This window comes from Streptomyces montanus, assembly GCF_005786655.1.
GTDB lineage: Bacteria > Actinomycetota > Actinomycetes > Streptomycetales > Streptomycetaceae > Streptomyces > Streptomyces sporangiiformans.
Genome location: NZ_VBZC01000027.1, coordinates 1 through 56,791, shown reverse-complemented (window position 1 = coordinate 56,791; position 56,791 = coordinate 1). Strand labels below are relative to the sequence as shown.

General features: G+C 70.4%; 52 protein-coding genes (1 of these 52 cut by a window edge). 27 read left to right on the top strand and 25 right to left on the bottom strand.

Going from position 1 to position 56,791, the window contains the following annotated elements; translation table 11 throughout:
* The 6 genes from FE633_RS24235 to FE633_RS24210 form a co-directional block, all read right to left on the bottom strand.
* A protein-coding gene (locus FE633_RS24235; RefSeq protein ID WP_246113806.1) for a DUF6084 family protein crosses the window boundary here: on the bottom strand, positions 1-424 show its 5' portion. The gene continues 323 nt to the left of window position 1, outside the view; only the first 424 of its 747 coding nucleotides appear in the window; the start codon lies at positions 422-424; its stop codon lies off the left edge, out of view.
* Entirely contained in the window at positions 421-1,095 is a 675-nt protein-coding gene (locus FE633_RS24230; protein WP_246113805.1) for a DUF5947 family protein, read from the bottom strand. Before FE633_RS24230 ends, FE633_RS24235 begins: the two co-directional genes overlap by 4 nt.
* A complete protein-coding gene (locus FE633_RS24225) occupies positions 1,092-1,655 on the bottom strand; it encodes a hypothetical protein (protein WP_138047290.1) in 564 nt (187 codons plus the stop codon). Before FE633_RS24225 ends, FE633_RS24230 begins: the two co-directional genes overlap by 4 nt.
* Positions 1,652-3,436, bottom strand: a complete 1,785-nt coding sequence (locus FE633_RS24220) for a nickel-dependent hydrogenase large subunit (RefSeq protein ID WP_138047289.1) — start codon at positions 3,434-3,436, stop codon at positions 1,652-1,654. Before FE633_RS24220 ends, FE633_RS24225 begins: the two co-directional genes overlap by 4 nt.
* A gap of 107 nt (positions 3,437-3,543) precedes the next feature.
* Complete coding sequence (locus FE633_RS24215; protein WP_138047288.1) at positions 3,544-4,632, bottom strand: NADH-quinone oxidoreductase subunit B family protein; 1,089 nt, start codon at positions 4,630-4,632, stop codon at positions 3,544-3,546.
* Between the two features lie 57 nt (positions 4,633-4,689).
* Positions 4,690-6,540 (bottom strand): hydrogenase maturation protein, encoded by a 1,851-nt coding sequence (locus FE633_RS24210; RefSeq protein WP_138047287.1) that lies wholly within the window; start codon positions 6,538-6,540, stop codon positions 4,690-4,692.
* A gap of 318 nt (positions 6,541-6,858) precedes the next feature.
* Between FE633_RS24210 and FE633_RS24205 the strand changes: the two genes are divergently transcribed.
* Positions 6,859-7,245, top strand: a complete 387-nt coding sequence (locus FE633_RS24205) for a hypothetical protein (RefSeq protein WP_138047286.1) — start codon at positions 6,859-6,861, stop codon at positions 7,243-7,245.
* A gap of 227 nt (positions 7,246-7,472) precedes the next feature.
* Here FE633_RS24205 and FE633_RS24200 read toward each other — a convergent pair whose 3' ends face one another.
* From FE633_RS24200 to FE633_RS24190, 3 genes are all read right to left on the bottom strand, one after another.
* Positions 7,473-8,567 carry an AbfB domain-containing protein gene (locus tag FE633_RS24200; RefSeq protein ID WP_138047285.1) on the bottom strand — a complete coding sequence of 365 codons (1,095 nt, stop codon included), beginning with the start codon at positions 8,565-8,567 and terminating at the stop codon, positions 7,473-7,475.
* A 219-nt stretch (positions 8,568-8,786) separates the two neighbouring features.
* Complete coding sequence (locus FE633_RS24195) at positions 8,787-10,418, bottom strand: serine/threonine-protein kinase (protein ID WP_138047284.1); 1,632 nt, start codon at positions 10,416-10,418, stop codon at positions 8,787-8,789.
* 256 nt (positions 10,419-10,674) lie between these two features.
* Positions 10,675-11,709: an Lrp/AsnC family transcriptional regulator gene (locus FE633_RS24190; RefSeq protein ID WP_138047283.1), complete on the bottom strand. Its 1,035-nt coding sequence runs from the start codon at positions 11,707-11,709 to the stop codon at positions 10,675-10,677.
* A 195-nt stretch (positions 11,710-11,904) separates the two neighbouring features.
* Between FE633_RS24190 and FE633_RS24185 the strand changes: the two genes are divergently transcribed.
* From FE633_RS24185 to FE633_RS24155, 7 genes are all read left to right on the top strand, one after another.
* Complete coding sequence (locus FE633_RS24185) at positions 11,905-13,212, top strand: Nramp family divalent metal transporter (RefSeq protein ID WP_138047282.1); 1,308 nt, start codon at positions 11,905-11,907, stop codon at positions 13,210-13,212.
* A 26-nt stretch (positions 13,213-13,238) separates the two neighbouring features.
* Entirely contained in the window at positions 13,239-14,705 is a 1,467-nt protein-coding gene (locus tag FE633_RS24180; protein ID WP_212747269.1) for an amidase, read from the top strand.
* Positions 14,702-16,012 carry an NAD(P)/FAD-dependent oxidoreductase gene (locus tag FE633_RS24175; RefSeq protein WP_138047281.1) on the top strand — a complete coding sequence of 437 codons (1,311 nt, stop codon included), beginning with the start codon at positions 14,702-14,704 and terminating at the stop codon, positions 16,010-16,012. Before FE633_RS24180 ends, FE633_RS24175 begins: the two co-directional genes overlap by 4 nt.
* 297 nt (positions 16,013-16,309) lie before the next feature.
* Positions 16,310-18,400, top strand: a complete 2,091-nt coding sequence (locus FE633_RS24170; protein ID WP_138047280.1) for a galactose-binding domain-containing protein — start codon at positions 16,310-16,312, stop codon at positions 18,398-18,400.
* A 118-nt stretch (positions 18,401-18,518) separates the two neighbouring features.
* Complete coding sequence (locus tag FE633_RS24165) at positions 18,519-19,199, top strand: TetR/AcrR family transcriptional regulator (RefSeq protein ID WP_138047279.1); 681 nt, start codon at positions 18,519-18,521, stop codon at positions 19,197-19,199.
* Positions 19,200-19,212: 13 nt separating this feature from the next.
* On the top strand, positions 19,213-19,572 hold the full coding sequence (locus FE633_RS24160; protein ID WP_138047278.1) for a DUF779 domain-containing protein: 360 nt from the start codon (positions 19,213-19,215) through the stop codon (positions 19,570-19,572).
* A 94-nt stretch (positions 19,573-19,666) separates the two neighbouring features.
* Positions 19,667-20,890, top strand: coding sequence for a phosphodiester glycosidase family protein (locus tag FE633_RS24155; RefSeq protein WP_246113804.1), 1,224 nt, complete (start codon positions 19,667-19,669; stop codon positions 20,888-20,890).
* Between the two features lie 46 nt (positions 20,891-20,936).
* Here the strand turns inward: FE633_RS24155 and FE633_RS24150 are convergent, their stop codons facing one another.
* The 6 genes from FE633_RS24150 to FE633_RS24125 all read right to left on the bottom strand — a co-directional run bounded on the left by FE633_RS24150 (position 20,937) and on the right by FE633_RS24125 (position 26,304).
* Entirely contained in the window at positions 20,937-21,131 is a 195-nt protein-coding gene (locus FE633_RS24150; protein ID WP_119103858.1) for a hypothetical protein, read from the bottom strand.
* A gap of 124 nt (positions 21,132-21,255) precedes the next feature.
* Positions 21,256-22,116 (bottom strand): phosphatidylinositol-specific phospholipase C/glycerophosphodiester phosphodiesterase family protein, encoded by an 861-nt coding sequence (locus FE633_RS24145; protein ID WP_138047277.1) that lies wholly within the window; start codon positions 22,114-22,116, stop codon positions 21,256-21,258.
* A 193-nt stretch (positions 22,117-22,309) separates the two neighbouring features.
* The gene (locus FE633_RS24140; RefSeq protein ID WP_138047276.1) at positions 22,310-23,428 is read right to left on the bottom strand and encodes an acyl-CoA dehydrogenase family protein; all 1,119 of its coding nucleotides are present in this window, start codon (positions 23,426-23,428) and stop codon (positions 22,310-22,312) included.
* Positions 23,425-24,633 carry an acyl-CoA dehydrogenase family protein gene (locus FE633_RS24135; protein ID WP_138047275.1) on the bottom strand — a complete coding sequence of 403 codons (1,209 nt, stop codon included), beginning with the start codon at positions 24,631-24,633 and terminating at the stop codon, positions 23,425-23,427. The genes FE633_RS24140 and FE633_RS24135 overlap by 4 nt, the downstream gene beginning before the upstream one ends.
* The gene (locus FE633_RS24130; RefSeq protein ID WP_138047274.1) at positions 24,630-25,607 is read right to left on the bottom strand and encodes an NADPH:quinone oxidoreductase family protein; all 978 of its coding nucleotides are present in this window, start codon (positions 25,605-25,607) and stop codon (positions 24,630-24,632) included. Before FE633_RS24130 ends, FE633_RS24135 begins: the two co-directional genes overlap by 4 nt.
* Before the next feature lie 91 nt (positions 25,608-25,698).
* Positions 25,699-26,304: a helix-turn-helix domain-containing protein gene (locus FE633_RS24125; RefSeq protein ID WP_138047330.1), complete on the bottom strand. Its 606-nt coding sequence runs from the start codon at positions 26,302-26,304 to the stop codon at positions 25,699-25,701.
* Positions 26,305-26,397: 93 nt separating this feature from the next.
* On the opposite strand from FE633_RS24125, the gene FE633_RS24120 reads away from it, so the two are divergent.
* The 5 genes from FE633_RS24120 (at position 26,398) to FE633_RS24100 (ending at position 31,454) form a co-directional block, all read left to right on the top strand.
* Positions 26,398-27,360 carry an NAD(P)/FAD-dependent oxidoreductase gene (locus FE633_RS24120; protein WP_138047273.1) on the top strand — a complete coding sequence of 321 codons (963 nt, stop codon included), beginning with the start codon at positions 26,398-26,400 and terminating at the stop codon, positions 27,358-27,360.
* A 271-nt stretch (positions 27,361-27,631) separates the two neighbouring features.
* Positions 27,632-29,179 carry an ATP-dependent DNA ligase gene (locus tag FE633_RS24115; protein ID WP_138047272.1) on the top strand — a complete coding sequence of 516 codons (1,548 nt, stop codon included), beginning with the start codon at positions 27,632-27,634 and terminating at the stop codon, positions 29,177-29,179.
* Positions 29,176-29,634, top strand: coding sequence for an NUDIX hydrolase (locus FE633_RS24110; RefSeq protein WP_138047271.1), 459 nt, complete (start codon positions 29,176-29,178; stop codon positions 29,632-29,634). The genes FE633_RS24115 and FE633_RS24110 overlap by 4 nt, the downstream gene beginning before the upstream one ends.
* 169 nt (positions 29,635-29,803) lie before the next feature.
* Positions 29,804-31,189 carry an NADP-dependent succinic semialdehyde dehydrogenase gene (locus FE633_RS24105; protein WP_138047270.1) on the top strand — a complete coding sequence of 462 codons (1,386 nt, stop codon included), beginning with the start codon at positions 29,804-29,806 and terminating at the stop codon, positions 31,187-31,189.
* Between the two features lie 25 nt (positions 31,190-31,214).
* Complete coding sequence (locus tag FE633_RS24100; protein ID WP_138047269.1) at positions 31,215-31,454, top strand: DUF6213 family protein; 240 nt, start codon at positions 31,215-31,217, stop codon at positions 31,452-31,454.
* A 44-nt stretch (positions 31,455-31,498) separates the two neighbouring features.
* On the opposite strand, the gene FE633_RS24095 is transcribed toward FE633_RS24100, so the two are convergent.
* A complete protein-coding gene (locus FE633_RS24095; protein WP_138047268.1) occupies positions 31,499-32,167 on the bottom strand; it encodes a transcriptional regulator in 669 nt (222 codons plus the stop codon).
* 78 nt (positions 32,168-32,245) lie between these two features.
* Entirely contained in the window at positions 32,246-33,472 is a 1,227-nt protein-coding gene (locus FE633_RS24090; RefSeq protein WP_138047267.1) for an acyl-CoA dehydrogenase family protein, read from the bottom strand.
* Positions 33,473-33,641: 169 nt separating this feature from the next.
* Between FE633_RS24090 and FE633_RS24085 the strand changes: the two genes are divergently transcribed.
* Positions 33,642-34,286: a TetR/AcrR family transcriptional regulator gene (locus FE633_RS24085; RefSeq protein ID WP_138047266.1), complete on the top strand. Its 645-nt coding sequence runs from the start codon at positions 33,642-33,644 to the stop codon at positions 34,284-34,286.
* Between the two features lie 44 nt (positions 34,287-34,330).
* On the opposite strand, the gene def is transcribed toward FE633_RS24085, so the two are convergent.
* Entirely contained in the window at positions 34,331-34,870 is a 540-nt protein-coding gene (gene def, locus FE633_RS24080) for a peptide deformylase (protein ID WP_138047265.1), read from the bottom strand.
* 143 nt (positions 34,871-35,013) lie between these two features.
* On the opposite strand from def, the gene FE633_RS24075 reads away from it, so the two are divergent.
* From FE633_RS24075 to FE633_RS24045, 7 genes are all read left to right on the top strand, one after another.
* Entirely contained in the window at positions 35,014-36,252 is a 1,239-nt protein-coding gene (locus tag FE633_RS24075; protein ID WP_138047264.1) for a MurT ligase domain-containing protein, read from the top strand.
* A gap of 17 nt (positions 36,253-36,269) precedes the next feature.
* Positions 36,270-36,998: a type 1 glutamine amidotransferase gene (locus FE633_RS24070; RefSeq protein WP_119103843.1), complete on the top strand. Its 729-nt coding sequence runs from the start codon at positions 36,270-36,272 to the stop codon at positions 36,996-36,998.
* Positions 36,999-37,185: 187 nt separating this feature from the next.
* The gene (locus FE633_RS24065; RefSeq protein ID WP_138047263.1) at positions 37,186-38,211 is read left to right on the top strand and encodes a 6-phosphofructokinase; all 1,026 of its coding nucleotides are present in this window, start codon (positions 37,186-37,188) and stop codon (positions 38,209-38,211) included.
* Positions 38,212-38,396: 185 nt separating this feature from the next.
* Positions 38,397-39,347, top strand: coding sequence for a cytochrome c oxidase assembly protein (locus FE633_RS24060; protein WP_138047262.1), 951 nt, complete (start codon positions 38,397-38,399; stop codon positions 39,345-39,347).
* A 146-nt stretch (positions 39,348-39,493) separates the two neighbouring features.
* Positions 39,494-40,885, top strand: a complete 1,392-nt coding sequence (locus tag FE633_RS49530; protein WP_138047261.1) for a PASTA domain-containing protein — start codon at positions 39,494-39,496, stop codon at positions 40,883-40,885.
* A 24-nt stretch (positions 40,886-40,909) separates the two neighbouring features.
* Positions 40,910-42,799 (top strand): serine/threonine-protein kinase, encoded by a 1,890-nt coding sequence (locus FE633_RS24050; RefSeq protein WP_138047260.1) that lies wholly within the window; start codon positions 40,910-40,912, stop codon positions 42,797-42,799.
* A gap of 13 nt (positions 42,800-42,812) precedes the next feature.
* Complete coding sequence (locus FE633_RS24045; RefSeq protein ID WP_119103838.1) at positions 42,813-42,971, top strand: hypothetical protein; 159 nt, start codon at positions 42,813-42,815, stop codon at positions 42,969-42,971.
* 101 nt (positions 42,972-43,072) lie between these two features.
* Here the strand turns inward: FE633_RS24045 and FE633_RS24040 are convergent, their stop codons facing one another.
* From FE633_RS24040 to FE633_RS24025, 4 genes are read right to left on the bottom strand one after another with little or no spacing between them, the layout of a single operon-like run.
* Entirely contained in the window at positions 43,073-44,317 is a 1,245-nt protein-coding gene (locus FE633_RS24040) for a sensor histidine kinase (RefSeq protein WP_138047259.1), read from the bottom strand.
* A 16-nt stretch (positions 44,318-44,333) separates the two neighbouring features.
* Positions 44,334-46,076 (bottom strand): sodium/solute symporter, encoded by a 1,743-nt coding sequence (locus FE633_RS24035; protein ID WP_138047258.1) that lies wholly within the window; start codon positions 46,074-46,076, stop codon positions 44,334-44,336.
* Positions 46,077-46,116: 40 nt separating this feature from the next.
* On the bottom strand, positions 46,117-46,473 hold the full coding sequence (locus FE633_RS24030; protein WP_138047257.1) for a hypothetical protein: 357 nt from the start codon (positions 46,471-46,473) through the stop codon (positions 46,117-46,119).
* A 12-nt stretch (positions 46,474-46,485) separates the two neighbouring features.
* Positions 46,486-47,241: a LytR/AlgR family response regulator transcription factor gene (locus FE633_RS24025; protein WP_119103834.1), complete on the bottom strand. Its 756-nt coding sequence runs from the start codon at positions 47,239-47,241 to the stop codon at positions 46,486-46,488.
* Positions 47,242-47,376: 135 nt separating this feature from the next.
* On the opposite strand from FE633_RS24025, the gene FE633_RS24020 reads away from it, so the two are divergent.
* The 6 genes from FE633_RS24020 (at position 47,377) to FE633_RS23995 (ending at position 53,204) form a co-directional block, all read left to right on the top strand.
* Positions 47,377-47,871, top strand: a complete 495-nt coding sequence (locus FE633_RS24020; protein ID WP_138047256.1) for an Lrp/AsnC family transcriptional regulator — start codon at positions 47,377-47,379, stop codon at positions 47,869-47,871.
* A 165-nt stretch (positions 47,872-48,036) separates the two neighbouring features.
* The gene (gene ddaH / locus FE633_RS24015; RefSeq protein WP_138047255.1) at positions 48,037-48,858 is read left to right on the top strand and encodes a dimethylargininase; all 822 of its coding nucleotides are present in this window, start codon (positions 48,037-48,039) and stop codon (positions 48,856-48,858) included.
* A complete protein-coding gene (gene rocD, locus FE633_RS24010; protein ID WP_138047254.1) occupies positions 48,855-50,141 on the top strand; it encodes an ornithine--oxo-acid transaminase in 1,287 nt (428 codons plus the stop codon). Before ddaH ends, rocD begins: the two co-directional genes overlap by 4 nt.
* A 173-nt stretch (positions 50,142-50,314) precedes the next feature.
* Positions 50,315-51,139, top strand: a complete 825-nt coding sequence (locus FE633_RS24005; protein ID WP_138047253.1) for an SAM-dependent methyltransferase — start codon at positions 50,315-50,317, stop codon at positions 51,137-51,139.
* Between the two features lie 133 nt (positions 51,140-51,272).
* Positions 51,273-51,998 (top strand): lysophospholipid acyltransferase family protein, encoded by a 726-nt coding sequence (locus FE633_RS24000; protein WP_138047252.1) that lies wholly within the window; start codon positions 51,273-51,275, stop codon positions 51,996-51,998.
* Positions 51,999-52,115: 117 nt separating this feature from the next.
* A complete protein-coding gene (locus FE633_RS23995; RefSeq protein ID WP_138047251.1) occupies positions 52,116-53,204 on the top strand; it encodes an NAD-dependent epimerase/dehydratase family protein in 1,089 nt (362 codons plus the stop codon).
* 41 nt (positions 53,205-53,245) lie between these two features.
* Here the strand turns inward: FE633_RS23995 and FE633_RS23990 are convergent, their stop codons facing one another.
* The 3 genes from FE633_RS23990 to ureG form a co-directional block, all read right to left on the bottom strand.
* On the bottom strand, positions 53,246-54,832 hold the full coding sequence (locus FE633_RS23990) for an alpha/beta hydrolase (protein ID WP_171060104.1): 1,587 nt from the start codon (positions 54,830-54,832) through the stop codon (positions 53,246-53,248).
* A gap of 145 nt (positions 54,833-54,977) precedes the next feature.
* Positions 54,978-55,751: an urease accessory protein UreD gene (locus FE633_RS23985; RefSeq protein ID WP_138047249.1), complete on the bottom strand. Its 774-nt coding sequence runs from the start codon at positions 55,749-55,751 to the stop codon at positions 54,978-54,980.
* The gene (ureG, locus tag FE633_RS23980; protein ID WP_138047248.1) at positions 55,748-56,431 is read right to left on the bottom strand and encodes an urease accessory protein UreG; all 684 of its coding nucleotides are present in this window, start codon (positions 56,429-56,431) and stop codon (positions 55,748-55,750) included. Before ureG ends, FE633_RS23985 begins: the two co-directional genes overlap by 4 nt.
* Between the last annotated feature and the right edge of the window lie 360 nt (positions 56,432-56,791).

Here is a 56,791-nt window from a genome sequence, read left to right as displayed (position 1 = left end):
CCTGGAAGCCGCGGGCACCGGTGAAGGCCGTTCCGGAGAACAGCATCAGCAGCGGCACATCACCCTCGTTCAGGGCGTGGAGGTAGCGGCTGGCCGCGACGTCCATGTCGTAGGTGCACGGCACCACCAGATCCGTCTCGGTTTCGCCGGTGAATCCGGGGATCATCACCGCCACCTGGGCGAACTGCACAGGGTTGAGGCTGCTGCCCCACCGCGACCGTTCGCCGAACAGGTCACCCAGCGCTTCGGCCTCCGTGTCGTCGTATCCGCGGCGGGCGGGCTCGATACGGATCTGGCAGCGCAGCGCCATCGCGTGAACCGCGGCACCGGCGGAGGCGGTGACGCGCAGCCGGAACACGAGGGTCGGTCCGGCCGCGTACGCGTCGGCGCGAACGCCGGTGCAGTCGAAGGAGAACTCGGTCACGGCCTGCCGCTCCCCTGTACGTCCCGGGCGCGGTCGCGCAGGTGGGTGAAGTAGGCGTCGAGGTCGGCGCGGGCCTCGGCGCCGCCGTCGAACCCCTGCCAGTGCAGTCGCATGCGGCCCACCAGTTCGTAACAGACGTCGATGGGCACCAGGAAGCATTCACTGCGGCCGGACTGGCGGCGCAGCAGCAGGGCCTCGACGTCGGGTTCCATCAGTTCGGCCAGCCGGGTCCCGGCCAGGACGGTCTGCCAGGACGACGGGTCCAGTTCGCTCTCGGTGGCGCCGGCCGGGCTGGGGTAGAGCGCGACGAGCCGGTCGAGTGCGGAGTTGCGGAAGAAGAAGGCGACCCCGACGGGGATGCGGAGTTGCTCCCAGGCGGTGTCGTCGATGAGGTGCCCGGGGTCGCTCAGGCAGCGGCCGGGGACCGCGCGGAAGCGGCCGCCCCGCGGCCCGCCGCCCGACCGGTCCAGCAGTTGTGCGCAAGGGCCGCAGGCGCAGGCCAGGGCCCTCTTCTCGGTGTCGACGAGATGCCGGTGGTTCTGGTCCGCGAGGGGTGCCCCGCACAGTTCGCACTGTTCGGGGCGCGGGGTGCGGGGCGTGGTGAAGCGGCGCAGGCCGCGCGCCTCCGGGGAAGGCCGGAAGCGCACGGAGCCGGCCTGGGGCGCGCTCACCGGACCGCGTCCGCCGCGCGGCGGCCCGCCTCGACGCGTGGCGGCCCGGAGCCGATCTGGAGCAGGGCCGGTTCGCGGGAGGAGACCTCCGTCTCCATCTCCACCCCGGTCACCTCGGGGGCGAGACACGCGAGCGCGTCCACCGCCGCCTGTCTGACGGATTCCCGCGTGCTGGGGCAGCCGCAGCCGGCTGAACTCGTGGCCCGCAGGCGCAGCACCCCGGTCGCGGGGTCGAATCCGGTGTGCTCGACGGGGTGCGGGACGCTCCGCAGTGCCCGCGCGATACGGGTGGGTGCGTCGTCCGGGTGCAGCCCGTGCAGGACGAGCAGGCTCGCGACGAGTTCGTCGTCGAGCAGCGCGCTCAGCGCCGGCCCGGAGGGCTGGTCCGCGGGACCGCGGAGGAGTTCGAGGACGCGGGCGAGCCCGGCGCCGTAGAACTCCATGAGGACGCGGACGAGTTCCTCGGCCGCCGCGCACACCTCGGTGTCGCCGGTGGCGGCCAGCCGGTCGAGCACCTCCTCGACCCGCAGGCCCGCCTGCTCCGCGTTCGGCGCGCTCATCCGGCGAGACCGCTCAGCCCGGTGGGCACGTGCATCGACTTCACGGTCCTGCCGTCGCCGACGTACATGTGGACGCCGCACGGCAGACAAGGGTCGAAGCTGCGCACGGTGCGCATGATGTCGATGCCCTTGAAGTTCTCCGGAGAGTTCTCCTCGAAGATCGGCGTGTTCTGCACGGCGTCCTCGTACGGGCCGGGTGTCCCGTAGTCGTCGCGGGTGGAGGCGTTCCACGGGGTCGGCGGGTAGGGGTGGTAGTTGGCGATCTTGCCGTCCCTGATCACCATGTGGTGGGAGAGGACGCCGCGCACCGCCTCCGTGAAGCCGACGCCGATGGATTCGTCGGGAACCTCGAACTTCTCCCAGGTCTGGGTGCGTCCCGCGCGTACCTCCTCCAGTCCCCTCTCCGCGCTGTGCAGCGCGACGGCGGCCGCGTAGGCCTGGAAGTACGTGCGGGCGCGGTTGCGCTCCAGCGCGTTGCTCCACTGGGGGATCTTCCACTCGAAGGTGGTCTCCGGCTTGGTCAGCGTGCGGGGCAGATTGATCTGGACGCTGTGCCCGGTGGCCTTCACATAGCCGATGTCGACGAGGCCGGACAGGGCGGTGGACCACAGACGTGCGAGGGGGCCGCCGCCGGTGTCCAGCGGCAGGTGCTCCTTGCCGTCGAACCAGCGCGGGGCCATGACCCAGCTGTACTTGTCGGCGAAGTCCCGCTTCTGCGGGGCCGGGATGGTGTGCTGGTTCCACGGGTGGCGCGGGTCGATCGGGTTGCCGAGCGGGTCATGGGTGACGAACTGCTCCTGGCCCGCCCAGTCTTCGTAGTACGAACTGCCCAGCAGGATGCGGATACCGAGGTTGATCTCGGTGAGGTCGTTGGTGACGAGCTTGCCGTCCACGATCACGCCGGGGGTGACGAACATGCGCCGCCCCCAGTCCGTCATGTTGGCGTAGGTGAAGTCGCAGTACTCGGGGTCGTTGAGCGCTCCCCAGCAGCCCAGCAGCACGCGTCGGCGGCCGACTTCCTCGTAGCCGGGCAGCGCCTCGTAGAAGAAGTCGAAGAGGTCGTCGTGCAGGGGGACGACGCGCTTCATGAACTCCACGTAGCGCATGAGGCGGGTGAGGTAGTCGGTGAACAGCTGCACCGATGCGATCGTGCCGACGCCTCCGGGATAGAGCGTGGAGGGATGGACGTGCCGGCCCTCCATCAGGCAGAACATCTCCCGGGTGTAGCGGCTCACTTGGAGCGCTTCCCGGTAGAACTCGCCCTCGAGGGGGTTGAGGGACCGCATGATGTCGGCGATGGTGCGGTAGCCGTGGTCGCCGGCGTGCGGCGCCTCGGTGCGTTCGGCGAGTTCGAGTACGCCCGGGTTGGTCTCGCGCACCATCTTTTCGCAGTAGTCGACCCCGACCAGGTTCTCCTGGAAGATGTTGTGGTCGAACATGTACTCGGCCGATTCACCGCAGTTGATGATCCACTCGCCGAGGTGCGGCGGCTTCACGCCGTACGCCATGTTCTGCGTGTACACCGAGCACGTCGCGTGGTTGTCACCGCAGATGCCGCAGATCCTGCTGGTGATGAAGTGCGCGTCGCGGGGGTCCTTGCCGCGCATGAAGACGCTGTAGCCGCGGAAGACCGACGAAGTGCTGTAGCACTCGGCAACCCGCTTCTGCTTGAAGTCGATCTTCGTGTGGATGCCGAGACTGCCCACGATCCGGGTGATCGGATCCCAGGCCATCTCCACCAGGCCGGAGCCGTCACCGGTCGTCTTCGTCGAGGTTGCCATGGCGTGTGCGATGCCCTTCGTCAGGTCTTCCAGCGGGAGTCAGGTCGGTCGAGCGGAGTCAGATCGGTCGAGCGGGAGAGTGAGTGTCGGGGCCTGGTGACGCGGGGTCACCACGGAGGGCGGTAACCCGTCGTGATCTTCCGGCCGGTGTGCCGCCACTTCGGCTCCTTGTCGACCGTGCGGGCCGTGATGGTCCGGAGTCTGCGGATCACGGCGCCGTACGCGCCGCTTGTGGTGCTGGAGACCTTGGCGCCGGGCGGTTCGTCCATGAACGGCATGAACTTGTCCGGGAAGCCGGGCATCGTGCAGGCGATGCAGATGCCGCCCACGTTGGGGCACCCGCCGATGCCGTTCATCCAGCCGCGCTTGGGCACGTTGCATTTGACGACCGGGCCCCAACAGCCGATCTTCACCAGGCACTTGGGCGAGTCGTACGTCGTGGCGAACTGGCCCTGCTCGTAGTAGCCGGCCCGGTCGCAGCCCTCGTGCACCGTGGCGCTGAACAGCCAGGTCGGGCGGAGCTTGTCGTCCAGGGGGATCATCGGGGCCGATCCCGCGACCTGGTACAGCAGGTAGGTCAACGTCTCGGCGAAGTTGTCGGGCTGGATGGGACAGCCGGGCACGCACACGATGGGGATGCCCGCGCGCGACGTCCAGTCCCAGCCCAGGTAGTCGGGCACGCCCATCGCGCCGGTCGGGTTGCCCGCCATGGCGTGGATACCGCCGTACGTGGCGCAGGTGCCGATCGCGACCACCGCCAGCGCCTTGGGCGCCAGCCGGTCGATCCACTCGCTCGTCGTGATGGGCTGGCCGGTCTCCGGGTTGTCACCGAAGCCGCACCAGTAGCCCTCCCGCTTGATCGCCTCGTTGGGCACGGACCCCTCGATCACGAGCACGAAGGGGTCGATCTCGCCACGCTCCCCCTTGAAGAACCACTCGATGAACGTGTCGGAGCCGCCGACCGGACCGGACTCGAAGTCGATCAGCGGCCAGTGCACCGCGATCTTGGGCAGACCCGGCAGGGCGCCGAGGGCGATCTCCTCGATGCTGGGCTGCATCGCCGCCGTCAGGGCGACCGAGTCACCGTCGCAGCTGAGTCCGGCGTTGATCCAGAGGATGTGGATCGGTGACTCCTCATCGGCGAGCGCACCGGCCTCGCCGGGCTCCTCGACCGTGGTCGGCGTTGCTGCGTTCATGAAAGACGCCTCCTGGGGAGGTTCGCGACAAAAGATGCATACCGGTCTTCGTTCCCGTCAACCGTCGGCTCGTTCCGCCGCCACCGCATCCGGGAGGACGTCCAAATGGCCCTCCACCGGTCCCTCCAACGAGCCGTCCATTGGGCCGTCCAGCGGGCCGCCCGACGGGCCGTCGAGCGGGCCGTCCGACGGGCCGTCCAGCGGGCACTCCAGCGCACCCTCACTCGGCTCCTTGCGGGCGAACGCCCTGCGCAGTGCGTGGTAGGGCGCCTCTGGATCGGTGAAGGTGCGGCTCATCCGTGCGAGCTCCCGCTCCCGGAACACCGACAGCGGAGTGACGGCCTCCCTGCGCTCGTGCTCGGCCTTCTTGGCGGCGACACGGAGCTGCGTGGCGGGCAGGTCCGCCAGCCGCGCGGCCATTCGGGTGATCTGGGCGCCGAAGTCCTGCGGACCGCAGTCGATCACCCGGTCGACCAGCCCCATGTCCAGCGCCGCGGCCGCGGTGACCGGCTGGGCCTCCTGTGTGAGCCGCCGTGCCATGGGGCCGCCCACCCTGCGGGGCAGGGTGTACGTCCAGTACTCCGACCCGTACAGGCCCATGCGCCGGTAGTGCGGGTTGAGCACCGAGCCGGATCGGCACCACACCTCGTCCGCGGCCAGGGCCAGCATGGCGCCGCCCGCGGCCGCGTTGCCGCCGAGTGCGCTGACCACGAGCCGGTCGGTGGTGGTGAGGACGGCCTCGACGAGGTCGTTCATGGCGTTGATGTTCGCCCAGGACTCGGCAGCCGGGTCCGCCGCCGCCTCGATGACGTTCAGGTGGATGCCGTTGGAGAAGAAGTCGCGGCTGCCGCCCAGGACCAGCACGGCGGTGGGGCGTGAGCACGCCTCACGGTAGGCGTCCAGCAGGCGGCGGCAGTGTCCGGTGCTCATCGCCCCGCCGGGGAAGGAGAAGGACAGGAAGCCGACCGGGCCGTCTTCCCGGTACCGGATATCGGTCCAGGTCCTGCGCCCCTCGGGCACCGTCAGCGGCGGGGGAAGATCCGGCAGGCTCGGCAGACGGCCGGCCAGTGCCGAGGTGGCGGGCAGCTTGCAGGCGCGGGGTGCGCCGGGGACGGCGACGGCCCGCATCTCGGGGATCCATACCGCCCCGTCCGTGGTGGCACGGCAGATCGCACCGGCGCGGGTGGCCAGCAGGTCACCGGGGCGGCCTCGCAGTCCGTCCTCGGCGTGGCCGCCGTGCAGGTACCAAGCGCCGCCGAGCAGTTCGTCCCGTACCCCGGGCTGGGAGTCGGCGGCCCGCAGCTTGCGAAGAACCGTTTCCGTCGAGTCCTCGCCCCAGGCGATCCCGCGTGTCTCCTGACGCATGGCAGGCCGCGAACGTACCGCCACGGCATGTGACCCCGAGGGTCCGCTCTGGGGCTGGGGCTGGGGCTGGGGGACGTGGTCGCCGGAGGCGAAGCGGTCGACGGCGAGCAGGACTGCCGCGAGCGCGGCGTCGGAGACCTCGTTCCGGTACAGGTCGCTCTTGGCGACGCGCGGCCGCGGCACGGGGAATTCGACGTTCGCCCACACCGGACCGGCGTCCATCTCCCCCACGGCCTGCAACACGGTGACGCCCCATGTTGCGGCGTCCTCATGGATCGCCCAGTCCAGGGAGGCCGGCCCACGGTCTCCCACCGGCCCCGGATGCACGACGAGGCAGGTGTGGGCCGTCCAGACGTCCTCGGGGATCGCGGTCTTGAGCATGGGTGCCACGACCAGGTCGGGCAGGTGCCGGAGCACGGCCCGCCGGACGTCCGGGCCCCGCGGTGTGACCGCTACGGACACCGCGTGCCCGCGGTCACGCAGTTCGGCGTGAACGCGCTGGGTGAGACTGTTGTACGCGCTGGCGATGAGCAAGATGCGCATGGCTACCCTCCCGCGGCTGCTGCGACCCTCGACACTGACGCACCCGGCGCCGAATGCGATGGTCGGACAAGCACGCCCGCGGACGTCGACACGAATCCCTCACGTCACTCGCATGAGTGGCGATTGCTGTCAGATAGGCCAGGTCGGAGGCCTGCGGGCGGCGCTTCAGGGATCTCGCCCCACATCGCGCCCCACATCTCGCCCCACTGACCTACAGACGCCGACGCCCATGCCGATGACGGTCCGAAATGAGAGAATTGCCAGATATGTGCGGGCACCTCGCAGTGTCCTTTCCGACTCCGGACAGGCAGGTCGGCAATGCCAAAGAAACCCAGACCACAGAGCTCGCGCGGCGAGGGACCGAGCCGTCACCAGGACACCGAGCAGCACGGCTGGTCGCCCGACGTGGACAAAACTCGCCAGCAGGAGAACCCCAGCGCCTCCCGCTCCTTCCAGGCGGAAGAGCACGCGCCACCTCGCGGGAAGGGCAGGAAGGCCTCCCGGGAGGAGAAGAAGTCCGTGCCCGGTGACACCGCGAAGAGCACTTCGCGACGTGGCGAGAGTCAGGCCGAGCGTCCCGAGAAAGGCATGCGGGACACCGGCCGCAAGGGCCGCTCCCAGCGTCCCAGCGGCACGAAGGACGACTCCGCCTTCACCGGTGTCGACCCCGACGACGACTCCACCACCGGGCGCCGACCGGGCTGAGCACACGCCCGGCCCTTGAGCGGTTTGCGACGCTCCTCCCCGTACCTCAGTTCCCGTGCAGCGCCCCGGCCCACCGCGCCGGGGCGCTGCGGCGTGCGACGCTGAGCTGGATCACAGGCTTGGGCTGCATCGCCGGATGGGGCCCACCGTCTTTCCAGCGTGCTGCCGACGGTGCGATCCGCCGGCAGCCCCGAACAGGTCCTGGTCGAGTTGAGCCGAGTTGAGCCTCAGGAGCCGACCGAGAAGGTCGCGTCGGACCGGTCGGTCGCGGTGGTGATGGGGTCGATGCGCAGTACGTAGTTCGAGTGCCTGATGTAGCGGTCGGGGAAGTTGTACGAGCGGAAGGACGACCAGGTGGAGTCGGCCAGGCCGGCGGTCTTGTCGGCGGACGGGTCGGCCAGGCCCGGCACCATCTTCCACTCGGAGTCGGTGAAAGGGTCGAACGGGTACTGATCGATGCGGCCGATGGAGTTGGCATGCCGGACGTACCGGGCCGGGAAGTTGTAGGACTTCAGCCGGTTCCAGGCCGGCTTTCCGTAGTGCGCGACGAGACTGTCGTACTGGGCACCCGAGATCGGCTGGATGGTGGCGTGCTTGGAGTTCACCGGCTGGGTGTAGACGCGCTGGTCGACCGGGGTCCAGGTGCCGGAGGCGAGGTCGGTGGTCTGCCAGGCGTAGAAGACGCCGTTGGGGGTGTAGGTGTCACCCCAGAGGTACCAGGTGCTGGAGGTCTGGGACTTGACGAGGATGGGTGCCTCGGTTCCCCCGTGGGCGACACCGGTGTTGTAGATCTGGAAGCTGCCCGGCTTCAGGGTCGTGGAACGAGCGCCCACGAGCTGCTGCTTACCGCTGTCCTTGAAGTACAGGTAGTTCATGCCGTTGACGTTCATGGCCATGGTGCCGTCGATCACGCTGTAGCCGGGGTCGAAGAAGACCTGCGGCGCCGACACCGTCTGGAAGTCAGTGGTGTAGTTCACCATGATCACGTCGTGGCCGCCGTTCACGGCCGAGTAGATGATGCCGTACTGGTTGCGGCTCGCGTCCCAGAAGGCCTCGGGCGCCCAGCTGTGGGTGGGCATGTCGTGCATCTTCACGCGGTGGTAGTTGGTGAAGCTGCGCAGATCGGCCGATTCCCAGACGTGCAAGTACTGGTTCTGCTGGCTCCAGTCGGTGCCCTTGAGGTCGGTGGCGAGCACGACGTACGTACCGTCCTGCTTGCGCAGGATGTACGGGTCACGCAGGCCCGTGGTGCCCTGCGTGGGAGTGGCGACGGGCTTGTTCTGCCGCGGGGGGTGGGAGGGACATGCTGCGTCAGGGCACATCGAGAGATGCTCGATATTTCGAACGCGGTTCGGTAAATCGGCCAGACCTTAGGTGGCGAACACACCAGGTCAATAAGGTCGTCGATTTCCGTCAGCCGCGCCGGTTTCCGTCCCGCGGGTCCGTTCAAGTCCCGCAGGTCCGTTGAAGTCCCGTGGGTCCGTTCGGCTCCCGCGGGTCCGTTCAGGTCCCGCCGGTCCGTTCAGGTCCCGTCGGTCCGTTCAGCCAGTGGTGATGAAGCCGTCCCTGACTTTGTCGAAGACGGGGCGGTGGGTGGCCCACTCCAGATCCGGCGCGGAGAGGTAGAGGTCGTACTCCTTGCCGCCCTCCCGGCCGAAGCCGAGGTCGATCGCGCGGAACGCCCGCGCCCGCCCCTGGAAGGTGAACTCCCACACCGCCGCCGGCTGCCCGCGGAACGAGGTCTTCTGCATGCGCAGCTTCCGGTACGTCGGGTAGTTGACCTTGGTGTTCGCCTCGATGGTCTTGAAGTGTTCCAAGGGGTGCGAGCCGGCCGGGTCCACGACGCCGATGGTGATCTCGGCCAGGCCCGCCTCGTCTTTGTAGCTGACCTCCTCGGCCGTCCTCCGGGCGGCCGTCCAGCCGTCCGGAACGGGGAAGGAGATACCCAGGTCCTTCACTTTGACCAGGTGGAACCCCTCGGGCACCGGCGGGGGCGCGGAAGTCGGTGCAGTGGGGGCAGAGGGGTCTTGCGTAGTGCGGTCGGCGTTGCCGCCCTTCTCCCCGCCGTCGTCCCGGGTCGCGTACAGCCCGCCCGCGACGACCGCCGCCGCCAGCACCGGCACCGTCACCACACCCCAGAGCGGGACGCGGCGCTTGGAGCCCCGGTTCCGGTCGCGGCCACGGCCGGTGCCCGTGGAGGGTGGGGGCGCCGCACGCCCCCCGCCTGCCGAGCCCGCCACCGGGCCCGTCGTCGCGTCTGTCGCCGAGCCGGTCACCGGGCTTGCGCCCTCGTCACGCCCGGCCGCGTACGCGCGCGAGGCCGAGGACGTCAGCGGAACTACCGTCGTCTCCGTCGCACCCGACCGGGCGGCCCGCAGGGCGTTCTCCGTCTGCTCGGCAGACGGCCGCTCGTCGGGGTCCTTGACCAGCAGCGCCTCGATGAGAGGCTCCAGCGGTCCGGCCTGTTTCATCGGTTCCAGTGGGTCGACGGCGATGGCGTACGCCGTCTCCATCGCCGTGCCCTTGCGGAACGGGGGCCGTCCCTCCACCGCCTGGTAGAGCGTCGCCCCCAGCGCCCACAGGTCCGAGGCCGGTCCGGGCTTGCGGCCCCGCATCCGCTCCGGCGCTATGTAGTCGATCGATCCGACCATCTCGCCGGTCTTGGTCAGCGTCGAGGCCCCGACCGTCATCGCGATGCCGAAGTCGGTGAGTACCACACGGCCGTCGGCGGCGAGGAGTACGTTGCCGGGCTTGACGTCGCGGTGCAGCACTCCGGCCTCGTGGGCGGCACGCAGAGCGGCGATCATTCCTAGACCGATGCGGGCCGCCTCCTCGGGCGGGACGGTCCGGCCGCCCCGGAGCAGCTCACCGAGCGTGCCCGTGGGGATGTACTCCATGACGATGCAGGGCAGCCCCTCGTCGTCCACGACGTCGTGCACCACGACGACGTTGCGATGTGCGATACGGGCGGCGCTGCGCGCCTCACGCCGCGTGCGCTCGTACAGAGTTGCCAGCTCCTCGTCGGCCAGGTGCGCCTGTGCGTGCAGTCGCTTGACCGCGACCTGGCGGCCCAGGACCTCGTCCTCGGCGCGCCACACGGTGCCCATGCCGCCACGGCCGATCTGCTCGGTCAGCCGGTACCGCCCGGCGACGAGTCGCCCCTCGTCCGACACAGCCAGCCTCCGCCACCTTGCTCACGTTCGATTCGCCTCGCCACAATAGCCTCCGCGTTTTCCGATCCGGGAGGCGGGAAACCCCTGGCCGGCGACACCGACACGGGACAGCGGGGCCGCCGATGCGGTCGAGGGCCCGCGCGCTTCTTCGGCCTGTGGCGCGGCGTCCGCGGCGAAAGCGGTTTCCGGGCAGGCTGCCCGTCCGCGCCGTGTCCGTCGAGGAGCCGTCCGGACCGGAGGGGACCGACTCGTCGCGTCAGTCCCGCGCCCGGCGCGTGAGCATGCCGCCGCGTTTCAGCGAACCGATGACGAGCGAGGTGTCCACGGACGCTACGTCCCGCAGCCAGGGGCCCCGGGTGACGAAGTCGTGCAGGGCCGACTCGCTGGGCAGCGCCGCCAGGACCAGAATCTGACGTTCCCCGGTGACGAAGCTGGCGTACCGGACATGGATGGAGTCCGCCAGCGCCGCCGCCACTGCCTCGGCCTTGGCCGGAGCGGTGCGCACCCAGAGCATCGCCTCCACCGGCAGCCCGAGCAGCGCCGGCTCGATCACGGCGCGGATGCGCACCCTGCCTTCCCGCCGCAGCGCGCCCAGCCGCCGCCGCGCGGTGGCCTCCGAGACCCCTGCGACGCGGCCGAGTTCCTCGTAGGTGCACCGCCCGTCCTCGGCCAGCGCGTTCAGCAGCAGCCGGTCCGGGCGGGAGAGGCCCTGTGCCATGTCCCCGGGCGGCAGCACATCCCCGGCGGACGACGACGGCACGTCCCCGGAAGACGGCGACGACGCGGACGCATCGGAGGGGTGACGACCCGAGAGCGCGGCGATTTCCGCGTCGGTGAGCAGACCGGAGTGCCACTCGCGAATCGTGCGGATGTGACGCAGCACCGGCAGGGTGTACGTCTCCACCATGCCCGGCAGCCCGGGCAGTTCGTCCATCACCAGGCTCGGCAGCTGTTCCCGGGGGCAGAGCAACTCCGCGACGCAGTCCGGGGAACCGGTCAGCACATGGGTGAAGACACAGTCGGGCCGGCGGGCCAGCGCACTCGCGGCCACCCGCGCCTGTCCCGACGCGCAACGCACACCGACCACCGTGCTGCGGCCGTGCAGCGCCATGGCGCCGATCCGCACCAGCCCGGAGTCGAGCAGCCGCGTTCCCCGACGGACGACGGTGCGTTCGGCCTCGCCGAGCGCCGCCGCGATGCGGTGCCATGAGGCCCGACCGTCGATCTGCAGTGCGCTGATGATGCGCCGATCCAGCGAATCCGCCACGGGACCGGTCTGCCGTGCGTCCATCGCACCAAGCATATGGCTGATTCCGTCATCTGGGCCGAGATTCTTGTTCGCTTTCGTCATCGTGCCCGAGCCTGCCGATGACGGTTCCGCGCAGCGTCGCGCTCTCGCCCCCGCCCCGTCCGCTCCAACCGCGGGGACCCGAACGGACCGTATGAGCCGCACGAACCGATGACTCCCGCTTCACGACGTACGGAGATGATCGACGTGACCGCGACGCAAGGAACCCAGCTTCGGCAGCAAGCGGCCGAAACCGCACAGGCCCCCGCCACCCGGCGCGGGCGGCTGGCTCTCCTGGGACCCGGCCTGGTCCTGGCGGCCGCGAGCGTGGGCGCCGGGGACATGGTGACGTCCCTGTCGGGCGCCGCCGGGTACGGGATGGCACTGCTGTGGGCCATCCTCATCGGCGTCGTCCTGAAGTTCTCGCTCACCGAGGCGGTGGGACGGCTGTACATGGCAACCGGTCAGACCGTGATCGCGAGCCTGCGGTCGGTCGGACGCTGGCTGCCCGCGGCGTTCTTCGCGTTCGTCCTCGTCATCGGGCTGATCTATGGAGCGGCACTCAGCTCGGTCGCCTCCCTGGCGTTGTCCACGCTGTTCCCGGCGCTCCCGCTGCGTCCGCTGGCCGTCGCGATCGCGTTGGTGTCCGCAGCGATCGTGTATGTCGGGCGGTACGCGCTCTTCGAGCGGGTGATGAGCGCCTTCATACTGGTCAAGTTCCTCGGCATGGTCGTCCTGGCGGTGGCCATGCTCGCCACCACCGACGATCTGCCGGGGCTCGTCTCCACGATGCGCCCGAGGCTGCCGGACGGATCGGTGGTGACGGTGCTCGCCCTCATCGGCGGCGTGGGCGGCACTGCCGGGATCGCCTCGTACAGCTACTGGGTACGGGAGAGGGGTTGGCAGCACCGGAGTTGGCTGCCCGTCATGCGCGCGGACTCGGCGGTCAGCTACGCCGTCACCTTCCTCTTCGTGCTCTGCACCACCGTCGTGGGGACGGGCCTGCTGTACGGCACCGGCGACACCATCAGCGGTAACGACGGACTGGCCGCACTCGCCGACCCGCTCGGCGCGGACCTCGGGTCGGCGGCCCGCGTCCTGTTCCTGGCGACCTTCTTCTTCGTGACACTCAGCGCCCTCGTCGGCGGATTCAACGCCCTCTCCTACCTGCTGGCGGACTCCCTGCGAACCCTGCGCGGCATTCCGGAGACCGACGCCACACCCCACATGGCACAGAGCAGCCGGCCCTTCCGCGCCTTCCTGGCCTATTGCGCGGTGGCGGCGGTGGCCGTCACCTTCCTGGGGCAGCCGGTGGCCCTGGTGCTGACCTACGCCGCCGTCGGATCGCTGATCCTTCCCGTGCTGTCCGGGACGCTCCTGGTGCTCCTCAACCGCCGGGGGATCGAGCCGCTGTACCGGAACAAGATCATGTCGAACGTGCTCCTGTCCGGGGCCTTCGTGCTCTTCGGCGTGCTGGCCGTCGTACAGCTCAAGGAAACGTTCTGAGAGGTGTGAAACAGATCTTGAACCCCATGACTGACATGGATGAGCTCTGCTTCCGGACCGCAACCGACCTCGCTGCCGCGATCCGGCGGCGCGAGGTGTCCGCCCGGGAAGTCGTCACCGCCCACCTCGAACAGATCGAACGCGTCAATCCCGCGGTGAACGCCATCGTCACTCTGGTCGCCGACCAGGCACTGCGGGAAGCGGCCAAAGCCGACGCGCGACTGGTGGCGGGCGCGGAGGTCGGCCCGCTGCACGGGCTGCCCGTAGCGCACAAGGACCTCCACGACACGGCGGGCATCCGTACGACATACGGTTCGCCGATCTTCGCCGACCGTGTTCCCGACCGGGACCACCTGGTCGTCGAGCGCCTGAAGAACGCCGGGGCCATCACCATCGGGAAGACCAACGTCCCCGAATTCGGCATGGGCTCACACACCGTCAACAAGGTGTTCGGGCCCACCCGCAACCCGTACGACCTCTCCCGCAGCGCGGGCGGGAGCAGCGGCGGCGCGGGAGCGGCGCTCGCCTGCGGTATGCAGCCGATCGCCGACGGCAGTGACACCGGGGGGTCGTTGCGCAATCCCGCCTCCTTCAACAACGTCGTCGGCCTGCGCCCCTCCCCCGGCCGGGTTCCGTCCTGGCCCGACAAGGCGCCGTGGGGGCAGATCTCGGTGAAGGGGCCGATGGCCCGCACGGTGGAGGACGTCGCGCTGACCCTGTCCGTCCTGGCCGGCCCCGACGAGCGCAGCCCGCTCGCCCTGGAGACACCCGGTTCCGCCTTTGCGGGGCCGCTGGACGACGGCGTTCGCGGACTGCGGGTCGCCTGGTCGACCGATCTCGGCGGCGCCGTGCCCGTCGACGCTGAGGTGACGGCAGCGCTCGCCCCGGCGCTCGACGTCTTCACCGACCTGGGCTGCGTGGTGGAGGAAGCCTGCCCGGACCTGTCCGGGGCCGACGAGGTGTTCCTCATCGAGCGCGCCTGGCAGATGGAGCTGGCCTACGGAGCCGTGCTGGACCCACACCGCCACCAGATGGCCGCCGATGTGGTGTGGAACATCGGGGAGGGGCGGCGGCTCACCGGTCCGGATCTCGGGCGTGCGCAACTCCTGCGTGCAGCCCTGTACCACCGGGTCCGGGAGTTCTTCGAGACGTACGACCTCCTGCTGCTGCCGGTCAGCCAGGTCGTCCCGTTCGACATCCGGCTCCCGTACCCCGCGGCCGTCGACGGCACGCCGATGGAGACCTACCTGGACTGGATGCGCTCCGCCTACCTGGTTTCCGCCACCGGCTGTCCCGCGCTGTCCGTACCGGCCGGCTTCACCCCGCAGGGCCTGCCCGTCGGGCTTCAGGTGGTCGGCCCGCACCGGCAGGACCTGGCGGTCCTCAAGGCCGGGCACGCCTTCGAACGGGCGACACGGACCGGGGAGCGCAGGCCGCCGGCCGTCCTGCCGAGCGCAGCCGCGAAGACGTCCGAGAAAGGGATCCTGCCATGACCACGTACCACCGCGGCGACGTACGGCGCCCGCCCCGCAGCGCCATCCTGGTCGGCGCCGGCATGACCGGACTGGCAACCGCCTGGTTCCTCCAGGAGGCGGGCGTCGAGGTCACCGTCGTCGACCGTCGGCACGTCGCGGCCGGCGCGTCCTGGGGGAACGCCGGCTGGCTCTCCCCCGCCCTCGCCGTGCCGCTGCCCGAACCGGGCGCCCTGCGGCTGGGACTGCGCACGTTGCTCTCACCTGCCTCACCGCTCTACATACCGCCCCGGGCGGATGCGCGCCTGGCCCGGTTCCTGGTGTCCTTCAGCCGCAACTGCACGAGCCGGCGTTGGCGGGTGGCCATGAGCGCCCTCGCTCCGCTGAACCGGAACGCGCTCGCCGCCTACGACGACCTCGCCCAAGGCGGTGTCGCCGAACCGACCCGTCCGAGCGACCCGTGCCTCATCGCCTTCACCACCGAGGCGGCCCGCGCGCCGTTCGTGGACGAACTGAAGGCGGTACGGGCGGCAGGCCAGAGTGTCGATTACGACCTGTTGACGGGCGCCGAGGCCCGGGCCATGGAGCCGACGCTGTCGGAGCGGACCCGCGCCGCCGTACGGCTGCACGGCCAGCGCTTCCTGAACCCGGGGGCGTACGTCGAGGCACTCGCCGGCGCGGTGCGCGAGCGGGGTGGCAAGGTCGTCGACGGTCTGGAGGTCGCCCGGATACGGGACCACGGCAGCGAAGTCGCCGTACTCGGCTCCGACGGCACGGACCTGCGTGCCGATGTCGCCGTTCTCGCCAACGGCGCCTGGCTGAACCGGCTGGCGGCACCCTTCGGCGTGCGCGCCCGCGTCCAGTCCGGCCGTGGCTACAGCTTCACCCTGCCTGCCGACGGTCTGCCCACTCGGCCCACGTACTTCGCCGCCCAGCGCGTGGTCTGCACACCCATGGGCATGGGGGTCCCCTCTGCTCGAACGACGTCGAGAGCTTCGGGGAGGGTACGCGTCGCCGGAATGATGGAGTTCACCGCCCCGGACCGGCCCGCGGACCCGCGCCGCGTGCAGGCCGTCATCGACGCGGCACGCCCCATGCTGCCCGGCGCCGATTGGAGCCGCCGCACCGACGAATGGGCAGGCCCACGTCCCTGCACCGCGGACGGGCTGCCCCTCGTCGGACCGACCCGCTCACCGCGCGTCCATGTCTGCGGCGGTCACGGGATGTGGGGCATCGCCCTGGGCCCGCTGAGCGGCAGACTCCTCGCCGAATCGATCGTGACCGGTCAGGGCGCAGCCGAACTGGCTCCCTTGCATCCGCTCCGCTGAACCCGCACGACACTCACCGGCTCGGGGGCGTCATCAGGTACTGCGGCGGCCGAGACCTGGTCACGCTGAGCCGGTACAGGGCTGACACCTCGTCACGTTCGTACCAGCCAACCCGACATGCACCAGGACAAGCGATCAGGTCATCTGTCCCGGACTATTGACTCCGGTCACGCCAGCCTCGATCCTCGGGGGCATTGTTTGCGCGGCCATGACAATCACGTCATGGGGTGTTCATGCCCTGGGCGATCTGGCTGACCGACCGCGCTGTCCGCCGTCCGCCGACCGAGGACGTGAGTGATGACCATGATTCGACGCCCGCACCACAGGCGCAGGCCGCTCACGGTTCTGTCGCTGCTCCTCATCGTGATGGCCATGGCACTCGGGCCGACGCCGAGTTCCGCCGCCGGTACCGACTGGTGGGTTCCCACCGCGCGCCCCGCACCGGACTCCGAGATCAACGTCACCGGCGAGCCGTTCAAGGGGACGAACTCCCGGGGAGAAGTACGCGGGTTCGTCGACGCGCACAACCACCTGATGGCCAACGAGGGTTTCGGCGGCCGGCTCATCTGCGGAAAGCCGTTCTCCGAGCAGGGGATAGCCGACGCGCTCAAGGACTGCCCCGAGCACTACCCCGACGGCTCGCTCGCCATCTTCGACTACATCACCAGGGGCGGCGACGGCAAGCACGACCCGGACGGCTGGCCGACGTTCAAGGACTGGCCCGCGTATGACTCGATGACGCACCAGCAGAACTACTACGCCTGGGTCGAACGGGCCTGGCGAGGCGGTCAGCGCGTGCTCGTGAACGACCTCGTCACCAACGGCGTGATCTGCTCGGTCTACTTCTTCAAGGACCGCAGCTGCGACGAGATGACCTCCATCCGCCTGCAGGCGAAGCTGACGTACGACATGCAGGACTACATCGACGAGATGTACGGCGGCCCGGGCAAGGGCTGGTTCAGGATCGTCAAGGACAGCGCGCAGGCCCGCGAGGTCATCAAGCAGGGCAAGCTGGCTGTCGTTCTGGGGGTGGAGACCTCCGAACCGTTCGGCTGCAAGCAGGTCCTGGACGTCGCGCAGTGCAGCAAGGCGGACATCGACCGCGGTCTGGACGAGCTGTACGAGCTGGGTGTGCGCAGCATGTTCCTGTGCCACAAGATGGACAACGCGCTGTGCGGGGTCCGTTTCGACGAGGGCGGCCTGGGCACCGCGATCAACGTCGGGCAGTTCCTGTCGACGGGCACCTTCTGGAAGACGGAGAAGTGCACGGGACCCCAGCACGACAACCCGATCGGAGGGGCGTCGGCGCCCGAGGCCGAGAAGGACCTCCCGGACGGCGTGAAGGTCCCGTCGTACGCCGCTGACGCGCAGTGCAACACCAGAGGTCTCACCGATCTCGGCGAGTACGCCGTGCGCGGCATGATGAAACGCAACATGATGCTCGAGATCGACCACATGAGCGTCAAGGCCACCGGCCGGGTGCTCGACATCTTCGAGTCGGAGTCCTACCCCGGTGTGCTCTCCTCGCACAGCTGGATGGACCTGAACTGGACCGAGCGGGTCTACAAACTCGGCGGCTTCGTCGCCCAGATCATGAGCGGCTCCGGGCACCTCGGCGGGAAGCCCACCTCCGAGGAGTTCAGCGCGGAGGCGAAGCGGACGAACGCGCTGCGCGACAAGTACGGCGTCGGCTACGGCTTCGGCACGGACATGAACGGCATCGCCGGCTGGCCGGCCCCGCGCGGCGCGGACACGTCGAACCCCGTGAAGTACCCCTTCCGCAGCGTCGACGGCGGCTCCGTCCTCGACAAGCAGACCACGGGCAAGCGCACCTGGGACCTCAACACCGACGGCGCCTCGCACTACGGCCTCGTCCCGGACTGGATCGAGGACATCCGCCTCGTGGGCGGCCAGGACGTCGTGGACGACCTCTTCCGGGGCGCCGAGTCCTATCTCGACACCTGGGGAGCGTCCGAGAAGCACAAGGCCGGCGTCAACCTCGCCGCGAGCTCGTCCGCTTCGGCCAGTTCGTCGGAGTCGAACCCGTTCACGAGCTACGCCCCCGGCAGGGCCGTGGACGGCAAGCCGGACACGCGCTGGGCGAGCGACTGGAGCGACGCCCAGTGGCTCAAGCTCGACCTCGGTTCCGCGAGCCAGGTCTCGCGCGTCACCCTCAACTGGGAGCGCGCCTACGGGAAGGCGTACCGCATCGAGGTCTCCACCGACGGCACGGACTGGCGGTCCGTATGGTCCACCACCGCCGGTGACGGCGGCCTGGACACGGCGCGGTTCACCGGCGTGCAGGCCCGCTATGTACGGATCCAGGGGCTGGAGCGTGGCACCTCATGGGGTTACTCACTCAGCGAAGTCGGCGTCTACCGCGACTGACGGCACCGTGGCAGTGTTCAGGGGCCGGCCGGTTCAGTTCATCTGATCCGGCCGGCCCCGGCCGCCTTCCCTGGCGGGGCACGAGAGCGGGCGGGACACGAGAGCGAAGGACATCCACATGACACGCATGCCGTCGGCCGAGCGGCGCCGGCAGCTCACCGAAGCAGCGATCCGCGCGATGACCAGAGACGGTGTCTCCAGGACGACGACCCGGTCCATCGCCGCCGAGGCGGGCGTGTCGCTGAGCGTCTTCCACTACTGCTTCGACTCCAAGCAGGCCCTGATCGAGTCCGTCATCACGACGATCACCGATCACTACGTCACCGTGGTGAAGGAAGCGATCCAGCCGAAGGCCACCCTGCGCGAGACCGTCCGGGCCGGCTTCCAGGCCTACTGGGACCATGTGACCGACAACCCCGGCGAGCACATGCTGACGTATGAACTGACGCAGTACGCACTGCGCCAGCCGGGGTTCGAGCACCTGGCACGACGCCAGTACGAGCTGTACTCCGACACCTACGCCGAACTCGTCGAACAGCTCCGCCACACCATGAAGTTCGAACTCCGTGTCCCCGTCCCCGTGCTGGCCCGCTATCTGGCCGCCATGACCGACGGGCTGACGCTGCACTTCCTCGTTCTCGGCGACGACACCACCGTGGCGGGCATTCTGGACACGATCACCGACCACGTCGCCGGCCTCGTCCGCGACGAGGCCGTTCCACTGCCGCCCGCCGCGGTGCAACCTACTTGCAACGTGGCAGGGGGTTGGCTGAGTCACGGTCGCGACCGCATGCCCTGAGGAGTGATGCACGGTGACCCCACCCGCCCCGCGCGTCGAGCTGACGTCCGCCGCCGCCGAACTACTGCGCCGGCTCCGTGCGGTCCATGGTCCGCTGATGTTCCATCAGTCCGGCGGCTGCTGCGACGGCAGTGCGCCCATGTGCTATCCGGAGGGCGAGTTCCGGACGGGCGACTCCGATGTGCTGCTGGCCTCGCTGGCCGTCGAGGGCATCGACGAGCCCGTGACGTTCTGGATGTCGCGGAGCCAGTACGAGGTGTGGAGTCACACCCGGCTGATCGTCGACGTGGTGGAGGGGCGGGGCAGCGGCTTCTCGCTGGAAGCGCCCGAAGGAGTGCGTTTTCTGACCCGTTCGCGTCTTGTCGGGACATAAGCCTCGTCACGGCAACCTCCTTGTGGTGAACTCCCCTGTGATCCTGGCTACTTGAGAAGGCGGCAGAGGCAGCGGACACAGCAGGGGGGGCGACGTGAAACGCGGACGGCTCAGAACCGCGCTGACGGTTTTCGCGGCTTGGAGTGCGCTGGCCGGTGCGGCCCTGGTGGGGGCTCCACCGGCCGGCGCCGCGCAGGACACCGGCCGGATCGCACCGGGCGTGGAGTACACGGAGTTTGATATCCCGGCCGCCAAGGGGGTGGCTCACGCCCATGTGCTCAGTGTCGATCTCCGCGATCCCCGGGTGCGCGTCGACCTCCTCCATCCCGGCGCGGTGGCGGCCCGAGCCGCCGTCTCACGGCTGGCCGACTCCCGGGGTGCGGTCGCAGGCGTCAACGGGGACTTCTTCAACATAACCGAGACCCAGCATCCGGGGGTCGAGGCGACCGGCGCCTCCGTCGGCCCGGCGATCGCGAGCGGGTTCCCGCTCAAGTCGGGTGTGCCGGACGGTCAGCGCTTCGGTCCCGCCCTGCCGCCCGGCACGAGCACCAAGGACGTGCTCGGCGTGGGCGTCGACCGCCGGGCCCGCATCGACAGTCTGGCCCTCGACGGTTCGATGCGCACCGCCGAGGCACGGCTTCCGCTCGGCGGGCTCAACCAGTACGCGCTGCCGGTCGGTTCGGTCGGCGCGTTCACCGCGCTCTGGGGCAGCGTCTCGCGGGTGCGGGCCACATGCGGCACGGACACCGACCGGGCCGCGCCCTGCAGCGCCGACACCCATGAGGTGACGATCAAGGACGGCCGGGTCGTGGCATCGGCCGGCACACCCGGCAGCGGGCCCATCGCATCCGGCACGACGGTCCTGGTCGGCCGGGAGGCAGGCGCCCAGCAGTTGCGGAAGCTGTCCCTGGGCGACCATGTGCGGATCCGGCACCGGCTGGTGGCGGCCGCCTCATGGGTCCCGTACCGGTTCGTCGTCGGCGGCTACCCGGTCCTGAGGGGCGGTGAGCCGCTCGCCGGACTCGACGACGCGACCTCGGCGGTGCGGACCGCGGCGGGCATCGCGGACGGAGGCAGGCGGCTGCTGCTCCTCGCGCTCGACGGGGCACCCGAGTTCCGCACCGGTCTCACCATCGCCGAAGTCGCCACCGCCATGCGACAACTGGGATCCGTCGACGCCTTCAGCCTCGACGGCGGCGGCTCCACCACGCTGGTCGCCCGGGAGCCCGGCGCGGCTGCCGTGAGCGTACGCAACCATCCCAGCGGCGGCGCCGAGCGCCCCGTGCCCAATGGGATCGGCGTGTTCTCCCGGCCGTGACCGGCTCGCCCCGCCGTGCGGCGGCGCACGGGTCAGGGGTCACGAGTCACGGTCTCAGGCTGCCGACGATGTCCGCGGTCGCCGTGAGGCCGTTCTGGATGGTCGGCGCCATGCTCGAGCTCGCGAGACAGAAACCGAGCATGACGCAGACCAGGGCGTGGGGGATCTTCAGTGCACCGGTACGCATGAAGACCACCGCAAGGATCAGCAGCAGCACGATCACAGAGATGGAAATGGCCACCGTTCAACCTCCTCCGCCACGCCCACACCGCGGCTTTCGGCCGCAAGTGTGGCGTAGCGGAGGGTTGGTCCGGGCGGCTGACGTGTCCGCCGAACGTGTGTTGACTGGCTGTGAAAGCGCTGGGCTACGCCCGGTCGTGGGCGTCCAGGAACTGCTCCAGCCCCGCGAGATCGTCGGTGTTGAGGTAATCGACGCCGGCGGCCACCAGTTCGCCCCAGAGCGCGTCGCGGCCCGGTCCCGCCAGGTCGGGTGTGGCCCAGAAGCGGACCTTCTGCCCGCGCGCGTGCGCCGCCGCGAGGATGCCGCGCAGCTTCTGGCGCTCGGCGGCGGGGAACGTGCCGACGCCCTGCCAGGTGAAGTTGAGCGTCCAGTTGTCGCTGATCAGCGGGATGAACGAGGAGGGCGCCGTGCTGCCGAGGTCGGCGAGACGACCGTCGTAGAAGGCGCGCCGCACGGTCTGGGCCTCCATCGGCGTACGAGCCGCGCGGTCGCCGGAGATCACGGCGGTGACCGGGCCGGGGATGACCCTGCCGTGCGCGTACGTCGTGAACAGGTGCCGGTAGCGGCGCAGATGACGGTCGAGTTCGAGGTACGTCGACGCGCCCTCGGTCTTGATGTCTATGAGGAGCTGGATGGGTTTGCGGTGGCCCCGGTAGACCGAGCCGTGGTTGGCCTTCACACGGGCGGCGAGCGGGTCGAGGTAGAGGGATTCCAGGGTGCGGGCCGGGTCGAGGTCAATCGGGTCGTGGGCCACGAGGAGCTGGTCGCCGACGAGGAAGATGTCGGCCTCGACGCTGCCGAATCGGTGGTCCAGGGCGTCGAGGAGGGGCCTGGGGTGCAGGTAGTCGTTGTGCGCGTGGGCGCGCCACAGCGGGCGCGGGCGGTGCCTCTGCTCGCTCGCCTGTGCGTACGCGGGCACCGCGACGCTGCCCGCGAGGGCGGCGGCGAGGGTGGTGAGGGCTCTGCGGCGGGTGGTGAGGGCCATGCTCTGCCTCCCTGGGATGCCGTATGGGACCTCAGCGAGTATGGGGTCCTTCGCGGGCCATGGAGCAGTGCTGTGCGGGGAGTTGGCCGGACTGCCGCTGTGCGTTCACTTCCGCGGAGCATGGGAAACAGGACATCGACAGGACATCGAAAAGGCCCGCCCCATACGGGACGGGCCCTGATCGAAGCGGCTGCTACAAGGGCGCTGGAAGGTCGACCAGTCCGGCCAGCACCTCGCGGTGCGCGCCCGCCGAGCCGTACACGAGCGAGTCGGCCTTGGCGCGCTTGAGGTAGAGGTGCACCGGGTGCTCCCAGGTCATTCCGATGCCGCCGTGCAGTTGGAGGGCCTCCTCGGCGGCGTGGACCGCGACGGGCGCGGCGTACGCCTGGGCGACGGCGACCGCCACGTCGGTGTCGGCGCTCGCGGTGGACAGCGCGTCGGCGACGTTGCGGGCAGCGGCGCGCGTGTTGACCACTTCCAGCCACAGGTGGGCGAGCCGGTGCTTGAGCGCCTGGAAGCCGCCGACGGGCCGGTTGAACTGCTTGCGGTCCTTCAGATGGCGGACCGTTTCGGTCAGGCACCAGTCGGCGAGGCCGAGTTGCTCGGAGGCGAGCAGTCCGGCTCCGGCGCGCAGCGCACGTCGTACGGCCTGCGCGGCGTCGGAGGTGAGAAGACGCGCGCGTGCACCGTCGAAGGCGACCGTGGCGAGCGGGCGGGTGAGGTCGAGGGAGATCTGCGGGGTGATCGTGACGGCGGCCGCGTCCACGGCGTACAGGCCGCCGTCCTGAGCGGGCACCAGCAGGACATCGGCGGCGCTCGCGTCCGCGATGCCCGTCAGCTCCCCGAGCAGGGCTCCCCCTTCGTGCCGTACGGACTTGACGGGCGCCCCGGGCGCGGTGGACAGCGCCACCGCCAGCACGCCGATCGTACGGCCGGACGCCAGCGCGGAGAGCAGCTTGGCGGCCTCGTCCCCTTCACAGGCCAGCAGCGCCTCCGTGGCGACGACCGCGCTCGTCAGATAGGGCACGGGCGCGACCGCCCGGCCCAACTCCTCCAAGACCACGGCGACTTCGCGATGTGTGGCGCCCTGGCCGCCGGACGACTCGGGGACGAGGAGACCCGCGAGGCCCATGCCCTCGCCGAGGGCCTTCCACAGCTCGCGGTCGTGCGGCGCGTCGGACTCCGCACGGGCGATCACGTCCGCCGCGTCGCAGTGGTCGGTGAGGAGGTCGCGTACGGCGGCGCGCAGTGCGTCTTCCTCCTCCGAGTAGAGCAGGTCGGGCTGTGTGCTCTGCGTCGGCTGCGCGGTCATCGGGCGAGGTCCTTCCAGGCGACGTCCTTGTCGGTGCGCGGCTCGGACGGCAGGCCCAGGACGCGCTCGGCGACGATGTTCAGCAGGACCTCGGTGGTCCCGCCCTCGATGCTGTTGCCCTTGGAGCGGAGATAGCGGTAACCGGCGTCGCGCCCGACAAAGTCCACCAACTCCGGCCGGCGCATCGTCCAGTCCTCGTACAACAGGCCTTCCTCACCGAGGAGTTCCACCTCCAGACCGCTGATCTCCTGGTTGAGGCGGGCGAACGCGAGCTTCATGCCGGAGCCCTCGGGTCCGGGCTGGCCCGCGACGAGCTGCTGGCGCAGCCGTTCACCCGTGAGGCGGGCGACCTCGGCCTCCACCCAGAGCTTGAGCAGCCGCTGGTGGAGGTCGTTGGTGCGCAGTTCGGGGCGCTCGCGCCAGGTCTTCGAGACCGGGCCGATCATGCCGCCCTCGCGCGGGATGCGCATGCCGCCGATGGACACGCGCTCGTTCATCAGCGTCGTCTGCGCGACCCGCCAGCCGTCGCCGATCTCCCCGAGGCGGTGGGCGTCGGGAATGCGAACGTCGGTGAGGAACACCTCGTTGAACTCGGCCTCGCCGGTGACCTGGCGCAGCGGCCGCACCTCGACACCGGGGTCGGTCATGTCGCAGATGAAGTACGTGATACCGCGGTGCTTGGGCACGTCCGGGTCGGTACGGGCGATGAGGATGGCCCAGCGGGCGAGGTGGGCGCTGGACGTCCACACCTTCTGTCCGTTGACCACCCAGGTGTCGCCGTCACGGACGGCCCGCGTGCCGAGCGCGGCCAGGTCCGAGCCGGCGCCCGGCTCGCTGAACAGCTGGCACCAGACCTCCTCGCCCACCCAAAGGGGCCTGAGGAAGCGGCTCTTCTGTTCCTCCGTACCGAAGCCGAGGATGGTTGGAGCGGCCATGCCGAGGCCGATGCCGATGCGTCGCGGGTCGTTGTCGGGGGCGCCCGCGGCCTCCAGCTCGGCGTCCACGACGGCCTGCAGGGAGCGCGGCGCGCCGAGTCCGCCGAGGCCCTCCGGGTAGTGCACCCAGGCGAGTCCGGCGTCGAAGCGAGCCTTCAGGAAGTCGAGGCGGTCGGTGGTGACGGGGGGCTGCGCGGCCAGCAACTCCTGGGTGCGGCGGCGCAGTTCGGCGGCGTCGGGCGCGCCGGCCTTGGTCGCGGCGTCGGTCATGCCGCTCCTCCTTCGGTGAGACCGGGGATCACGGCCACGCGGCCGGTGGTGACGCCGTCGGCGACGCGCTGTACGGCGGCGGCCGCGCCTCCGAGCGGTACGCGCTCGCTGACCAGCGGCTTGATCGCGCCGCGGGCGGCCAGCTCGTTGAGCCGCTCGTGGCAGTGCAGGATCAGCTTCGGGTTCTTGGTGTTGTAGAGGCCCCAGTGCAGTCCCATGATCGAGTAGTTCTTCACCAGGGCGTGGTTCAGCGCCGGGCTGGGAATGGCCCCGCTCGCGAAGCCCACGATCACGATCCGCCCTTCGAAGGCGACGACCTTGGCGGACTGGGCGTACGCCTCGCCGCCGACGGGGTCGTAGATCACGTCGGCGCCCCGGCCGCCGGTGGCCTCCTTCACGGCACCGATGACGTCCTCGGCCCGCCGGTCGATGACGACGTCGCAGCCCAGCTCCCGGGCGACGTCCGCCTTTTCGGCCCCGCCCACGACACCGATGACCGTGGCGCCGGCGGCCTTGCCGAGCTGCACGGCCGCGCTGCCGACCCCTCCTGCGGCAGCGTGGACGAGCAGCGTCTCGCCGGATTCGAGGCCGGCGCGGCGGTGCAGACCGAACCAGCCGGTCTGGTAGCCGATGTGCAGGGCCGCGGCCTCGGCGTCGTCGAGCGCCTCGGGCGCGGGCAGCACGGCCGCGGCGTCCGCGATCGCGTACTCGGCGAAGCCGCCGTACGGCAGTGCGGGGTTGGCGATGACCCGCTGTCCGTCCTCGGTCTCGCCGCAGATCTCCACGCCCGGCGTGAACGGCAGCGGTGGCCTGACCTGGTACTGCCCGCGGCACAGCAACGCGTCCGGGAAGTTGATGTTCGAGGCGCGCACCTTCAGCAGGACCTGGCCGTCGCCCGGCACCGGCCGCGGCACGTCCTCGAGCCGCATCACCTCGCTCGGCTCGCCGTTCTGGTGCACTTGCCATGCCTGCATGCGGGCCCTCCACGCAACTGCTTCGTCTGGTCGTCTGGTCGGCTCCAGCGCATACTAAGCGGTCGCTTGCCCTCCTGGGAACAGTCGGGGGTCAGCCGTCCTTCCCGTTCCGGGCGGGCCGCGCCCGTACGTGCATTCGCTCCCCCTGCGGCCCGAAGATGCTGAGGAACTCCACCGGCCCCTCCCCCGTCGACCCGAACCAGTGCGGTACGCGGGTGTCGAACTCGGCGGCCTCTCCCGCGCCGAGTACGACGTCGTGGTCGGCGAGCACGAGCCTCAGCTTCCCGGAGAGGACGTACAGCCACTCGTAGCCCTCGTGCGTGCGCGGATCCGGGTCCAGCGAGCGGGCGGGTTCGTGCACCTTGTAGGCCAGGAGACCGCCGGGCTGCCGGGTGAGCGGCCAGTGCGTCCGGCCGTGCCGGACGATGGGCTTGGAGCGGATCCGCGGGTCGCCCACTTCGGGCGCGCCGACCAGCTCGTCGAGGGGCACCTGGTGGGCTCGGGCGATGGGCAGCAGCAGTTCCAGGTTGGGTTTGCGCAGGCCGGACTCCAGCCGGGAGAGGGTGCTCACGGAGATGCCGGTGGCCTCGGACAACCCTGCCAGGGTCGCGCCGCGCTCCTTCCTGATCCGGCGCAGCCGCGGCCCGACGGCAGCGAGGATCTCGTCGGTCGCCTCATGGTCGGCCGTGCCCGTCATCTCCTGCTCACCCATGGACGCCATTGCAGTTTCGGCAAAGGCATTTGTCAATGGCGCATCGATGGGCCGACCTTGTCCGTGGAGGTGGTCACCATGACCGAGAGGCACACCGAGGGGCACACCGAGAAGTACGAGGTGGTCGTCGTCGGGGGCGGCGCGGCCGGGCTGTCCGCCGCGCTCGTCCTGGGACGCGCGCGGCGCCGGGTGCTGGTCGTCGACGCGGGCGAGCCGCGCAACGCGCCCGCCGCGCACCTGCAGGGCTACCTGTCGCGGGACGGCATGCCGCCGGCCGAGCTCCTCGCCGAGGGGCGGCGGGAGATCCGGCGGTACGGGGTCGAGCTGGTCCAGGACCGTGCGGCGGATGTCGGGCGGGACGACGCCGGGGAGTTCGACGTGACGCTTGCCTCCGGGCGGGCGGTGCACACGCGTCGGCTGGTGGTCGCCACCGGCCTGGCGGACGAGCTGCCCAAGGTGCCGGGGATCGCCGAGCGCTGGGGGCGGGACGTTCTGCACTGCCCCTACTGCCACGGCTGGGAGGTCCGCGACCAGGCCTTCGGAGTGCTCGCCGCGTCCGCCATGAGCGTCCATCAGGCACTCATCGTCACGCAGTGGTCGAAGGACGTGACCCTGTTCCTGCACACGGTCGACGAGAACGACATCCCGGACGAGGATCTGCGCAAGCTCGCCGCGGCCGGGGTGAAAGTGGTCCCCGGCGAGGTCGCGGGGATCGTCGTCGAGCACGATCGGCTCACCGCGGTGCGCCTCACGGACGGATCCGCACACGATCGCTCCGTCCTCTTCGTCCTGCCCCGCGCGATTCCGCGCACGGGCCTGCTGGAGCGGCTCGGCGCCGACCTGGAAGAGACCCCGTTCGGCGTGTACGCGGCCGTGGACGAAACAGGACGCACCAGCGTGCCCGGCGTCTGGGCCGCCGGCAACACCACAGGCTTCGCGGAACAGATCGTGAACGCCGCCAGCGCGGGGTACCGGGCGGCAGCCACGATCAACGGCGAGCTGGTGTTCGGCGACATCGAGACAGCGGTCGCCAAGGGTTGAGAGTGTGCGCCCCTTCATGGGACGGGGAACTGCGCGACCAGCCACAACCCAACCCGCGGCCGGAACACAACCCAGAACGGGGGTGTGGGGGCGCAGCCCCCATCAGGGGCGCGGGGAACTGCGCGACCAGCCACGACCGGGCCGCAGCCGAGATACAACCCGTGTTCGGGGGCCTGGGGGCGCACCCCGACAAGCGAACCGGGGCAAGCCGGCGGCAGGCCCTGCTGTAGTACCCCGGGCGCCGAAGGCCCCGGCGTTGCACCATGGCTGCATGCTGTTCGCCCGGCTTGCCCGTGTGTCCCAGGAGGTCGCCGCCACCTCGGCGCGGTCCCGGAAGATCGCTCTGCTCGCCGAGCTGTTCCGGGACGCCGAGGCGGCGGAGGCTGCGGTCGTGATCCCGTATCTGGCGGGACGCCTCCCGCAGGGCCGGATCGGTATCGGCTGGAAGGTGCTCAGCCGCCCCGTCGCCCCGGCCGAGGAGCCCACGCTCACCGTGCTGGACGTGGACGCCCGGCTGACCGGGCTGGCCGCTGTGTCCGGCACCGGTTCGCAGGCCGAACGCATGCGGCTCGTCGGGGAGTTGATGGGGGCGGCCACCGCTGACGAGCAGCGGTTCCTGTTCGGGCTGCTCAGCGGAGAGGTGCGGCAGGGCGCTCTCGACGCGGTCGCCGTCGAAGGGCTCGCCGAGGCGACGGGGGCGCCCTCCGCGGACGTACGACGAGCGGTGATGCTGGCCGGTTCGCTGCGGACCGTGGCGCAGCGGCTGCTGGCGGACGGCCCGCAGGCCCTCGACGCGTTCCGGCTCACCGTCGGCCGCCCGGTGCTGCCCATGCTGGCGCACAGCGCCTCGTCCGTGGCCGAGGCGATCGACAAGCTCGGCGCCTGCGCGGTCGAGGAGAAGCTGGACGGCATCCGCGTCCAGGTCCACCGCGACGGTGACGCCGTTCGCCTCTACACCCGCACTCTGGACGACATCACCGACCGGCTGCCGGAGCTGACCTCCGCCGCCAGGGAACTGGACGGCGAGCGGTTCATCCTCGACGGTGAGGTCATCGCGTTCGACGAGGACGGGCGGCCCAGGTCCTTCCAGGACATCTCCAGTCGTGTGGGCTCCCGCGTGGACGTCACCACGGCGGCCAGGGCCCTCCCCGTCTCCCCCGTGTTCTTCGACGCGCTGTCCGTGGACGGCCACGACCTGCTCGACCTGTCGTTCGCCGAGCGCCACTCGGCGCTGGCCCGGCTGGTCCCCGAGCCTATGCGCGTGCGGCGCACGCTCGTGGCCGACCCCGCGGACGGCGAGACCCGCGAGGCCGCCGAGCGGTTCCTCGCCGACACGCTGAAGCGCGGCCACGAAGGCGTCGTACTGAAGGGCCTCGACGCCCCGTACAGCGCCGGTCGGCGCGGCGCCTCCTGGCTGAAGGTCAAGCCCGTACACACGCTGGACCTGGTCGTGCTGGCCGCCGAGTGGGGCCACGGCCGGCGCACCGGCAAGCTGTCGAACCTGCATCTGGGCGCGCGGAACCCGGACGGCTCCTTCGCCATGCTGGGCAAGACGTTCAAGGGGATGACGGACGCGATGCTGACCTGGCAGACCGAGCGACTCCGGGGACTCGCCGTCGAGGAGAGCGGCCATGTGGTGACCGTCCGTCCCGAACTCGTCGTCGAGATCGCGTACGACGGTCTGCAGCGGTCCACCCGCTATCCCGCGGGCGTCACGCTCCGCTTCGCCCGCGTCGTGCGCTACCGCGAGGACAAGACCCCGGCGGAGGCCGACACCGTCGAGACCGTGCTCGCGGCCCATCCGGAAGTCGCCCCGTGAGGCGCAGCGCGGGCCTGCTGCTGTTCCGCCGCACGGCGAACGGCATCGAGGTGCTGCTGGGGCACATGGGCGGACCGTTCTTCGCCCGGCGCGACGCCGGGGCATGGAGTGTGCCGAAGGGCGAGTACGAGCCCGACGAGGCGGCCTGGGCCGCGGCACGCCGCGAGTTCCAGGAGGAGCTGGGGCTGGCGCCGCCGGACGGCGAGGCCGTGCCGTTGGGCGAGGTCACGCAGACGAACGGCAAGGTCGTCACGGTCTGGGCGATCGAGTCGGACCTCGATGTGGCGACGGTGGTGCCCGGGACGTTCACGATGGAGTGGCCGCGCGGCTCGGGCCGGACCCAGGAGTTCCCCGAGATCGACCGGGTGGAGTGGCTCGACGTCGACCGGGCACGGGCGGTCATCGTCAAGGCGCAGGCGGCGTTCCTGGACCGGCTGGCAGAGCACGTGGGCTGAGAGTGCCCGGAGGGCCGGAAACTGCGCTGAGCCGTACCCGGCGAGGCGGGCATACCCGGCGGGGCAGGCATGCCCGGCGCTCGCGCGGGTACGCGGGCGGCCGTCCGCGTTGCGGCTCGTCCCGTGGCGCGGGAAGGTCGAAGGCACAGCCCGCATCAGGAGGTCGGCCATGCCCATCGCGACGGTGAATCCGGCGAACGGCGAGACGCTCAAGACCTACGAAGCCCTGGGCGCCGAGGAGATCGAGCGCAGGCTCGCGGCCGCCGAGACCGCCTTCCGTACGTATCGCACCACCTCGTTCGCCGAGCGCGCACGGCTGCTGCACCGGGCCGCCGACCTGCTGGAGGAGGACCGGCGGGACGTCGCCCGGGTCATGACCACGGAGATGGGCAAGCCGATCAAGCAGGCCCGCGCGGAGGTCGCCAAGTGCGCGAAGGCCATGCGCTGGTACGCCGACCACGCCGAGGAACTCCTCGCCGACGAGGAATCCGCGGAGTCCGAGGCGAAGGACTCCGGCGCCTCCCGCGTGCTCGTCCGCTACCGGCCGCTCGGCCCGGTGCTCGCGGTGATGCCGTGGAACTTCCCGCTCTGGCAGGTGATCCGGTTCGCCGCGCCCGCGCTGATGGCGGGCAACGTGGGGCTGCTGAAGCATGCCTCGAACGTGCCGCAGACGGCCCTCTACCTGGAGGATCTGTTCCACCGGGCGGGCTTCTTGGAGGGCTGCTTCCAGACGCTGCTCATCGGCAGCGGCAAGGTCGAGGACGTCCTGCGCGACGGGCGGGTCAGGGCGGCCACGCTCACCGGCAGCGAACCGGCGGGCCGCGCCGTCGCCTCGGTGGCCGGTGACGAGGTCAAGAAGACGGTGCTGGAGCTGGGCGGCAGCGACCCGTTCGTGGTGATGCCGTCGGCCGACGTCGACCGGGCCGCGAAGACGGCGGTGACGGCCCGTGTGCAGAACACCGGGCAGTCCTGCATCGCCGCCAAGCGGTTCATCGTGCACACGGACGTGTTCGACGCCTTCGCGGAGCGCTTCACGGCGGGCATGGAGGCGCTGAAGGTGGGCGACCCGATGGATGAGGACACCGAGGTCGGCCCGCTCTCCAGCGAGAGGGGCCGCAGCGACCTGGAGGAACTCGTCGACGACGCGGTGGAGGCCGGCGCGACGGTCCTGTGCGGCGCAGAGCGTCCCGAGGGATCGGGCTGGTACTACGCTCCGACGGTCCTCGCCGACGTGACCCCTGACATGCGCATTCATCGTGAGGAGGCGTTCGGCCCGGTCGCCACGCTCTACCGCGCCGCCGACCTCGAGGAAGCGATCGCGATCGCCAACGACTCACCGTTCGGGCTGAGTTCCAATGTCTGGACCCGCGACGAGGACGAGGTCGACCGTTTCGCCCGCGATCTGGAGGCGGGCGGCGTCTACGTCAACGGGATGACGGCCTCCCACCCGGCGTTCCCGTTCGGCGGGGTCAAGCGGTCCGGCTACGGGAGGGAGCTGTCGGGGCACGGAATCCGCGAGTTCTGCAACATCACCACCGTATGGCACGGAGCGTGAGCGTTCCGCGGTTACGATCCCCTGTGTGAACCGCGAAGTGACCCTGCCTCTGATCGTTGACGACCGCGGCACGTTGCAGGTGGCGGCCGCCGACGTCAGCAAACTGCTGCGCACGGTCGGCGGGCGGTGGCTGCATCTGGTGGAGGCCGGTCACGAGGGCCTCGACGAGGACACCGTGGCGGCCCTCACGATCGAACTCGCGAAGCTCGCCGACCGCATCGACGTGGCCTGCATCGCCCACAGCAGCGGGACGACCTCCGACTAGGTGTATTGGTCCGCGGGGTAAGAGCTTGTCCGCCGGACGGGGCCCTAACGCTGGTTGAGCTCCCACAGCGTGTGCCAGAACATCGATTCGTAACTCTGCAGCAGGCGTCCGTACCGGTGGACCTCGTCCTCATGGATCCCCCCGGCGTCCAGCCCCGCCTGCACGGCGGCCACCGCCTGCTGCTCCAGGTCGGGCGCGGGCTCGGCGAAGAAGTCGAAGAAGCCGCAGGCCTCGTCGTCGAAGCCGTACTGACGGCGCAGCGCCTCGGCGATCGTGGCGCAGTCGCCGCCCCACGCCGCGAAGTTGGCGCTCAGGGCGAGCACCACGTCGACCGGATCGCCGTTCAGGGCGAGCCAGGCGACGTAGGCGGGGTAGGCCTGAGCGCCTGCGAGTGGCTCGTACTCCGCCACCCGTGCCTCGTCGGCCCCGCAGGCGGCGAGCAGCGGGCCGAGCCGGTCCTGGGCCAGCGCCTCACCCTCCGCCAGGAGGGTGAAGAAGGCGGCGCACTCGGGCTCGGCTGCCGATCGCTGCGCGAGATGCAGGAAGGCGCAGCGGTCGGCATCGGTCACATGGCGCTGTTCCATGGCCAGGGCGGCGAGGGTGTCGCGCTGTGCCGCACCCCGGCCGATCAGCGGCAGCAACCGATTGGCGTGTGGGTCGGGGGCGAGCTTTCCGGTGATGGTCTCCAGCAGTTCCCTGGCTGTCCGCGTCATCGCCGCACTCCTTCGGCTCGGCTGCGCTGCCTTCCCACTTCTCAGGCTCTCATGGCGCAGCCGACCGCTCAGGTGCCGTCAGCGGATCGGCATCCCCGCGAGGGTGCGGGCGATCACCAGGCGCTGGATCTCGCTCGTGCCCTCGAAGATCGTGTAGATCGCGGCGTCGCGGTGCATGCGCTCGACCGGGTACTCGCGCGTGTAGCCGTTGCCGCCGAGGATCTGGATCGCCTGGGCGGTGACCTTCTTGGCGGTCTCGCTGGCGAAGAGCTTCGACATGGAGCCCTCGGCCGCCGTGAAGGCCTTGCCGTTCACGGCCATCCAGGAGGCGCGCCACACCAGCAGCCGGGCCGCGTCGATCGACGTCCGCATGTCGGCCAGCTGGAAGGCGACGCCCTGGTTGTCGATGATCGGGCGGCCGAACTGCTCGCGCGTCTTCGCGTACTCGAGGGCCTCCTCGTACGCGGCCCGGGCCGTGCCCACCGCCATGGCGCCGACCGCGGGGCGGGAGGCCTCGAAGGTGGCCATCGCGGCGTTCTTCAGCCGCTCGCCGCCCGCCTTGGCCCGCTCACGGGCGCGGGCCAGACGCTGGTCGAGCTTCTCCTTGCCGCCGAGCAAGCAGGAGCCGGGGACGCGGACGTTCTCCAGGACGACCTCGGCGGTGTGCGAGGCGCGGATGCCGTGCTTCTTGAACTTCTGGCCCTGGGACAGACCCGGCGTGTTCGGCGGGACGATGAAGGACGCGTGGCCCTTGGAGCCGAGCTCGGGGTCGACGACGGCGACCACGACGTGGACGTTGGCGATGCCGCCGTTGGTCGCCCAGGTCTTGGTGCCGTTGAGGACCCACTCGTCCTTGGCCTCGTCGTAGACGGCCCGGGTGCGCATGGAGGCGACGTCGGAGCCGGCGTCGGGCTCGGAGGAGCAGAAAGCGGCCACCTTGACGTCGTTGGCGTCGCCGTACATCTGGGGGATCCAGGTGCCGATCTGCTCCTCGGTGCCGTTGGCGAGCACGCCCACCGCGGCGAGACCGGTCCCGACGATCGACAGGGCGATGCCCGCGTCCCCCCAGAACAGCTCCTCCATGGCCATGGGGATGCCGAGGCCGGTGGGGTCGAAGTACTGCTGGGCGTAGAAGTCGAGGGAGTAGATGCCGACCTTCGCGGCCTCCTGGATGACCGGCCAGGGAGTCTCTTCGCGCTCGTCCCATTCGGCGGCCGCGGGACGGATGACCTCGGCGGCGAATCCGTGGAGCCAGTCCCGGACCTCCTTCTGGTCGTCGTTGAGCTCCATGGTGAACTCGGCCATGTCCCCTCCAGCACTGCACTCACATGTTACTTGCGGTAACAGGAGTCTGTTACCGACTGGTAGGAAAAGTCAACTCCCGGTTCCCCCTCGGCTGCCCGTTCGATGCAGAATCACGTCCGGGTGTTACTTTGCGCAGGCGTCACCGATTCAGCACGGGTGGGGAGAGCTCATGGACACCACGCAGCGGACCGATCAACAACGGTCCGCCGACCGCCGCCGGCGCGAATTGCTGGAGGCCGCCGACCGGGTGGTGCTCCGCGACGGCCCCGGCGCCTCGATGAACGCCATCGCCGCCGAGGCCGGCATCACCAAGCCCATCCTGTACCGCCACTTCGGTGACAAGGGCGGACTCTACGCTGCCCTCGCCAAGCGGCACACCGACGCCCTGCTCGAAGCGCTGCGGGCCGCGCTCGACGCGCCGGCCGAGCGCCGTGAGCGCGTCGAGGCCACGCTCGACACCTACCTCGCGGCCATCGAGGCACGCCCGCAGGTGTACCGCTTCCTGATGCATCCCTCGGAAGGCGGCCCGCAGGGCGACCAGGGATTCGACATCGGCCTTTACTCCGCTCCCGTGCTGCGCCGCATGGGCGAGGAGCTCGGCAAGGTCATCGAGGAACGAGTCGACCTCGGCCCGGGCAGCCAGCAGCTCGCACGCGTGTGGGGGCACGGGATCGTCGGCATGATGCACGCCGCCGGAGACTGGTGGCTGGGCGAACGCCCGTGCTCGCGCGCGGAATTGGTACGGAGTCTGGCGGACCTGCTCTGGGGCCGCCTCGCGGCCGCGGGCGACAAGGTGGGCGGGCCCGGGTTCTGAAGCGCCCCAGAGGGGCGCTGCGTCGCACCGCACCCCAACAACGCTCACGAGCTCCAGGAAGCCCGTGCGACCTGCCTCAGCAGACGTCGTTTGCGCCACCCTCTGAGGTGATCCATGTACACACGACCCTCCACATGGTCGTACTCGTGCTGCAGGCACCGGGCGAAGAAGCCGGTGCCGTGCACCCGCACCGGCTCACCGTCGACCGTGCGCCCCTCGACCACCGCGTGGTCGTACCGCTCGGTGCCCGCCTCCAGACCCGGCAGCGACAGACACCCCTCCGGGCCGCGCAGCAGCAGGCCGTCCGCCTCGACGAGACGCGGGTTCACCAGGTGACCGACATGGCGCCGGTCCTCGTCGTCCGGGCAGTCGTATACGAAGACCCGCAAGGACTCGCCGACTTGGTTCGCGGCCAGGCCCACGCCCTGGGCCGCGTACATCGTCGCGAACATGTCCTCGACGAGACGCGCCAGTTGAGAACCGAAGTCGGTGACCTCCTCACTCGGTGTGCGCAACACGGGGTCGCCCAGGAGGGTCAGGGGCAGCAGGCGCCCTCGGGCGCCCGGGATCGAGCCGTGTCGCATGGCCGCAAGGGTACGGTCCTCAATGTCGCGCGGGCGCCTGGGTGGTGCCGCGGTTCGGGCCGGTGAGTGGATCTCGATAGGCTGAGGGCCACACGTTGCCGGGAGCAGGGCGCGGCGCCGTACGCAAGGAGGATCGAGATCTGATGTCAGGCAACTCGGACCCGCTGTCGCCGCGGGCCAAACTGGCCGTGACGGCCGGCAGGGCGGTCGCGGCCGCTTCGCGTGCCGCGGGCCGTGGCAGCGGATCGGTGATCGGCGGCCGGGTGGCGCTCAAACTCGACCCCGACCTGCTGGCCCGGCTCGCCCAGCACCTGGACGTCATTCTGGTGTCGGCCACCAACGGCAAGACCACCACGACGCGGCTGATCGCCGAGGCGCTGCGCGCCGCAGGTCCCGTCGTGTCGAACGCGCTGGGCGCCAACATGCCCGCCGGCATCACCTCCGCGCTCGCCGGGGGCTCCGACGCGCGGTACGCGGTCATCGAGGTCGACGAGAAGTACCTCGCCGGGGTCGCGCGTGACACCGACCCGAAGGCCATCGCGCTCCTCAACCTCTCCCGCGACCAGCTCGACCGCGCCGCCGAGACCCGCATGCTCGCCGAGCACTGGCGTGAGGGCCTGGCCGGTTCCAAGTCCGTGGTGATCGCCAACGCGGACGACCCGCTGGTCGTGTGGGCCGCGTCCTCCTCGCCGAACGTCGTGTGGGTGGCCGCCGGACAGATGTGGAAGGACGACGCCTGGTCCTGCCCGTCCTGCGGCGGTGTGATGCAGCGGCCCGGCGACGACTGGTACTGCGGCGAGTGCGGCTTCCGCCGTCCGACGCCCAGCTGGGCGCTGTCCGGCGACCACGTCCTGGACCCGCACGGATCCGCCTGGCCGATCCACCTCCAGCTGCCGGGCCGCGCCAACAAGGCCAACGCCGCCTCGTCGGCCGCCGTCGCCGCCGTCTTCGGTGTGCCGCCGCAGGTCGCCCTGGAGCGGATGTACCAGGTCCAGGCGGTGGCCGGACGGTACGACGTCGTGCAGTTCATGGAGCGCGACCTGCGCCTGCTGCTCGCCAAGAACCCCGCGGGCTGGCTGGAGACGTTCTCGCTCATCGACCCGCCGCCCACGCCGGTCATCCTGTCCGTGAACGCGCGCGGGGCCGACGGCACCGACACCTCCTGGCTGTGGGACGTCGACTACACGCGTCTGAGCGGTCACCCGATCTTCGTCATCGGCGACCGGAAGCTGGATCTCGCCGTGCGTCTGGAGGTCGCGAACCAGACCTTCCAGGTCTGCGAGAACCTCGACCAGGCCGTGCAGATCGCGCCGCCCGGACGGATCGAGGTCATCGCCAACTACACCGCGTTCCAGGACCTGCGCCGCCGTGTCGGCAACTGACCACTAAGGACACTTCAATGAGTGACAACAGCCTGCGTCTGGTGTGGATCTACCCCGACCTGCTGAGCACCTACGGCGACCAGGGCAACGCGCTCGTGGTGGAGCGCCGCGCCCGGCAGCGCGGCCTGGACGTGGCCCGGCTCGACGTACGCAGCGACCAGCCGATCCCCACCTCCGGCGACATCTACCTGATCGGCGGCGGCGAGGACCGGCCGCAGCGGCTGGCCGCCGAGCGGCTGCGCCGCGACGGCGGTCTGCACCGGGCGGTCGGCAACGGCGCGATCGTCTTCTCGGTGTGCGCCGGCTACCAGATCCTCGGCCACGAGTTCATCAACGACCTCGGTCAGCGGGAGCCGGGCCTCGGCCTGCTCGACGTGGTCTCCACGCGCGGCGAGGGCGAGCGGTGCGTCGGTGACGTGCTCGGGGACATCGACCCGCGCCTCGGCCTGCCGCCGCTGACGGGCTTCGAGAACCACCAGGGCATCACGCACCTCGGCCCCACCGCGCGCCCGCTCGCGCAGGTCCGGCTCGGCAAGGGCAACGGCACGGGGGACGGCACGGAGGGCGCGTACAACGACACCGTCTTCGGCACGTACATGCACGGGCCCGTGCTCGCCCGCAATCCGCTGATCGCGGACCTGCTGCTGAAGCTGGCGCTGGATGTGAACGCCCTGCCGCCGACCGACGACCGGTGGTACGAGGCGCTGCGCGCCGAGCGCATCTCGGCAGCTCAGCAGCCTGCCTGAGACCGGCGTGAGACCTGGCGCACAGCCCGTCCGACAGCCCGTCTGGCGGCGGGTCCGCTCACGTGTGCGGAGGCGTCCAGCAGGCGGACGCACAGTGCGGACCCGCCCCCTGCCGCCGGTAGGCTGACCGCGTCCAGCCGGACAGCGCGGTCCGGTACCCGGCCCACGTGGAGAAGGTATTCGGGCTATGCGCATTGGTGTCCTCACGTCCGGCGGCGACTGCCCCGGCCTGAACGCGGTCATCCGGTCCGTCGTGCACCGTGCCGTCGTCGACCACGGCGACGACGTCATCGGCTTCCGGGACGGCTGGAAAGGCCTGCTGGAATGCGACTACCTCAAGCTCGACCTCGACGCGGTGAGCGGCATCCTGGCTCGCGGCGGCACCATCCTCGGCTCCTCCCGGGTCCAGCCCGCGCATCTGCGTGACGGCGTGGAGCGGGCCAGGGGGCATGTCGAGGAGCTCGGGCTCGACGCGATCATCCCGATCGGCGGCGAGGGCACGCTCAAGGCGGCCCGCCTCCTGTCGGACGCCGGTCTGCCGATCGTCGGGGTGCCGAAGACCATCGACAACGACATCGCCGTGACGGACGTCACCTTCGGCTTCGACACGGCGGTCGGTGTCGCGACCGAGGCCCTTGACCGCCTGAAAACCACCGCCGAGTCCCACCAGCGCGTGCTGATCGTGGAGGTCATGGGCCGCCACACCGGCTGGATCGCGCTGCACTCGGGCATGGCGGCCGGAGCGCACGCGATCGTCGTACCGGAACGCCCCTTCGACATCGAGGAGTTGGCCGCCAAGGTCGGCGAACGCTTCTCGGCGGGCAAGAAGTTCGCGATCGTCGTGGCCGCGGAGGGCGCGAAGCCTCGCGAAGGCACGATGGAGTTCGACGAGGGCGGCAAGGACATCTACGGGCACGAGCGGTTCGCGGGTATCGCCCGGCAGCTCTCCCTGGAGTTGGAGGGGCGCCTCGGCAAGGAGGCCCGTCCGGTGATCCTCGGGCACGTCCAGCGCGGTGGCACGCCGACGGCGTACGACCGTGTTCTCGCCACCCGGTTCGGGTGGCATGCCGTGGAGGCCGCGCACCGGGGCGAGTTCGGCAAGATGACCGCGCTGCGCGGTACCGACATCGTGATGGTGTCGCTGGCGGAGGCGGTCGAGACGCTGAAGACCGTGCCGGACGAGCGGTACGCCGAAGCCGAGTGTGTTCTCTGATGTGCCGGTGAGAGCTCGGTCCGCGAGGTAGTTCGCGGGCTGCGGGTTGTCCGATGTCGATCGCGCAGTTCCCCGCGCCCCTTTGGGGCGCGTTGTACCGCCCCCGGTCTCAACAGTGACCGGGGGCGGTTCTAGTCTGGGTCCGGACAGACAGCGCTCAACCCCCACGAAACAGGAGCCGGCGGATGGATCACAGCGGGCACGGCATGACCATGGATCTGCCGCCGTTCACGCTGGGGCGGGGGCTCGCGTGGTCGGCGGACCCGTTCTTCCTCGTCGCCTGCCTGGTGGGCCTCGCCCTGTACGGATGGGGTGTCGTACGGCTCATGCGGCGCGGCGACAAGTGGCCGGTGGGCCGGACGATCGCGTTCGTCGTCGGCGTGCTGAGCGTCCTGCTCGTGATGTGCACCGGGCTCAACGACTACGGCATGGTCATGTTTAGCGTGCACATGGTGCAGCACATGGTGATCAGCATGCTGTCGCCGATCCTGATCCTGCTCGGCGCGCCGATCACGCTGGCGCTGCGCGCGCTGCCGGTGGCGGGCAAGGGCCGCAAGGGGCCGCGTGAGCTGCTGCTCGCGCTGCTGCACAGCCGGTACCTGCGGTTCATCACACACCCGGCGTTCACGATCCCGCTGTTCATCGCGAGCCTGTACGCGCTGTACTTCACCCCCCTCTTCGACTTCCTGATGGAATCCAAGACGGGCCACATCGCGATGATGTGCCACTTCCTCGCCGTGGGCCTGGTCTTCTTCTGGCCGATCATGGGCGTCGACCCGGGACCGCGCCGGCCCGGATACCTGCTGCGGATGCTGGAGCTGTTCGCGGGCATGCCGTTCCACGCGTTCTTCGGCATCGCGTTGATGATGGCTTCCGGCCCGATGGTCGAGACCTACAAGAACCCCCCGTCGTCGCTGGGCATCGACGCGCTCGCCGACCAGACCGCGGCGGGCGGCATCGCCTGGGCGTTCAGTGAGATCCCGTCCGTCCTCGTGCTGCTCGCGCTGCTCTTCCAGTGGTACCGCTCCGAACAGCGGCAGGCCCGGCGCACGGACCGGGCCGCCGACCGTGACGGGGACAAGGAGCTCGAGGAGTACAACGCCTATCTGGCCTCGCTCAACGCACGCGCGCGCTGAGGCATATCACGGCGCTCCCGCTCCTCCCGGTTCTCTTATCACTTTCAATTCACCTTGGCTGAAAGGCTTTTCCATTCAGTACCATGCGGGGTGAGCCCCGCATCCGCTCTGCGGGGTGACGGGGGGAACCGCCGGGGGGAGCGGTCATGACATTCCGTATGCCCATGTACAGGGCCATCCGATCAACGGGCCGCAGGATCGCACTTCTACTGGTCGCTTTACTGATCCTCAGTGGCTGCACGCAATCCGACCGCCTCCTCCTGGTGAAGGCCGTCTCCGCGGGCGTTCCGTCTCTCGATCCTTTCTTCGACGAGAGGAGCGGCCTCGGCCAGGACGCCGAGATCCGTTCCGAGCGACCGCGAAGCAGCCTGCAGCAGGGCAACAGGCCAGGACTGTACGGCGGTTCGAGCAAGCCGGGCATCTGTGACGTCGACCGTCTCAAGGATTTTCTCGCCGATCCCAAGAACCGCCGGAAGGCTCAGGAATGGGCGCGAGTCGTCGGAATTTCTCCGGATTCGATCGGGCAGTACCTCGATCGACTCACGCCGGTACTCCTGCGTCACGACACCCTCGTGAAGAACCACGACTACAAGAAAGGAAGGGCTGTCGCTTTCCACGCCCTGCTGGAGGCGGGAATCGCGGTACTTGTGGACGATCAGGGGCTTCCCGCCGTGAAGTGTTCCTGCGGTAATCCGCTGAGCTCCTTCGATGGGGGCACCGAAAAGATCTCGGTGCGGTTCGAGGACGGCAACAAGAAGTGGCCGAGTTTCCACGAGGACTCGATGGTGTCGGTGAAGCCGGCGCCCAGCAGGCTCGACCGGCTCGCGCTCGTGGCCGTGGACGACACGCGCAAGGGGATCGACCGGCCGGTCGGCACCGACGGCTCGCGGGACAAGACCTTCGACACACGCGAGGACCGCCGCGTGCCGAACCTGTCGGGGCTGACCGTCGCCGCGGCGGCACAGCGGCTCGCGGACAGCGGGCTGGCGACGGCCTACCAGGGCGGCAGTCCACCGCCGGACAGCGCCAGGGTGACCGGGTCCCGGCCCGCGGCGGGCAGCGAGCTGTCCTGGGGGCAGTACGTAACGCTGTCCGTGGACGCCCACGCCACGGGGAAGCCGAGCTCTCCCCCGGGCTCCGGGCCGACGCCGCCCACCACGAAGCCGACCGAGAAGCCCACCGAGAAGCCGACGCCGACCGAGAGCCGGTCCCCGACCGAGCCGACGAACACACCCACGTCTCCCACCAAGACGCCGTCGTCTCCCCCGCCGACCGACACGGAGCCCACCAGGTCCTCGCAGCCTCCGTCGACACCGCCTCCGTCGACGGACAGCGAGCCCCCGCCGAGTCCCGATTCGCCGCGTACGAGCTCAGCGCCGCCCACGAGCCGGCCACCCACAAGCGATCCTGCGAGCAGCGCACCCGTGACCAGCGCACCCTCGTCCAGCGCACCCGTGACCAGCAGCGCGCCCGTCACGAGCAGTGCCCCCGTGCCCAGTGACCCCGTATCCAGTGACCCCGCCCCGAGCACGACCTGATCACCGCACCCAGGGAGCGATCGGATGGCACCAGGAACATCGCAGTCAGGAGTGGGCCGGGTCATCGCGGGCCGCTATCTGCTCCTGCACCGGCTCGGCACCGGCGGCATGGGGCACGTCTGGCTGGCCCACGACCAGCACCTCGCCTGTGAGGTCGCACTCAAGGAGATCGTGTTCCGGAACCCGGCCGAGGCCGCCCAGGAGCGCGCGGCCAGGGTCGCCCGCGCCCGTGCCGAGGCCCGCCACGCGGCGGGACTGCGCGGCCACCCGCATGTGGTCACCGTGCACGACGTGCTGGAGCACGAGGGCCTGCCGTGGATCGTGATGGAGTACGTCGCGGGCGCGCTCGACCTGCGCGACCTGGTCACGCGGCGAGGCACGCTCGCGCCCGCCGAGTGCGCCCGCATCGGCCTGGCCGTCCTGGACGCGCTGACCGCCGGCCACGAGCGGGGCATCATGCACCGCGATGTGAAGCCCGCCAACATCCTGCTGGCTCCGGACCGTTCGGGGTCCCCGCACGCGCGTGTCCTGCTCACCGACTACGGCATCTCCGTGCAGCCGGACTCCAGCGAGACGCGCTGGACGTTGACGTCCGTACTCGTCGGCACGGCCGGATACCTGGCGCCCGAACGGGCCCAGGGCGGGCCGCCGACCGCGGCCGCCGACCTGTTCTCGCTGGGCTGCACGCTCTACTACGGCGTGGAGGGCCACGGCCCCTTCGACCGCGACACCGAGCTGGCCGCGCTCACCGCGGTCGTCCTGGAGGAGCCCCGGCCGCCGCTGCGTGCGGGCGCGCTCGAACCCCTGCTCGCGGCCATGCTCACCAAGAACCCGGTCCACCGGATCACCGCCGAGGACGCCGAGGCCGCACTCTCCGCGATCGTCACGCCCCAGTCCCATCCGCACACCCGAGTCGACCTGGGGTCACAGCCGCCGTGGGCTCAGGTCGAGACCGAAGCGTCCGCCCTGCCCCCGCCGGGACCGGGTTTCGGGCCACCTCCGCACGGGCCGCAGACCGGGCAGGTGCACGCGCCGCAGACCGGGCAGGTGCACAGGCCGCAGACCGGGCCGGCCGGCAGGCGGCACCACAGGCGCTCGAACGTGCTGCAGTCCGTGACCGCCGGCCTCCTCGGCCTGGCCATCGCCCTCGGCGGAGTCTGGTACGCGATGGGACAGCGGACGGACGGCGGCAGCGGCAGCGGAGGCAGCGCGAAACCGTACGGAGAGACCATTGGGCTCGCCAAGCCGCTGGAGAACGGCGACTGCGTCATCGCCGACTGGTCCGACGAGCGCTTCGAGGGCACTCCGCGGCTGAAGGTCGAAGACTGCCTCAAAGGGCAACCTGACGGCCAGGTCATGGCGGTGGCCGGGGCCGGAACGGCCGACGAGGCGCGTGCGAACGGGCCCGCCCAGTGCGAGGAACGGACCGAGGAGACGCGCAAGAGACTGGCGGACGTACGCGGCTACGTCGTGCTGCCCACCGACGCGGGCTTCCAGGCCGCCGGGCGGCGCTCCGCCTGTCTCCTCCTGGGTGCGAACGGAGGGGTGTACGGGCCACTCGGGCAGCACCGCAGGCCGGGACTGACGTTCATCGACACGGCCAATATGCAGAAGCAGGACTGCCTGGACGAACGGTCCGACCGGGACGCCCGGCTGGCCTCCTGCGACGCACCGCACGACCAGCGGGTGCTCGGCTTCACCCGGCTGGATCCGGACACGACCCTCGAAGAAGCGAAACGGGAATCCCTGGCGGCCTGTGCGGCGGATGTGCCGCCGATCCAGTACGGCTACGACCCGGCCCGCTACGAAACAGCGGCCTGGGCGAGCCGGAGTGCCTGGAAAACAGGCACACATTTCGTGGTATGCACCGTGAAGAGGCAGGACGGGGGCACCATGGAGAGCGACGAACCATGAGGAGGGTGTTGCGATGCCCGGTTCTACGAAAACCATGGGAGCGCTCACAGTGGGGGGGCTGGTGATGGTGACGGCCTACACGGTGGCGCTCGGCAGTAACGGCTGGCTGTGGTTCGGCTGGGTCGTGCTCGGTCTGATCACTCTGGGAATGGTGGCGTCGCGCAGCACCTGACGTCCGCCATTTCTTAAGGCTCGGTTCGACACCCGCGCGCCCCTTTGGCTCACTCGCCGTAGGGCGCGCTCCTCCTCCCCCGGACAGCCGTCCGGGGGCTCTCATGCGCGCCCTCGGTCGCGGTCCCCTGCACGGGGAAAGCTGCCCGCCGAGTGCACGCCCGGCTGGTATTTCGGCAGCCGGGCGGTGATCTTCATGCCCGCACCCAGGGCGGTCTCGATGACGAGGCCGTGGTCGTCTCCGTAGACCTGGCGCAGCCGGTCGTCGACGTTCGACAGTCCGATGCCGCCCGACGGGCTGACCTCCCCGGCCAGGATGCGGCGCAGCCAGTCGGGGTCCATGCCGGGGCCGTCGTCCTCGATCACGACGAGCGCCTCGGCTCCCGCGTCCTGCGCGGTGATGCTGATGTGGCTCTTGTCGACCTTGCCGGTGCCGCCCGGACCCTCCAGGCCGTGTTTCACGGCGTTCTCCACGAGCGGCTGCAGGCACAGGAAGGGCAGCGTCACCGGGAGCACTTCGGGGGCTATCTGCAGGGTGACCGACAGCCGGTCCCCGAAGCGGGCCCGGACCAGGGCCAAGTAGTGGTCGATGGCGTGCAGTTCATCGGCGAGCGTGGTGAAGTCGCCGTGCCGGCGGAACGAGTAGCGGGTGAAGTCGGCGAACTCCAGGAGGAGTTCGCGCGCACGCTCCGGGTCGGTGCGGACGAACGAGGCGATCACGGCGAGCGAGTTGAAGATGAAGTGCGGCGAGATCTGGGCGCGCAGGGCCTTGATCTCGGCCTCGATCAGCCGGGTACGGGACTGGTCGAGATCGGCGAGCTCCAACTGGACCGAGACCCAGCGGGCGACCTCGCCGGCGGCCCGGACCAGGACGGCGGACTCACGGGGCGCGCAGGCGACGAGCGCCCCGTGCACGCGGTCGTCGACGGTGAGCGGGGCGACGACGGCCCAGCGCAGGGGGCAGTCCGGTTCGGCACAGTCGAGGCGGAAGGCCTCGCCGCGGCCGCTCTCCAGCGGGCCGCCGAGCCGGTCCATGATCTGCGTGCGGTGGTGCTCGCCGGCGCCCTCCCAGGCCAGGACCGTGTCCTGGTCGGTGAGGCAGAGCGCGTCGGTGCCCAGCAGGGTGCGCAGCCGCCGTGCCGACTTGCGCGCCGTCTCCTCGGTGAGCCCGGCCCGGAGCGGGGGCGCGGCGAGCGAAGCGGTGTGCAGGGTCTCGAAGGTGGCGTGCTCGACGGGGGTGCCGAGGCCGCCGAGGGTCCGCGGGCGCGTGGTGCGCCGGCCGAGCCAGAAACCGGCCGCCAGCAGCGGGAGTACGGCCACGCAGAGCCCGGCCAGGAATCCGCTCATGCCTCGGTCACGAAGCTCATGCCTCAACTTCCTTTGCGCTCACGGCCGTCCGTACCGGCCCGCCCGACAGCTCTTCCGGCAGATGGAAGCGGGCGAGGATCGCGGCCGTGCCCGCCGGTACCCGCCCGGGTGTGGCCAGCGACACCAGCACCATGGTGAGGAAACCCAACGGCACCGACCACAGCGCGGGCCAGGCGAGCAGGGCGTGCAGCGGGCCCGTGCGCGGGAAGCCCGCCATGGTCGCGGCGACCGCGAGCAGCGCCGAGCCGCCGCCGACCAGCATCCCGGCCGCGGCGCCGTGCGGGGTGAGCCGACGCCACCAGATGCCGAGGACGAGGAGCGGGCAGAACGACGACGCGGACACGGCGAAGGCGAGGCCCACGGCGTCCGCGACGGGCAGTCCGCCCACGAGTCCGCTCGCGGCCAGCGGCACGATCATCGCCAGCACCGTGCCGAGCCGGAAGTGCCGTACGCCGCGCGAGGGGAGCACGTCCTGGGTGAGCACGCCCGCCACCGCCATGGTCAGCCCGGACGCGGTGGACAGGAACGCGGCGAAGGCCCCGCCCGCGACCAGCGCGCCCAGCAGGTCCCCGCCGAGCCCGCCGATCATCCGGTCGGGCAGCAGCAGCACGGCGGCGTCCGCGTCTCCACTGAGGGTGAGTTCGGGAGCGTACAGGCGCCCCAGGGCGCCGTAGAGCGGTGGCAGCAGATAGAACGCGCCGATCAGGCCGAGTACGACGACGGTGGTGCGGCGGGCGGCGACGCCGTGCGGGCTGGTGTAGAAGCGAACGACCACGTGCGGCAGCCCCATGGTGCCGAGGAAGGTGGCGAGGATCAGTCCGTACGTGGCGTACAGCGGGCGGTCCTCGCGTCCCTCGGCGAGCGAGGTGGACATGCCGCCGTTGCTGCCGCGGTCGGCGGCGGGCACGTGGTCGCCTTTGCTGAAGGCCAGCCGGGTGCCCTGCTGGATGTGGTGCACGCCGGCGGGGAGCCGGACCGGTTCGTCCTCGTACCGCTCACCGTCGACCGTGCCGGTCGCGGTGACGGTCAGTGGTTCCACGAGCTTCAGGTCGAGGCTGCCGTCGACGCGGACGACACGGTGCTCGCGGAACGTGGCCGGTTCGTCGAAGGCGTGGCGCGGCCCTCCGTCGCCCTGCCAGGCGAGGACCAGGAAGAGCGCGGGGACGAGCAGGGCGGTGAGCTTGAGCCAGTACTGGAAGGCCTGCACGAAGGTGATGCTGCGCATGCCGCCCGCGGCGACGGTCGCGACCACGACGACGGCGACGATGATCCCGCCGAGCGGCTTGGAGGCTCCGGTCAGCACGTTCAACGTCAGCCCCGCACCCTGCAGTTGAGGCAGCAGGTACAGCCAGCCGACCCCGACGACGAAGGCCCCGGCCAGTCGCCGGACCGCCGGGGACGCGAGCCGCGCCTCGGCGAAGTCGGGCAGCGTGTAGGCGCCGGAGCGGCGCAGCGGGGCCGCCACGAACAGCAGCAGGACGAGATAGCCCGCGGTGTAGCCGACCGGGTACCAGAGCATGTCGGGGCCCTGGACGAGGACGAGGCCCGCTATGCCGAGGAAGGAGGCGGCGGAGAGGTACTCGCCGCTGATGGCCGCCGCGTTCAGCCGGGGCCCGACGGTGCGCGAGGCCACGTAGAAGTCCGAGGTGGTACGTGAGATGCGCAGGCCGAACGCGCCGACGAAGACGGTCGCCACGACGACGAGGGCGACCGCGGGGACGGCGTAGTTCTCGTTCACTGCTCGGCGGTCCTCGGTCTCGTGCGCTTGTCTGCGCGGCTCAGCGGTCTTCGACGAGGCGGACGAAGTCCTTCTCGTTGCGGTCGGCCCGGCGTACGTACCAGCGGGCGAGCAGCACAAGCGGCGGATACACGCAGAAGCCCAGGACGATCCATTCGAGGTCCGCGCCGTCGTGCATCGAGGTGAAGACCAGCGGGAGCGGGCCCACGAGCAGGACGAGGACGGCGAACACCGTGAGCGCGGCGCGCAGTTGGCTGCGGATGAGGGACCGGACGTAGGCGTGACCGAGGGTGGTCTGCTCGTCGATCTCGGTGCGGGGCCGGTAGCCGTTCAGCCTGCGGGTGCGTCGGGGCGGCCCGGTGACGACCACGCGGCGCTCGGTCGGATCCTGTGCCACCTTCGGACCTCCTCAGCTCGCGGTCCGGCGCATCAGCAGGTCGCGCAGCTCGCGGGCGTGACGGCGGCTGACCTGCAGTTCGACGGAGCCGACCAGGACGCTCACGGTACCCGCGTCCAGCCGGAGCTCGCTGATGTGGCCCAGGGCGACGAGATGACGCCGGTGGATTCGGACGAACCCGCGCGAGCGCCAGCGCTCCTCCAGCGTGGACAGCGGGATGCGCAGCAGATGGCTGCCCTGGGCGGTGTGCAGCCTTGCGTAGTCGCCCTGGGCCTCGACATGCGTGATGTCCTCGACGGCGACAAAACGGGTGACTCCCCCCAGTTCAACCGATATGTGGTCCAGGTCGGGCTCGTGCACCGATATCAGCGGTGCCGCGTCCTTCAGCTCGGCGGCCCGACGGACGGCCTCGGCCAGCCGTTCCCGGCGTACGGGCTTCAGTACGTAGTCGACCGCCTTGAGGTCGAAGGCCTGCACCGCGAAGTCCTCGTGAGCGGTGACGAACACGACGAGCGGCGGCTTGGCGAGACCGGCGAGCAGCCGCGCCACGTCCAGACCGTCCAGACCGGGCATGTGGATGTCGAGGAAGATCACATCGATCGCGTCGTCGCCGCCGGGACCGCACTCCAGCGCGCGGTTGATCCGGCGCAGCGCCGCCGTCGCGTCACTCGCACCCTCGACACTGCTCACCCGAGGGTCGGCCTCCAGCAGGTAGAGCAGCTCTTCGAGGGAGGGTTGTTCGTCATCGACGGCGAGAGCGCGCAGCATGAGGCTGGAGTGTAAAAGGAATCCGCACGCCTGCCCATGCGGGGCGCGGCGCTGTGACCACTGGGGCGCGCCGTGCACGACGCGGGGCCCCGTACTTCCGCGGGCGTGGCCGTACCCGCTGGATACAGTGCCCGCATGACGACCAAGTCCGCGCCGTTCGACGAGCTCGACCGCAAGATCGTCACCGCCCTGATGGCGAACGCCCGGACCAGTTTCGCCGTGATCGGTGCGGCGATCGGTCTGTCGGCCACCGCGGTCAAGCGCCGCGTCGACCGGATGCGCGAGACGGGTGTGGTCACCGGGTTCACGGCCACGGTGAAACCGGCGGCACTCGGCTGGCGCACGGAGGCGTACGTCGAGGTGTACTGCGAAGGCGCGGCCCCGCCGCGGCGGCTCGCGGAGGTGGTGCGCAACCATCCGGAGATCGCCGCCGCGATGACGGTGACCGGGGGCGCGGACGCGCTGCTGCACGTACGGGCCCGTGATGTGGACCACTTCGAGGAGGTGCTGGAGCGGATCCGCACGGAGCCGTTCATCCGGAAGACGATCAGCTACATGGTCCTCTCCCATCTGCTGCCGGAGAGCCCGGAGGCGGGCGCGAACCAGCCGGCACCGGCCCCGGAGGAGTGAGCGGGCGGTTTCCGTCCAGCTCGCGCACCGATCGTGCGCCGCTCCCTCTCCACACGCATCATCCCTGCGCCGACGCGCAATTGTCCCTGCTTGTCGCCGCTTCTCCCGCTTCCTTACCGTTGAGGCATCCCCCAGTGTCACCGCACGAAGCGGAGGTACCCCTCTGTGTCCTACAGCCGTGTGCCGCGCCCCAGGCGCTTTCTTGTCTGCGAACCCAGACACTTCGCCGTGCAGTACGCCATCAATCCCTGGATGCACCAGGACACACAGGTCGACGTCGATCTGGCCCAAGGGCAGTGGGCGGAGCTGATCCGCGCCTACCGTGCCCACGACCACGTGGTCGACAGCGTGGAGCCGGTCGCGGGTCTGCCGGACATGGTCTTCGCCGCGAACTCGGCGCTGGTCGTGGCGGGCCGGGTCTTCGGCTCGCTGTTCCACGCGCCCCAGCGGCGGCCGGAGTCGACCGCCTACGAGACCTGGTTCAAGGGCGCGGGCTTCGACGTCTACCGCCCCGAGTCGGTGTGCGAGGGCGAGGGCGATCTCGTCCCGGTCGGCAGCTACCTCCTGGCCGGCACCGGCTTTCGTACGACGCGGGCCGCCCACCAGGAGGTGCAGGAGTTCTTCGGCGTCCCGACGGTCAGCCTCCAGCTGGTGGATCCGTACTTCTACCACCTGGACACCGCGCTGTTCGCGCTCGACGACGGGCCCGAAGCGAACATCGCGTACTACCCCGAGGCCTTCTCCCCCGGAAGTCGTGAGGTGCTCAGGCGGCTGTTTCCGGACGCTGTCATCGCCACGCGCGAGGACGCGATGGCGTTCGGCCTCAACTCCGTCTCGGACGGCCGCTATGTCTTCATCTCACCGCGGGCCGAAGCGCTCGCCGACCGGCTGAGCCGTAACGGCTACGTTCCCGTCCCCGTCGACCTGTCGGAGTTCCACAAGGCAGGCGGGGGCATCAAGTGCTGCACCCAGGAGATCCGCTCATGACCGTCGCCCCCAGCCGTTCGCTCCGTTCATCCGGCCGTGCGTCCGACCGTTCGTCCGCCGAGCTGATCCGTGCCGAGGAGCCCGTCCTGGCGCACAACTACCATCCGCTGCCCGTGGTCGTCGCGCACGCCGAGGGCACCTGGGTCGAGGACGTCGAGGGCCGCCGCTACCTCGACATGCTGGCCGGCTACTCGGCCCTCAACTTCGGGCACCGCCACCCGGCGCTGATCGAGGCGGCACACCGCCAGCTCGACCAGCTGACGCTCACCTCACGTGCCTTCCACAACGACCGGCTCGCCGAGTTCGCCGAATCCCTGGCCGAGCTGACCGGCCTGGACATGGTGCTGCCGATGAACACGGGCGCCGAGGCCGTGGAGAGCGGCATCAAGGTCGCCCGCAAATGGGCGTACGAGGTGAAGGGCGTCCCTGCGGACCGGGCGACGATCGTGGTGGCGGCCGACAACTTCCACGGCCGGACGACCACGATCGTCAGCTTCTCCACCGACGAGACGGCCCGCGCGGGCTTCGGCCCGTTCACACCGGGCTTCCGCGTCGTCCCGTACAACGACCTCGCCGCGCTCGAGGCGGCGGTCGACGAGACGACCGCCGCCGTCCTGATCGAACCGATCCAGGGCGAGGCGGGCGTCGTCATCCCGGACGACGGCTATCTCACCGGCGTACGCGAACTGACCCGGCGGGCGGGGTGCCTGTTCATCGCGGACGAGATCCAGTCGGGCCTCGGGCGTACGGGCCGCACGCTCGCCGTCGAGCACGAGGCGGTCGTCCCGGACGTACTGCTGCTCGGCAAGGCGCTCGGCGGGGGCATCGTGCCGGTCTCCGCGGTCGTCGCGCGCCGCGAGGTGCTCCGCGTGCTGCGTCCCGGCGAGCACGGCTCGACGTTCGGCGGAAATCCGCTCGCCGCGGCGGTCGGCTCCGCCGTCGTGGAACTCCTGTCGACCGGCGAATTCCAGCGCGCTGCCGCCGAACTGGGCACGGTGCTGCGCGACGGCCTGACGTCCCTTCAGGACAAGGGCGTGGGCGTGCGCGGATTCCGGGCGCGTGGCCTGTGGGCGGGCGTCGACATCGACCCCGCCATCGGCACGGGCCGCGACATCAGCGAACGCCTCATGCGCGAGGGCATTCTCGTCAAGGACACCCACGGCTCGACCATCCGCCTCGCCCCGCCGCTGACCATCACCGCCGGGGAACTCCGTTCGGCTCTCGGGGCATTGGAGAAGGTGCTGACAGAAGGAGTTGAGCAAGGAGTTACGGAAGAGGTTTGAGGGGTCTGATGCGGGCCCAAGATTGAGGGATGGGGCCGGGCCGGTCAGGCCCAGCCCTCTCCCGAGCAGGTTCCAGCACCCGTAACTGCTTTAGGCTTGACGGGGATTGGTTCCGGCCAGGCGGGCTAGATTGTGCACTGGCCTTGTCAGTAATGAGCGAAAAGAGCGCAGGGATGTCCGACCTCTCCACTTCACGCTCCGAAGGCGCCGTGCGGACCCCCAAGCTCCGGACCCGCGTATCGCACTCGGCGCGCATCTGGAACTACTGGCTGGGGGGCAGGGACAACTACCAGATCGACCAGGAAGTGGGCGACCACATCCTGACCGTCGTGCCGGAGATTCCCCGGTCGGCCATCGCCGACCGGCAGTTCCTGGCGCGGGCCGTGAGTCACCTCGCCGGTGAGGCGGGAATCCGGCAGTTCCTGGACATCGGCACCGGCCTGCCGATCGTCGACAACACCCACGAAGTCGCCCAGCGGGTCGCTCCCACGAGCAGGATCGTCTACGTGGACAACGACCCCGTCGTGCTCAGCCACGCCCGCGCCCTGCTCACCAGCACGCCCGAAGGCGCGACGGACTACATCGACGCCGATGTCCACGCGCCCGACACGATCCTGCAGGGCGCCGCCCGGACTCTGGATTTCAGCCAACCCATCGCGATCACGATGCTGGGCATCCTCAATTTCGTTCTGGACACCGATGAGGCCCAGTCCATCGTGCACCGGCTCCTGGACGCCGTGCCGTCCGGCAGCTACCTGGTCGTCTCGCACCCCACCACGGAAGTCGACGGCCCGGCGATGACCCAGGCGGTCCGCTACTGGAACAGCCAGGGATCGGCCCCGATGACGCTGCGCACACGCGAGGAACTCCTCCGGTTCTTCGACCGCCTCGACCTCGCCGACCCCGGCCTCGTCACCTGCTCACGCTGGCGCCCCGACGCCTCGCCGGACGAGATCGTCGACGTCACCCACTTCTGCGGGGTGGGACGCAAGCCGTAGACCTGAGCAAGGGGTCCGACCGGCCCAGTTACACAAAACCGCACCCGCACATACACTGGCGTCTCCCTGGCACGCCTGTTGACCTGCGAGAACGCGGCGGTTGAGCTGACCCGTCGTAATGAGGAGCGCCCCCATGTTCTACTACGTGCTCAAGTACGTGATCCTGGGACCGCTGTTGAGGCTGGTTTTCCGCCCACGGATCGAGGGCCTCGAGCACGTACCGTCGACGGGCGCGGCCATCGTCGCCGGCAACCATCTGTCCTTCTCGGACCACTTTCTGATGCCCGCGATCCTCAAACGGCGGATCACCTTCCTTGCGAAGGCCGAGTACTTCACCGGTCCCGGTATCAAGGGCCGGCTGACAGCCGCCTTCTTCCGCAGCGCCGGTCAGATCCCGGTGGACCGCTCCGGCAAGGACGCGGGTCAGGCGGCCATCCGCGAAGGTCTCGGCGTGCTGAGCAAGGACGAACTCCTCGGCATCTACCCGGAGGGCACGCGCTCGCACGACGGCCGCCTCTACAAGGGCAAGGTGGGCGTCGCGGTCATGGCCCTCAAGGCCCAGGTACCGGTCATCCCGTGCGCGATGATCGGCACGTTCGAGGCCCAGCCGCCGGGCAAGGTCATCCCGAACATCCACCCCGTGGTGATCCGCTTCGGCAAGCCCCTCGACTTCTCCCGCTATGCCGGCATGGAGAACGAGAAGGCCATCCTGCGCGCCATCACCGACGAGATCATGTACGCGATCCTCACCCTCTCAGAGCAGGAGTACGTCGACCGGTACGCGGCCGTCGTCAAGGCCGAGGAAGCCGCCGAGAAGGCGGAGAAGGCCCGCAAGTTCCCGCGTATGCCGCTGAGTTGAGTTGACGCTCCTCCCCAGGGCCATGGCGCTCGCGCTGTCCCCGCTTACGCGCTCGGAGAAGTCTGCGGAGAGCAGAACGCCCTGGGGCGGCGGGCCGTCCGGCCGTACGGTCACGTCATGAGACGTGCAGTGGTGATCGGAGCGACAGGACAGATCGGGCGCGTGGCCGTGGGCGCCCTGGCCCGGGACGGCTGGCAGGTGACGGCCGTGTCGCGGGGCGGCGACCGGGACCAATCGTGGCCCGGGGAGGTACGGACGGCGCGGGCGGACCGCGAGGACGACGCGGCCCTGGCCGCCGTGGTCGGCGACGGCTGTGACGTACTGGTGGACCTGGTGGCCTTCGGGTCGGAGCACGCACGGCAGTTGACGGGGCTCGGCGGTCGCGTCGGCTCGGCCGTGGTGATCTCCAGTGTGTCGGTGTACGAGGACGACAAGGGCCGCGGCTTCGACACGCAGGCGGAGCCGGACGGGTTTCCCCAGTACCCGGTGCCCATCCCGGAGAGCCGGCGCACGGTCGCGCCGGGCGATGCCTCCTACAGCACCCGCAAGGCGGCCCTCGAGCGCGAACTCCTCGCCGCCGCCGACACATTGCCGACGACGCTGCTGCGGGCGGGCGCGATCCACGGCCCGCACTGCCGGACACCGCGGGAACTGTACTTCGTGAAACGCAACCTGGACGGTCGGCGCAGGCGGATCCTCTCCTTCGGCGGGGAGAGCCGCTTCCACCCGGCGAGCGTCCACAACATCGCGGAACTCATCCGGCTCGCCGCGGCGAAGCCCGGTGCACGCGTACTCAACGCCTGTGACGACGGGGCCCCCACGGTGGCGGAGATCGCCTCGGCGATCGACAGCGTGATGGGTGTCGAGACCGAGACCGTCCTGCTCGACGGCCCTCCTCCCCCGGAGGGCGTGGGCGACACCCCGTGGTCGGTGCCGCACCCGGTGATCTGCGACATGTCCGCGGCCCGGCGGGAGCTGGGGTACGAGGAGGTGACACGGTACGCCGAGACCCTGCCGGAGACCGTCGCGTGGATCGAGCGTCAACTCGCCGCAGACGCCGGAGGTGTCGGAGGCGTCGGATCCGCCGGACGGCCGGGACGGGCGGGGCGGGACTGGCGCGAGGCGTACCCCAAGATGTCGGAGGCGTACGGGGACCTCTTCGACTACGCGGCGGAGGACGCCTGGCTGGCGGCGCGGAACGCGTGAGGGGCGGCCGGTAGTCCGGCCGCCCCCCCTTCTTCGGCTGGTTACGGCTTCGGCGTGGCGTGCGGTGCGCACGTCACGTCGGCCGCGTCGACCTTGCCGGTGAGCAGGTAGGTGTCCACCCGCTCGTTGATGCACGGATTGGTCAGTCCGGTGACCCCGTGCGAACCCGCGTCCTTCTCGGTGATCAGACGCGAGCCCTTGAACCGCTTGTGCAGCTCGACGCCGCCCTCGTACGGGGTGGCGGCGTCACGCGTGGCCTGCACGATCAGCACGGGCGGCAGCCCTTTGCCGGTCTTCACGTCCAGCGGGGTCTGCTGCTTGACCGGCCAGGTGGCGCACGGCAGGTTCATCCAGGCGTTGGCCCAGGTCATGAACGGGTAGTCCTTGTGCAGCCGCGTGTTGTCGCGGTCCCACTTCTTCCAGCTGGTGGGCCACTTGGCGTCCGTGCACTCGACGGCCGTGTACACGGCGTTGCCGTTCTCCGCGGCGATGTTGCCCGCGGTGTCCGACAGATCGGGCGCGGCGGCGTCGACGAGCGCCTGGGTGTCACCGGCGACGTACTTGCTGAACACCGTCGCGACCGGCACCCAGGAGGAGTCGTAGTACGGCGCGCTCTGGAAGAACGAGATGAGCTCGGCCGGGCCGACGACCCCGCCGATGGGGCTCTTCTTGGCCTCGGCGCGCAGCTTGAGCCACTGGTCCTGGACCTTGGCCTGTGTGTCACCGAGATGGAAGGCCCCGTCGTTCTTCGCGACCCACGCCGTCCAGTCCTTCCAGCGCATCTCGAAGGCGACGTCCTGGTCCAGGTTGGCCTGGTACCAGATCTTCTCGCGCGACGGGTTGACGACGCTGTCCGCGATCATGCGGCGGACATGGGTCGGGAACAGCGTGCCGTACACGCCGGCGATGTACGTGCCGTAGGAGACACCCAGGAAGTTGAGCTTCTTCTCGCCGAGCGCGGCCCGGATGACGTCCAGGTCGCGTGCGGTGTTGGGCGTCGTCATGTGCGGCAGCATCTCGCCGCTGCGCTCGACACAGCCCGCCGCGTACTCGGCGGCGAGCTTGCGCTGGGCCCGCTTGTCGGCCTCGGAGTCCGGCACCGGGTCCATCTTGGGCGCCTTCACGAACTCCTGCGGATCGACGCAGGAGATGGGCGCCGAGTGGCCGACGCCGCGCGGGTCGAACCCCACGAAGTCGTACGCCTTCGCCGTGTTGGCCCAAATGGGATTCTTCGTGGTGACGCGGCGCGGGAAACGCAGGCCCGAGCCGCCGGGTCCGCCCGGGTTGTAGACGAGCGCGCCCTGCCGCTCCTCCTTCGTTCCCGTGTTGCCGATGTGGTCGACGGCGAGCTTGATCTGCTTGCCGTTCGGCTTCGCGTAGTCGAGCGGCACGGTGACCCAGCCGCACTGGATGGGCTTCTCCAGCCCCCAGTCGGCCGGGCAGTCCTGCCAGTCGATCCCGGACTTCGCGGCCCGTGCCGCCGCGATCGCCGTGCCGCGCGCCTCACGGTCCTGGCCGTGGCGGGTGTCCGCGCTGGCCGACGGCGCCGCGACGGCGCCGGCTATCAGTGTCGCCGTGACGAACACTCCGGCGGAACCGAGCGCTGTCACCCTTCTCTGCGGACGCATACCCCTCAAGTGGGACCTCCCCGTACATCGTTGCGGTCGGTACGGGATCTTTCCGGCTGTGACCTACCTGAGAACAGGGGGTACTTGGCTTCTTTGCCAATCCGATAACCGGTACGCGTTTGCCCGTTGAGCGGAGAGTGTGGTGCTAGACCCTGTCGTCGAGTGTGCGCAGCGCCTCGTCGAGAGTCCGGCGCAGCCGTAGCGCGTCCGGGGCGAGCGCGGTCACGAGGACACCGGGACCGGCGAGGGGGGTGAGCGCCGCGTACTCCCCCAGCAGCCGCGGGCTCGGGCGCGCCTCTGCGAACTCCGGTCGTACGACAACGAGTTGCCCCACCGCACGATGCCCCGCCAGTACGGCGGGGCCGTCCCAGCCGCCGGACGCGCCGGGCCCGCAGCACAGTTCCTGGTCGAGAAACGAGCGCCCGCGAAGACGAACGGTGAGCCGGCTGGTGAGACGGCCGGGCTCCTCGTGGGCACGCCCGAGGACCTGTTCCTCGCGCAGCACGAGCCTGGCGCCCGGCATGAGGTCGACGTGCGTGGTGACGTACAGATCACTGCCGTTCGCGGAGATCAACTGCTCGGGCAGCCAGCGCAGTTCGGCGCCTTCGGCAACGGTGAGGCGTACGTCGTAGCGTGCCTCGCCCTTGGTCTGCCCCGGCAGGGCGATGGTGGCGGCAGCCGACCCGATGTGCAGGGCGGCACCCTCGGCGGCCGCCGCCTCGACGGTGAAGTGGTCGCCGCCCAGGGGGCCGCTCATCGCACCGACCAGCATCACCCGCGCCTCGGCGCCGCTCCCCCGGGTGCGGCGCAGCGCGAGCGGACCGTCGCCTTCCAGGGTGGGCAGCGCGGTGCCGCCCCGGCCGTCGGGGCGGGCGGCGATCCGTGCGGTGGCCCGTACCCCGGCTGCGCCGCCCGTCATGCCGTCCACGCGGCGAGCTGCCCGCGCACCCACGCGGCCACGTCCGTGACTCCGCCCTCGGCCCGCAACGACTGGAAGATGACCGGCAGTTCGGCCCGCTGCGCCTTCGCGTCGGTGGCCATCCGCCCGAGGTCGGAGCCGACGAACGGTGCGAGATCCGTCTTGTTGACCACCAGCAGATCGGCCGTGGTGACGCCGGGCCCGCCCTTGCGGGGAATGTCGTCACCACCGGCCACGTCGATCACGAAGATCTGCGCGTCGACGAGCCCCCTGGAGAAGGTCGCGGTGAGGTTGTCGCCACCGGACTCGACGAGGATGAGATCCAGCGGCCCGACCTCGTCCTCCAGGTCCTCGACGGCTTCGAGGTTCGCGGAGATGTCGTCCCGGATCGCCGTGTGCGGGCATGCCCCCGTCTCGACGGCGGTGATCCGCTCGGGCGGCAGCACGGCCTCCCGCAGAAGGAACTCCGCGTCCTCGCGCGTGTAGATGTCATTGGTGACGACGGCGAGGGAGATCTCATCGCGCAGCGCACGGCAGAGCGCGGCAACGGTCGCGGTCTTACCGGACCCGACGGGCCCACCGAGCCCGATCCGCAGGGCCCGACGCGTACCGTCGGGCCGGTGAGCGTCGGCACTGATGGCGGACGGTCCGTCGTGGGAGTGGGTGTGGTCGAGATGCATAGGGGCGGCTCCAATGCTCTGGTCGGGCACCCTTCAGCCCGTCCGGCGTTTGAGGACGAGGCTGTTCGGGCCGATTGGGGGTCTGGGGACACAGCTCCCAGCGGGGGTCCAGGGCCTGAGCCCCGTGGTGGGGTCCGGGGGCGGAACCCCGTGGTGGGGTCCGGGGGGAACCCCGCGGTCGGGCCTGAGGGGCGGACCCCGTGGTGGGGTCCGAGGGTGGAACCCCGCGGTCGGGCCTGGGGGCCGAACCCCGCGGTGAGACCTGGGGCGCAACCCCGCAGTCGGGTCCGAGGGCGAAACCCCGCAGTCGGGCCTGAAGGCCGAACCCCGCGGTGAGACCTGGGGCGCAACCCCGCAGTC

Coding starts and splice junctions, on each gene's coding strand:
- FE633_RS24095 (WP_138047268.1), bottom strand. CDS start 32,167: ATGACGCGGACAGCCAGGGAACTGCTGGAGACCATCACCGGAAAGCTC.
- FE633_RS24115 (WP_138047272.1), top strand. CDS start 27,632: ATGCTGTTCGCCCGGCTTGCCCGTGTGTCCCAGGAGGTCGCCGCCACC.
- FE633_RS24020 (WP_138047256.1), top strand. CDS start 47,377: ATGACGACCAAGTCCGCGCCGTTCGACGAGCTCGACCGCAAGATCGTC.
- FE633_RS24200 (WP_138047285.1), bottom strand. CDS start 8,567: ATGTGCCCTGACGCAGCATGTCCCTCCCACCCCCCGCGGCAGAACAAG.
- FE633_RS24145 (WP_138047277.1), bottom strand. CDS start 22,116: ATGGCCCTCACCACCCGCCGCAGAGCCCTCACCACCCTCGCCGCCGCC.
- FE633_RS24215 (WP_138047288.1), bottom strand. CDS start 4,632: ATGAACGCAGCAACGCCGACCACGGTCGAGGAGCCCGGCGAGGCCGGT.
- def (WP_138047265.1), bottom strand. CDS start 34,870: ATGCGACACGGCTCGATCCCGGGCGCCCGAGGGCGCCTGCTGCCCCTG.
- FE633_RS24225 (WP_138047290.1), bottom strand. CDS start 1,655: ATGAGCGCGCCGAACGCGGAGCAGGCGGGCCTGCGGGTCGAGGAGGTG.
- FE633_RS24075 (WP_138047264.1), top strand. CDS start 35,014: ATGTCAGGCAACTCGGACCCGCTGTCGCCGCGGGCCAAACTGGCCGTG.
- FE633_RS23985 (WP_138047249.1), bottom strand. CDS start 55,751: ATGACGGGCGGCGCAGCCGGGGTACGGGCCACCGCACGGATCGCCGCC.
- FE633_RS24140 (WP_138047276.1), bottom strand. CDS start 23,428: ATGACCGCGCAGCCGACGCAGAGCACACAGCCCGACCTGCTCTACTCG.
- FE633_RS24175 (WP_138047281.1), top strand. CDS start 14,702: ATGACCACGTACCACCGCGGCGACGTACGGCGCCCGCCCCGCAGCGCC.
- FE633_RS24085 (WP_138047266.1), top strand. CDS start 33,642: ATGGACACCACGCAGCGGACCGATCAACAACGGTCCGCCGACCGCCGC.
- FE633_RS24190 (WP_138047283.1), bottom strand. CDS start 11,709: ATGGACGCACGGCAGACCGGTCCCGTGGCGGATTCGCTGGATCGGCGC.
- FE633_RS24025 (WP_119103834.1), bottom strand. CDS start 47,241: ATGCTGCGCGCTCTCGCCGTCGATGACGAACAACCCTCCCTCGAAGAG.
- FE633_RS24135 (WP_138047275.1), bottom strand. CDS start 24,633: ATGACCGACGCCGCGACCAAGGCCGGCGCGCCCGACGCCGCCGAACTG.
- FE633_RS24205 (WP_138047286.1), top strand. CDS start 6,859: ATGCCAAAGAAACCCAGACCACAGAGCTCGCGCGGCGAGGGACCGAGC.
- FE633_RS49530 (WP_138047261.1), top strand. CDS start 39,494: ATGACATTCCGTATGCCCATGTACAGGGCCATCCGATCAACGGGCCGC.
- FE633_RS24000 (WP_138047252.1), top strand. CDS start 51,273: ATGTTCTACTACGTGCTCAAGTACGTGATCCTGGGACCGCTGTTGAGG.
- rocD (WP_138047254.1), top strand. CDS start 48,855: ATGACCGTCGCCCCCAGCCGTTCGCTCCGTTCATCCGGCCGTGCGTCC.
- FE633_RS24125 (WP_138047330.1), bottom strand. CDS start 26,304: ATGACGGGCACGGCCGACCATGAGGCGACCGACGAGATCCTCGCTGCC.
- FE633_RS24005 (WP_138047253.1), top strand. CDS start 50,315: ATGTCCGACCTCTCCACTTCACGCTCCGAAGGCGCCGTGCGGACCCCC.
- FE633_RS24060 (WP_138047262.1), top strand. CDS start 38,397: ATGGATCACAGCGGGCACGGCATGACCATGGATCTGCCGCCGTTCACG.
- FE633_RS24165 (WP_138047279.1), top strand. CDS start 18,519: ATGACACGCATGCCGTCGGCCGAGCGGCGCCGGCAGCTCACCGAAGCA.
- FE633_RS23995 (WP_138047251.1), top strand. CDS start 52,116: ATGAGACGTGCAGTGGTGATCGGAGCGACAGGACAGATCGGGCGCGTG.
- FE633_RS24130 (WP_138047274.1), bottom strand. CDS start 25,607: ATGCAGGCATGGCAAGTGCACCAGAACGGCGAGCCGAGCGAGGTGATG.
- ureG (WP_138047248.1), bottom strand. CDS start 56,431: ATGCATCTCGACCACACCCACTCCCACGACGGACCGTCCGCCATCAGT.
- FE633_RS23990 (WP_171060104.1), bottom strand. CDS start 54,832: ATGCGTCCGCAGAGAAGGGTGACAGCGCTCGGTTCCGCCGGAGTGTTC.
- FE633_RS24185 (WP_138047282.1), top strand. CDS start 11,905: ATGATCGACGTGACCGCGACGCAAGGAACCCAGCTTCGGCAGCAAGCG.
- FE633_RS24210 (WP_138047287.1), bottom strand. CDS start 6,540: ATGCGCATCTTGCTCATCGCCAGCGCGTACAACAGTCTCACCCAGCGC.
- FE633_RS24040 (WP_138047259.1), bottom strand. CDS start 44,317: ATGAGCGGATTCCTGGCCGGGCTCTGCGTGGCCGTACTCCCGCTGCTG.
- FE633_RS24220 (WP_138047289.1), bottom strand. CDS start 3,436: ATGGCAACCTCGACGAAGACGACCGGTGACGGCTCCGGCCTGGTGGAG.
- FE633_RS24050 (WP_138047260.1), top strand. CDS start 40,910: ATGGCACCAGGAACATCGCAGTCAGGAGTGGGCCGGGTCATCGCGGGC.
- FE633_RS24070 (WP_119103843.1), top strand. CDS start 36,270: ATGAGTGACAACAGCCTGCGTCTGGTGTGGATCTACCCCGACCTGCTG.
- FE633_RS24120 (WP_138047273.1), top strand. CDS start 26,398: ATGACCGAGAGGCACACCGAGGGGCACACCGAGAAGTACGAGGTGGTC.
- FE633_RS24045 (WP_119103838.1), top strand. CDS start 42,813: ATGCCCGGTTCTACGAAAACCATGGGAGCGCTCACAGTGGGGGGGCTG.
- FE633_RS24065 (WP_138047263.1), top strand. CDS start 37,186: ATGCGCATTGGTGTCCTCACGTCCGGCGGCGACTGCCCCGGCCTGAAC.
- FE633_RS24105 (WP_138047270.1), top strand. CDS start 29,804: ATGCCCATCGCGACGGTGAATCCGGCGAACGGCGAGACGCTCAAGACC.
- FE633_RS24180 (WP_212747269.1), top strand. CDS start 13,239: ATGACTGACATGGATGAGCTCTGCTTCCGGACCGCAACCGACCTCGCT.
- FE633_RS24170 (WP_138047280.1), top strand. CDS start 16,310: ATGACCATGATTCGACGCCCGCACCACAGGCGCAGGCCGCTCACGGTT.
- FE633_RS24090 (WP_138047267.1), bottom strand. CDS start 33,472: ATGGCCGAGTTCACCATGGAGCTCAACGACGACCAGAAGGAGGTCCGG.